The following is a 57671-nucleotide window of genomic DNA, read 5'->3' as shown; positions in this document are numbered from 1 at the left end:
CGCGTCGGACCCCCGGGCGCCGAGCGCCCGGTCGTGCTGGGCCAGGACGGCACCGGGTACGACCTCTCCGGGCGTGCCCGGGACATCGACGGGGCTTTCCTGGCCGGGTTGGACACCGCCGTGCTGGCGCGGGACGTGGCCGCCGGCGTCCTGCCCCGGGTGGACCTCGCCGGGCAGCGGGTGGGCGCGCCGGTCGCCCGTCCGGGCAAGGTGGTCGGCATCGGGCTCAACTACCGCGACCACGCCGCCGAGGCCGGGGCCGCGATCCCGGACGAGCCGGTGATCTTCCTCAAGCCGAGCTACACCGTGGTCGGCCCGTACGACGAGGTGCTGGTGCCGCGCGGCGGCGAGAAGACCGACTACGAGGCCGAACTGGCCATCGTGATCGGCCGCACCGCCCGCTACCTGGCCGGGCACGAGGAGGCCGCGGAGGTGATCGCCGGCTACGCGATCGCCAACGACGTCACCGAGCGGGCCTTCCAGTTCGAGCGCGGCGGCCAGTGGGACAAGGGCAAGTCGGCGGAGACCTTCACCCCGCTGGGGCCCTGGCTGGTCACCGCCGACGAGGTGGCCGACCCGCAGCAGCTGCCGTTGCGGCTCTGGGTCAACGGCGAACTGCGGCAGGACGGCAACACCGGGAAGATGGTCTTCCCGGTGCTCGAACTGGTCCGCTACGTCAGCCAGTTCATGGTCCTGGAGCCCGGCGACGTGATCGTCACCGGCACTCCGGCGGGCGTCACCCTGGGCCACCCCGGCACGCCGTTCCTGGCTCCGGGCGACATCGTCGAGATCGAGGTCGACGGCCTCGGCCGCCAGCGCCAGGTACTCGGGAAGGCCTGACCCTCCCGCGGCGCCGGCCGCCCCGACCCCGGGCACGGGGGTCGGGTCACCGGGCCGCCAGCACCTCGCGCAGCCGCTCGGCCCGCGTCGCCCGCGGCCCCTCCAGCGCGAGCAGCACCGACAGCACCTGCGCGGTCTGCGGATCGTGCAGCGCGGTCGCCGCCGCCATCGCCGTGAACTGGTCCACCAGCCAGTCGCGCAGCTCGCCCACCGGCAGCGTGCGCCCCTCGTCCAGCCAGCTCAGCGACGCGCCCTCGACCACCGAGATCCACGAGCGCACCAGCAGCGTCAGCCGCGGACCGGCCTCCCGCACGCCGAGGTGCCGCAGGGTCCGCTTGAGCGCCGCCCGCCGGACGTCGTCGACGATCGCCGAGGTACGGGTCGTCTCCACCACCGAACCGCCGCGCAGCAGCGCCGAGTAGCCGGCGTCGTGCTCGGCCACGAAGGCGAAGTAGCCGTCCAGGACGGCCGCCAGCTGCTCGGACGGGGTCCCGGCCAGCGGGACGGCGAAGCGGCTGGTCAGCTCGTCGGCGGCGCTGCGCAGCGCCGCCTCGTACAACTGCTGCTTGCCGCCCGCGAAGTAGCGGTAGACCAGTGGGCGGGAGGCCCCGGCGGCCTCGGCGACGTCGTCCAGGCTCACCTCCTCGGGCGGCCGGGCGGCGAACAGCTCCAGGGCGACCGCGATCAGCTGCTCGCGCCGCTGCTGCACCGGCAGCCGCCGGTATCCGGTGCGGCGCGGGCGGGCGGCGGGTGCGGCCGGGGTGGGCACCGGGTCGGTTGCCGTGGCGGGGCGGGCTTCCATGGCGGTCAGCGTAATGGGCGCCGGCCGGATCGGGTCCTGTCGCGCGCGGTGGTTTCCCGAACGCGTGTTTGCGAGGTTCCCGCTCAGGGTGCGTCCGCCGGACGCACCCTGGCCGGGATTCGGCCGGTACATGTCACCGATCGCCGGTAAGGGCTTGCATTCGGCCCGTGTCACGCCATGATGTCCGAATGGTTGAAGAACTGATCACCTCCGATGCCACCACCCCGCGCCGCATCGCCGACGGTTACGTCCGGGCCCTGGCCGAACTCGACCCGCTGACCGCGGTCTACCTGGGGCTCAATCCCGAGGACGACCGGCTGCCCGACCTCTCGCCGACCGGCGCCGAGGCGATCGCCGACCTCGGCCGCCGCACCCTGGCGGCCCTCGCTGAGGCCGAACGGGCCGGCGCCGCCGAGGACGAGGCCGAGCGCCGCTGCGCCCGCCTGCTGCGCGAGCGGCTGACCGCCGAACTCGCCGTCCACGAGGCCGGGGAGAACTTCCGCGCGGTCCGCAACCTGGGCTCCCCGGTGCACGACGTCCGTGACGTCTTCACCCTGATGGCGACCGACACCGAGGCCGAGTGGCAGATCGTCGGCCGCCGGCTGGCCCGCATCCCGCTCGCGCTGGAGCAGTACCGCGAGACGCTGGCCGCCGGCATCGAGCGCGGCCTGCTGTCCGGCCCGCGCCAGGTGACCACCGTGGTCGGGCAGTTCGGCGAGTGGCTGGCGGGGGACGTGCCCGGTGGCTGGTTCGGCGAGTTCGTCCAGGGCGCGCCGGAGGGCGTGCGCGCCGGGCTGTCCGAGCACGCGGTGGCCGCCGCCGAGGCGCTGGCCGCCCTGCGCGACTGGCTGCGCGACGTCTACGGCCCGGCCGCCGCCGACACCCCCGACACCACCGGCCGGGAGCGCTACCGCCGGTTCGTCCGCTTCTGGACCGGCTCCGACCTGGACCTGGACGAGGCCTACGCGTGGGCCTGGGGCGAGTTCCACGACCTGCTCGCGCAGATGGAGGCCGAGGCCGAGAAGGTCCGCCCGGGCACCGACCCGATGGCCGCGATGAAGTGGCTGGAGGCGGAGGGCCCGGCGGTCGAGGGCGCCGAGGCCACCCGGGCGTACCTCCAGGAGCTGATGGACCAGGCGATCCGGGACCTCCAGGGCACCCACTTCGACCTGGCCGAGCCGGTCACCCGGGTCGAGTCGAGGATCGCCCCGCCCGGCAGCGCGGCCGCGCCGTACTACTCCGCGCCCTCGCTGGACTTCAGCCGCCCCGGGCGGACCTGGCTGCCGACGCTCGGCCGGGAGCACTTCCCGGTCTGGGACCTGGTTTCCACCTGGTACCACGAGGGCGTCCCGGGCCACCACCTGCAGCTCGCGCAGTGGAACTACGTCGCCGACCGACTCTCCACCTACCAGGTCAGCCTCGGCGGGGTGAGCGCCAACCTGGAGGGCTGGGCGCTGTACGCCGAGCGCCTGATGGACGAGCTCGGCTACCTCACCGATCCGGGCCACCGCCTCGGCTACCTCAACGCGCAGATGATGCGCGCGCTGCGGGTGATCGTCGACATCGGCATGCACGCGGGCCTGGACTTCCCGGCCGACTCCCCGTACCAGCCGGGCCGGCCGGTCAGCCCGGAGGCCGCCCGGGAGTTCTTCGGCCGGTACTGCGGCCTGTCCGCCGACTTCCTGGACAGCGAACTGGTCCGCTACCTGGGCATGCCCGGCCAGGCGATCGGCTACAAGCTGGGCGAGCGCGCCTGGCTGCGCGGCCGGGCGGCGGCGCGGGCGGCGCACGAGGCGCGCGGCGAGGAGTTCGACCTCAAGGCCTGGCACATGGCGGCGCTCTCGCAGGGCTCGCTGGGGCTGGACGACCTGGTCGCGGAGCTCTCCGCGCTGTAGGAACCCCTCCCGCTCCGGGAACCCCTCGGCGACCAGGGCCCCGGGACTCGTCCGCGAGTCCCGGGGCCCTGGTCCTCTGGTCCCGGAAAGGTCGATTCGGCGAGGTTTTGCCTTGCGGTTCGTCCGCGCGGGGGTTTCGCTTGAAGGCGAGTGCGTGACCTCTCCGTATCCGGAAGGCTCGACCAGTGCCTGTGCATCCCGCCACCGTTCATGAGAACGCGGACAGCCGCCGCTGGTGGGTGCTGGCCGTCATCGCCATCGCCCAGCTCATGATCGTCCTCGACGTGACCATCGTGAACATCGCGTTGCCATCGGCCCAGCGGGACCTGGGCATCTCCGACGCCGGCCGGCAGTGGGTGATCACCGCCTACACGCTCGCCTTCGGCGGCCTGCTGCTGCTCGGCGGCCGGCTCGGCGACCTCTTCGGCCGCAAGCGCGTCTTCACCGTCGGCCTGCTGGGCTTCGCCCTCGCCTCCGCCCTCGGCGGCGCGGCGGTCGGCCCGGCCATGCTCTTCGGCTCCCGTGCCCTCCAGGGCGCGTTCGCCGCCCTGCTCGCCCCCTCCGCGCTGGGGCTGCTCTCCACCACCTTCACCAAGCCGAAGGAACGCGGTACGGCCTTCGGCGTCTTCGGCGCGATCGCCGGCGGCGGCTCCGCGATGGGCCTGATCCTGGGCGGTCTGCTGACGGAGTACCTGGACTGGCGCTGGTGCCTGTTCGTCAACGTTCCGATCGCCGCCGCGGCGGCCATCGCGGCCTTCTCCATCCTGGACCGCGACCACATCGGCAAGGGGCGCCGGGTCAAGCTCGACCTGCCCGGCGCGCTGCTCGGCTGCGGCGGCCTGCTGGCGATCGTCTTCGGCACCTCCGAGGCCGTCACCCGCACCTGGGGCGACCGGCTGGTGCTCGGCTCGCTGGCCGTCGGCGCGGCGCTGATCGCGTCGTTCGTCCTGGTCGAGAAGCGCACCGCGCACCCGCTGCTGCCCCTGCACGTCGTCGCCCAGCGCAACCGCGTCGGCGCCGCCCTCTCGGTCGGCCTGGCGATGATCGGCATGTTCGGCCTGTTCCTGTTCCTCACCTACTACCTGCAGGTCATCAAGCACTTCTCACCGGTGCTGTCCGGCATCTCCTTCCTGCCCATGACGGCCGTCGTCGTGATCAGTTCGACGGGCTTCGCGGCCCGGCTGATGACCAGGGTGCCGTCGCGCAACCTGATCGGGCCCGGACTGCTGCTCGCCGCGGCCGGCATGGCCTGGCTGACCCAGATGAGGGTGGACAGCCCGTGGGCGGTCCTGGTGCTGCCCGCCGAGCTGCTGCTCGGCGTCGGCATGGGCCTGGTCTTCATGCCGTCGATGAGCCTGGCCACCCTCGGGGTCGGCCCGCGCGAGGCGGGCGCGGCCGCGGCCACCCTGAACTCGTCCCAGCAGGTGGGCGGTTCGATCGGCGTGGCGCTGCTCAACACGGTCGCGGCCAGCGCCACGGCGGGGTTCCTCGCCACCCGGATCGCCACCGACCCGGCGGTCCGGGCCCAGGGCACGGTGCACGGCTACGTGGTCGCGACCTGGGTGTCGACGGGCATCCTGCTGCTGGCCGCGCTGATCGCCGTCCTGGTGATCGACCACCGGCCGGCGACCGGGTCGGCGGCCGCCGCACGCCCCGTCGAGGTGCGCCCCGTCGAGGCGCGCTCCGTCGAGGCCCGGCCCGCCGAGGTCAGGTCCGGCGACGGCCGGTCGGGCGCCGGGGCGCACACGGCCGCCCCGGCGGAGCGCCGACGGGAAACCTGAAATTTTCAGCAAGGTCTTGCAGTCACCTCCGGCGCCTGCTTGACTCCTGGCCACCGTCCAGGGATCAAGGAGGCGCCGTCATGCCGCCCGAGTTCGACCTGCTCGTCGTCGGCGGCGCCGGCGTGGACACCATCGTCCGGGTGGACCGGCTGGAGATCCCGCCCGGCGACTCGCAGTTCGTCGAACCCGTCCGCGACTACGTCGGCCACACCGGCAGCGGCGTCGCCCTCGGCGCCCACCACCTCGGCCTGCGCACCGCCTTCCTCGACTTCCTCGGCGACGACCCGCAGGGCGGCCTGGTCCGCGCCGCCTTCGAGCGCCACGGCCTGCACTTCGCGCACCTGGTGAGCCCGCACGGCACCCCGCGCGGGGTCAACCTGGTGGACGCCGCCGGCCGCCGGTTCTCCTTCTACGACGGCCGCCACCCCGCCGACCTGCGGCTGCCGCGCGAGTTCTACCTGCCGTACGCGCGGCGCAGCCGGCACGTCCACCTCTCCATCACCGGCGTCAACCGGGACATGTACGCCGACCTCCACCGGCTCGGCCGCACCACCTCCACCGACCTGCACGACTGGGACGGTGCCAACCCGCACCACCGCGACTACGCGCTCGGCTCCGACCTGGTGTTCCTCTCGGTGGCCGGCTGCCGGGGCCGCCACGAACAGGTGATGCGCGCGATCCTCGCCGAGGGCCGCGCCGCCGTCGTCACCGCCACCGCGGGCGCCGACGGCTGCTACCTGCTCACCCGGGGCGACGCGCAGGTGCGCCACCTCCCGGCGGTCGACCCGGGCCGCCCGGTGGTGGACACCAACGGCGCCGGGGACGCCTTCGTCGTCGGCTTCCTGTCCGCCTGGTTCCGGGGCCGCCCGCCGCTGGACTGCGCCCGGGCCGGTTCGGTCGCCGGCGCCTTCGCCTGCACCGCCGCCGGGACGCACACCGCCTTCGTCCAGGCCGGGGAGCTGAACCGCTTACTCGACGCCGGGTGAGCTTTTTCTCATCGAGATCCCAGCCATCGGTAACGACCTTTCCAGGCTGAGACGGCATAGTCGGTGATCGCACGTCACCACCGAACGAGCCGTCGACCACTGGCAGGAGAGACAGGCATGGGTCAGCACCGCCGCCGGCCGCCGCGCCGCCGCAGCCTTCTGGGTCCGGCCCTGCTCGCCGCGCTCTCGGCGGTCCTGGTGGCCGCCGTGGTGACCGGCACGCACGGGCTGAGCCTGTCCGACGCGACGGCCGCCGGGAAGGCGGCGCGCAGCCCCCGGGCCGCCGTCGCGCCGGCCGAGACCACGGCCACGCCCGAGGCGCCCGCCTCACCCGCGCCGGTCGACGCCCCCGTGCCGACCGACGGCCCGTCCGCCGCCCCGTCCGACGGCCCGACCGCCGACCCCGCCGCCGCGCCGGGCGGCACCCCGTCGGCCTCCCCGACGCCCTCCGCGGCGGCGACCCCCGCCACCCACGGCGCCCTCCCCGGCACCACCGCCACCGCCGCCGCCACCCCCGAAGCCGCCACCGTCGGCGCGCTGTTCAGCGGCGCCGTGGCGGCCGGCAACCACTTCTGCACCGCCAGCGTGCTGCACAGCCCGGGTGGCAACCTGCTGCTGACCGCCGCGCACTGCCTCAGCGGCACCGCCGGCGTCACCTTCGTCCCCGGCTACCGCGACGGCTCCGCCCCGTACGGCAGCTGGCAGGTCACCGCCGTCCACACCACCACCGGTTGGTCCCAGCAGGGCGACCAGGACGAGGACTTCGCCGTCCTGGAGACGGCGCCGAGCAACGGCCGCAAGGTCGAGGACGTGGTCGGCGGCAACCGGCTCGGCCCCGACGAGCCCTTCGGCGCCACCGTCCGCCTCTACGGCTACCCCGGCGACGCCGAGGAGCCCGTCCTCTGCACCAGCACCACCGGCCAGCAGAGCGCCTACCAGCGCGTCATCGCGTGCCCGGCCTACCCGTCCGGCACCAGCGGCGGCCCCTGGATCGACACCGCCACCGGCGACGTGGTCGGCGCCATCGGCGGCTACCAGCAGGGCGGCGACACCGACGACATCTCCTACAGCGCCTACTTCGACCACACCGTCGCCGGGCTCGTCTCCCAGGTCGAGGCCGCCGCCTCCTGAGCCCGGGGCCGGGGGTGCTCCCCGCCCGTCCCGCTCCTCGACCACCCATCCCAGGACCGACCGTCCGGGTCCGGACATGACGAAGGCCCAGATCCGTGGATCAACTCCACTGATCTGGGCCTCTGTTGCACTTCCTGCGAAGTGCCCCCGGTAGGATTCGAACCTACGCACCCGCCTCCGGAGGGCGGTGCTCTATCCCCTGAGCTACGGGGGCCTGGCTGGTGTCATCGGCGCTTCGGCCTCCGACGTGAAGAACACTACCAGGCTCCGGGCGTGGTCCGTGCACGGGTTTGCGCGACGGCGCCGGAGCCGGACGGGCGCCAGGTGGCGAGGGGCCGGCGGAAGTGCCCAAAGGCCGGACGGGGCGGCGGGGGCGCCGATACCCTCGGTGAGGTGTCGGGAGTGTCCGGGCGGGTCCTCGTGGTGGACGACAGCGAGGTGATCCGCCAGCTGATCAGGGTCAACCTGGAGCTTGAGGGCTTCGAGGTGGTGACCGCCGCCGACGGCGCCGAGTGCCTGGAGGTGGTCCGCCGGGTGAAGCCGGACGTGGTCACGCTGGACGTGGTGATGCCGCGCCTGGACGGCCTGCGGACGGCGGCCCGGCTGCGCGCGACCCCGGGGACCAGCCGACTGCCGATCGCGATCGTGAGCGCCTGCACCCCGGCCGATCTGGACCTGGGGGAGGCGGTCGGCGTGGACGGCTACCTCGGCAAGCCCTTCGATCCGGCCGATCTGGTGGCGCTGGTGCGGCGGCTGATGGCCGCCGGGCGGGTCTGACGAGTCCCGCCGCGAGAGTTTCGCCCTGAGCGAACAGGGCGGACGGATCGGGGCCGACACCCCTGTCGGGACGGCGTGGCGGTGTCTCAACCGGCAAACCGGGTGGCGGGCGGGTACCCCGTCTCGCCTACCCTTGGCGTCGTGACACCCGCAGAGCTTTCCCAGGCAGTCCAGGCCGCAGTGAGCGCCGCCGTCGAGGCGGGCGAGCTGACCGTCGCCGTGCCCGAGCACGTGACGGTCGAGCGGCCCAAGAACAGGGACCACGGCGACTACGCGACCAACGTGGCCCTCCAGCTCGCCAAGGCGGCCGGCCGGCCGCCGCGAGCCGTGGCCGAACTGCTCGCCGACCGCCTGCGAGGGATCACCGGCGTCGCCAAGGTCGACATCGCCGGGCCGGGCTTCCTGAACATCACCCTGGACACCGCCACCGCCGGTGCGCTGGCGCGCACCATCGTCGAGGCGGGCGAGGCCTACGGCCGCAACCGGGACCTCGCGGGCCTGAAGATCAACCTGGAGTTCGTCTCCGCCAACCCGACCGGCCCGATCCACATCGGCGGCGTCCGCTGGGCCGCCGTCGGCGACTCGCTGGCGCGCGTGCTGCGGGCCTGCGGCGCCGACGTCACCACCGAGTACTACCTGAACGACGCCGGCGTGCAGATCACCAAGTTCGCCGCCTCGCTGCAGGCCGTCGCGAACGGCCACGAGGCGCCCGAGGGCGGGTACGTCGGCGAGTACATCGCCGACATCGCCAAGGCGATCACCGACGCCGTCCCGGGCGTGCTCGACCTGCCCGAGGCCGAGCAGCTGCAGGTCTTCCGCACCGAGGGCCTGAAGCTCATGGTGGGCGAGATCAAGCGCTCCATGGACGAGTTCGGCACCCACTTCGACGTGTGGTTCTCCGAGAAGTCGCTGCACGACTCCGGCGCCGTCGAGCAGGCCACCAGCCGGCTGCGCGAGCAGGGCCACGTCTTCGAGCAGGACGGCGCGGTCTTCCTGCGCACCACCGACTTCGGCGACGACAAGGACCGCGTCCTGATCAAGGCCGACGGCGACACCACCTACTTCGCCGCCGACGCCGCCTACTACCTGTCCAAGCGCGACCGCGGCACCGAGGTCGCGCTCTACATGCTGGGCGCCGACCACCACGGGTACGTCAACCGCCTGAAGGCCATCGCGGCCTGCGCGGGCGACGACATGAACCACAACATCGAGGTGAAGATCGGCCAGTTCGTGAAGATGCTTCGCGACGGCGAGGAGGTCCGCATGTCCAAGCGGGCCGGCAACATCATCACGATCGACGACGTGGTCGAGTGGATCGGCGTGGACGCCGCCCGCTACACCCTGGCGCGGTCCTCCACGGACTCCACCATCACGCTCGACATCAACGTCCTGACCAGCCAGACCAACGAGAACCGGGTCTACTACGTCCAGTACGCCCACTCCCGGATGTGCGCCGTCCAGCGCAACGCCGACGAGCACGGCATCTCGCGCGGTGCGGCCGAGGACTTCAAACCGGAGCTGCTGATCACCGAGTGGGAGTCCGACCTGCTCGGCCACCTCGGTGAGTTCCCGCGCGTGCTGGCCTCGGCCGGCGAGCTGCGCGAGCCGCACCGGGTCGCCACGTACCTGGAGGACCTGGCGGCCAAGTACCACCGCTTCTACGACAACTGCCGCATCCTGCCGCGCGGTGACGAGGAGGTCACGGACCTCACGCGCGCCCGGCTGTGGCTGGCCGACGCGACGCGCACGGTCGTCGCCAACGGCCTGACGCTCCTGGGCGTCACGGCGCCCGAGCGGATGTAGGCACCACCCCCAAGCGCACGGCGGGGGCGGCTGACGGTCAACGAGGACCGTCGCCGCCCCTCGCCATAGGTCAAGGAACGAGGGACATGAGTCGCTCTGCACACCCCGCGGGCCCCCGTCACGGCGACGTGCTGCCCGAGGGCCACTACCAGGCCCCGCCGGCCGACCTGAACGCGCTCGACCCCAAGGTCTGGTCGCGCACCGTCGCCCGCAACGCCGAGGGCGTGGCCACCGTCGGCGGGATCGACGTCACGGCGCTGGCGGCCGAGTTCGGCACGCCGGCCTACGTGCTCGACGAGGAGGACTTCCGGACCCGGGCGCGCGCCTGGCGGGACGCCTTCGGCACCGACGCGGACGTCTACTACGCCGGCAAGGCGTTCCTCTCCAAGGCGATCGTGCGCTGGCTGCACGAGGAGGGCCTGAACCTCGACGTGTGCAGCTCCGGCGAGCTGGCGGTGGCGCTGGCCGCCGGGATGCCGCCGGCGCGGATCGCGCTGCACGGCAACAACAAGTCGGCGGACGAGCTGGAACACGCGGTGAAGACCGGCGTCGGGCACATCGTGCTCGACTCCTACGAGGAGATCGAGCGCCTGGCCGCGATCACCGCCCGCCAGGGCGTCCGCCAGCAGGTGCTGATCCGGATCACGGTCGGCGTCGAGGCGCACACCCACGAGTTCATCGCCACCGCGCACGAGGACCAGAAGTTCGGGCTGTCGCTGACCGGGGGAGCGGCCGCCGAGGCGGTGCGCCGGGTGCTCGGCCACGACGGCCTGGAACTGCGCGGCATCCACTCGCACATCGGCTCGCAGATCTTCGACACCGCCGGGTTCGAGGTGGCCGCCCGCCGGGTGGTCGGCCTGCTGGCCGAGATCCGCGACGAGCACGGCGTCGAGCTGCCCGAGATCGACCTGGGCGGCGGCCTGGGCATCGCGTACACCAGCGACGACGACCCGCGCGAGCCGGCCGAGATCGCGGCCGCGCTGGCCGAGATCGTGCGCCGCGAGTGCGCCGCCGCGAACCTGAAGGCCCCCCGGCTGAGCGTGGAGCCGGGCCGGGCGATCGTCGGCCCGACGGCGTTCACGCTGTACGAGGTCGGCACCGTCAAGCCGCTGGAGGGCCTGCGCACCTACGTCAGCGTGGACGGCGGGATGTCCGACAACATCCGGACCGCGCTGTACGACGCCGACTACTCGGTCTCCCTGGTGTCGCGCCGCAGCGACGCGGAGCCGATGCTGGTCCGCGTGGTCGGCAAGCACTGCGAGTCCGGCGACATCCTGGTCCGGGACGCCTTCCTGCCGGCCGACCTGGCCCCCGGCGACCTGATCGCGGTGCCCGCCACCGGCGCGTACTGCCGCTCGATGGCGAGCAATTACAACCACGCCCTGAAGCCTCCCGTGCTCGCCGTCAAGGACGGTGCCGCGCGGGTGATCGTCCGGCGCGAGACGGAGGAGGATCTCCTGCGTCTCGATATCGGATGACGGAATTCTTGTCTCAGATCATGGAACGACCGTAGATCCGTCCGGGAAGTCACCGAGACTGGTACGGACCGAAGTTCCCGGCGGCCCCGAGAATCCCGCCGGAATTACCGAAGCACGATGAATGCAGAGCGGAGTCGGATGATGCGTACGCGCCCGCTGAAGGTGGCGTTGCTGGGTTGTGGTGTGGTGGGCTCCGAGGTGGCGCGCATCATGACGACGACGGCCGACGACCTCGCCGCGCGCATCGGTGCCCCGGTCGAGCTCGCCGGGATCGCGGTCCGCCGGGCCGGCCGGGTCCGTCCGGGCGTGCCCGAGCACCTGATCACCACCGACGCCGAGGCCCTGGTCAACCGGGGCGACATCGACGTGGTGGTCGAGGTCGTGGGCGGCATCGAGCCGTCCAAACACCTCATCCTGTCGGCGTTCGAGCAGGGCGCCTCGGTGGTCAGCGCCAACAAGGCGCTGCTCGCCAAGGACGGCACCGAACTGCACGCCGCGGCCGCCGCCGCCGGGGTGGACCTGTACTACGAGGCCGCGGTGGCGGGCGCGATCCCGCTGCTGCGCCCGCTGCGCGAGTCCCTCGCGGGGGACAAGGTCAACCGGGTGCTGGGCATCGTCAACGGCACCACCAACTTCATCCTCGACAAGATGGACACCACCGGCGCCGGCTACTCGGAGGCGCTGGAGGAGGCCACCGCGCTGGGCTACGCCGAGGCCGACCCGACGGCCGACGTCGAGGGCTTCGACGCCGCCGCCAAGGCCGCGATCCTGGCCGGCATCGCCTTCCACACCGAGGTCACCGCGGCGGACGTCTACCGCGAGGGCATCACCGAGGTGACCGCCGCCGACATCGCCTCCGCCAAGGAGATGGGCTGCGTGGTCAAGCTGCTCGCGATCTGCGAGCGGGCGGCGGACGGCGAGTCCGTCACCGCGCGGGTCCACCCGGCGATGATCCCGCTGTCGCACCCGCTGGCCTCCGTCCGCGAGGCGTACAACGCGGTGTTCGTCGAGGCCGAGGCGGCCGGCCGGCTGATGTTCTACGGCCCGGGTGCGGGCGGCTCGCCGACCGCCTCCGCGGTGCTCGGCGACCTGGTCGCGGTCTGCCGCAACAAGCTGGCCGGCGCGACCGGTCCCGGTGACTCGGTGTACACGCAGCTGCCCGCCAAGCCGATGGACGAGGTGGTCACCCGCTACCACGTCAGCCTGGACGTGGACGACCGCGCGGGCGTGCTCGCCCAGGTCGCGTCCGTCTTCGCCGAGCACGGCGTCTCCATCGACACCGTGCGCCAGCAGGGCCGCGAGGGCGACGCCTCGCTCGTCGTGGTCACTCACCGTGCGACCGACGCCGCGCTGTCGGCGACGGTCGACAAGCTCCGCGCGCTGGACAGCGTGCGGGACGTGGCCAGCATCATGCGGGTCGAAGGGGAGTAAGGAACAGCCATGAACGCCGTTGCCGAGAACGTCGTCCGAGGCGCGCACACCCACCAGTGGCGCGGCCTGATCGAGGAGTACCGGGACCGCCTGCCGGTCACCGCGGCCACGCCGGTGGTCACCCTGCTGGAGGGCGGCACCCCGCTGGTCCCGGCCCAGGTGCTCTCCGAGCGCACCGGCTGCGAGGTCTACCTCAAGGTCGAGGGCGCCAACCCGACCGGATCCTTCAAGGACCGCGGGATGACGATGGCCATCTCGAAGGCCAAGGAGGACGGCGCGCAGGCCGTCATCTGCGCCTCCACCGGCAACACCTCGGCCTCCGCCGCCGCGTACGCGGTGCGGGCCGGGATGGTCTGCGCGGTGCTCGTCCCGCAGGGCAAGATCGCCCTCGGCAAGATGGGCCAGGCGCTGGTGCACGGCGCCAAGATCCTGCAGGTGGACGGGAACTTCGACGACTGCCTCACCCTCGCGCGTGAACTGTCCGAGAAGTACCCGGTGGCGCTGGTCAACTCGGTCAACCCGGCGCGCATCGAGGGCCAGAAGACCGCGGCCTTCGAGATCGTCGACATGCTCGGCGACGCCCCGGACATCCACGTCCTGCCGGTCGGCAACGCGGGCAACATCACCGCGTACTGGAAGGGCTACCGCGAGTACGCCACCGACGGCCTCGCCACCCGCACCCCGCGGATGTGGGGCTTCCAGGCCTCCGGCTCGGCCCCGATCGTGGACGGCGCGCCGGTGCTCAAGCCGCAGACCATCGCCACCGCGATCCGGATCGGCAACCCGGCCTCCTGGGACTTCGCGCTCGCCGCGCGGGACGAGTCGGGCGGCCTCATCGACAAGGTGACCGACCGTCAGATCCTGTCCGCCTACCGGCTGTTGGCCGCTCAGGAGGGCGTCTTCGTGGAGCCCGCCTCGGCTGCCTCGGTGGCCGGTCTGCTGGCCAAGGCGGAGGCCGGCCTGGTCGACCCGGGCCAGCGGATCGTCTGCACCGTGACCGGCAACGGCCTCAAGGACCCGGACTGGGCGGTGGCCGGAGCGCCGCAGCCGCAGATCGTCCCGATCGACCCGGAGGCGGCCGCGCAGCGCCTGGGCCTGCTCGACTGACCCCGCGCCGGGCCGCCCGCGGCACCTGACGCCCCGACGGGCCGCCCCTTCAGGGGGTCGGCCCGTCGGCGTTCTCCGCTGACACTTTTGTGTCGATTGCGGCGCGCATTCCGATCCGATTCCGGTACGCATTCCGGCCAGAAGCGGCAACACACCAGATCGAAGGACCACGGGGTGTACCACTGGGGAACCTCTCTTCGATACTCTGGGTTCGGCCGTGTGGCACATGCCCCGGGCCCGGTCTTCTCCAGACCGCGCCGACGACTGTGACCGCCCGCCCCGGAGGGGGCCCGCGGCCCCCTCCCCGCCCTTCGCACCGACGACGCGCTCCGCGCCGCCCGATTTCCCCAGGAGAGTCCACCGCATGGCCGGTCCCGCGTTCCGTGCCGCCGCCGTCCGGGTCCGGGTTCCCGCGACCAGTGCCAATCTCGGCCCAGGCTTCGACGCCTTCGGACTCGCGCTGGGTCTGTACGACGACGTGGTCGTCCGGGTCGCCGACTCCGGCCTCTCCGTCGACATCGCCGGCGAGGGTGCCGACACGCTGCCCCGCGACGAACGCCACCTGCTGGTCCGCTCGATGCGCGCCGCCTTCGACCGCCTCGGCGGCCAGCCGCGCGGCCTCGAAGTGGTCTGCGCCAACCGGATACCGCACGGCCGCGGCCTGGGCTCGTCCTCGGCCGCCATCTGCGCCGGCATCGTGGCCGCCCGCGCCGTCACCATCGGCGGCCCGTCCGCGCTGGACGACGACGCGTTGCTGGCCCTCGCCTCCGAGTTGGAGGGCCACCCCGACAACGTCGCGGCCTGCCTGCGCGGCAACTTCACCATCGCCTGGACCGACGAGGAGTCGGCCAAGGCGGTCACCCTGGAGCCCTCCGACCAGGTCGTCCCGGTGGTGTTCGTCCCCGCCGACGAGGTGCTCACCGAGACCGCCCGCGGCCTGCTGCCGAAGACCGTCCCGCTGACCGACGCCGCCGTCAACGCGGGCCGCGCCGCGCTGCTGGTCGAGGCGCTGACCCGGCGGCCCGAGCTGCTGCTCGCCGCCACCGAGGACCGCCTGCACCAGGACTACCGCTCCTCCGCCATGCCGGACAGCGCCGCGCTGGTGGGCGCGCTGCGCGCGGAGGGCGTCCCCGCGGTGATCTCGGGGGCCGGTCCGACCGTCCTCGCGCTCACCGACGAGGCGGGCGCCGACAAGGTGCTCTCCTTCGCCGGGCACCACGGCCACGGCGGCGACCCGGCGTTCGCCGCACACCGCCTGGAGCTCGACCGGATCGGGGCCACCGTGCTCCCGCTGGACGTCTGAGCGGCCCGTTCGGGCCGCTCGTCGGGCCCGGCTCGGCCCCGTGCCGAGCCGGGCCGTCCGGACACGATTGGCAAGCACAAGGCTGGGGAATGTCTGAGGGGGTCGGTAGTGTTAACCTCATTGCTGCACCAGGTGCCCTCCGGGGCTCGGTGCGCCGCGTCCCGATCCCAGCACTCCACTGCCGTGGAGTCGCGGCGATGTACGGGGCGACGATTCTCCGGGAGCCCACCGCAGCGCGTACGCAGCCTGCCTGCGCGACACGCGGCCGCATCCCGAAGCCGTGACGGCACCTGACTCCCACCCGCGGCCTCCCACCTTGAGGCCAGGACGGGCTGAGCGCGGGCCACCGTCACGCGACGGGGGCCCGGGATTCGCAGGCAGCGTGGGGGTACGCCCGGTCGGCACACGACCGGCCCGCCGCGCCATTCAGCACCACCGTGCTTCATGCACCGCACCTCGCAGCTCTCCCTCGACCGGCTTCCGCCTTTCGAGGGATCACCGCCTCGGACCGACGCAGTCGAGCGTCGGTCAGGACAGCACAACCGGTCGCCGAGCCAGACAGGCCGACGTCCGCTCCAGGGAAGGACCCTTAGTGAGCGACTCCACCGATCTGATGGGCGCGCGCCCGGACGCCGAGGCGTCGGACGCAGCCGCCGCCCCCGCGGCCCCGGCGCGGCGCCGCCGTACCGCCGCCGCGGGCCTGGACGGCATGGTCCTGGCCGAGCTGCAGAAGCTCGCCGCGGACCTGGGCATCACCGGTACCGGACGCATGCGCAAGAGCCAGCTGATCGAGACCATCAAGGAGAAGAGCGGCGGCGACCCGCTGCTCGCCGCCGGTGGTGCCCCGGCTGCCGCCAAGCGCACCGCCGCCAAGGCGGACGCCGAGGCCCCGGCCGAGAAGCCCGCCCGCCGCACCAAGGCCGCCGCCGCCAAGGCCGCCGCCGAGGCCCCGGCCGCCGCCGAGTCGCAGGCCCAGATCGAGATCCCGGTCCAGGCCGCCGCCGAGACCGCCGCGCCGGCCCGCGCCGAGCGCACCCGCCGCCGGGCCACCTCCGCCGCCGGCGCCCCGGTCGCCGAGGTCGAGGCCGAGGCCGGCGTGGTCGTGGCCGAGCCCAAGCAGGCCGAGACCCGCCAGGCCGAGACCCGCGGCTTCGAGGGCCGCGAGGAGGGTCGTCCCGAGACCCGCCGCGACCGCCGGGACCGCCGGGACCGCCGCGACGGCGGCGAGCGCACCGAGCGCACCGAGCGCCAGGACGGCGGCGAGGCCCAGGCCGGTCAGGACGGCGACTCGCGCGAGTCGCGCCGCGACCGCCGCAACCGCCGTGAGCGCACCGACCGCCAGCCCCAGCAGGGCGGCGGCCAGCAGCAGGGCGGCCAGGGCGACGGCCAGCAGGGCCGCCAGGGCGGCCAGCAGACCCAGCAGCCGCAGGCCCAGCAGGGCGGCTACGACGACGACGAGTTCGGCGACGGTCGCCGGGGCCGCCGCGGCCGCTACCGCGACCGTCGGGGCCGCGGCAGCCGCCGCGAGGGCTTCGAGGTCGGCCCCGCCGAGCCGCAGGTCGGCGACGACGACGTCCTGATCCCGGTCGCGGGCATCCTCGACATCCTCGACAACTACGCGTTCGTGCGTACCTCCGGCTACCTGCCGGGCCAGAACGACGTGTACGTCTCGCTCGCCCAGGTCCGCAAGAACGGCCTGCGCAAGGGCGACGCCATCACCGGCGCGGTGCGCCAGCCCCGCGAGGGCGAGCGCCGCGAGAAGTTCAACGCGATGGTGCGGCTGGACTCCGTCAACGGCATGGACCCGGAGAGCGGCCGCGGCCGCCCCGAGTTCAACAAGCTGACCCCGCTCTACCCGCAGGACCGGCTGCGCCTGGAGACCGACCCGGGCGTGCTGACCACCCGGATCATCGACCTGGTGTCGCCGATCGGCAAGGGCCAGCGCGGTCTGATCGTCGCGCCGCCGAAGACCGGTAAGACGATGGTGCTGCAGGCGGTCGCCAACGCGATCACCCACAACAACCCCGAGTGCCACCTGATGGTCGTCCTGGTCGACGAGCGTCCGGAGGAGGTCACCGACATGCAGCGGTCGGTGAAGGGCGAGGTCATCTCCTCGACCTTCGACCGCCCGGCCGAGGACCACACCACCGTCGCCGAGCTGGCCATCGAGCGCGCCAAGCGCCTGGTGGAGCTGGGCCACGACGTGGTCATCCTGCTGGACTCGATCACCCGCCTCGGCCGCGCCTACAACCTGGCGGCGCCGGCCTCCGGCCGCATCCTGTCCGGTGGTGTCGACTCGACCGCGCTGTACCCGCCGAAGAAGTTCTTCGGTGCCGCGCGCAACATCGAGAACGGCGGCTCGCTGACCATCCTGGCCACCGCGCTGGTCGAGACCGGCTCGCGCATGGACGAGGTGATCTTCGAGGAGTTCAAGGGCACCGGCAACATGGAGCTCAAGCTCGACCGGAAGCTCTCGGACAAGCGCATCTTCCCGGCCGTCGACGTGGACGCCTCCAGCACCCGCAAGGAGGAGATCCTGCTCGGCAGCGAGGAGTTGGCCATCGTCTGGAAGCTGCGCCGGGTGCTGCACGCGCTCGACTCGCAGCAGGCCATCGAGCTGCTCCTGGACAAGATGAAGCAGACCAAGAGCAACGCCGAGTTCCTGATGCAGATCGCCAAGACCACCCCCGGCTCCGGCGACTGACCGTAGCCGGACGGCTGTCGGACACGGAACCCCGGATCGCGCGAGCGGTCCGGGGTTCCGTGCGTCCACTCCGGCTTTGTTCCAGAGTCGGGACATCTGGGGTCCTTTGGATCATCTTGTCCGATTTACTCTGGACCGTATGGCCGAGCACAAGAGGGTCCTGACCCGCCGCCGCAAGATCCTGCGGGTGGCTGCCTGCGCGTTCGCCGCACTCGTCGTCCTCGGCGCCGGAGCGGCCGGGTACGCGTACGTCAAGCTCAACGGGAACATCAAGAGCGTCGACATCAACACCCGCCTCGGCGACGCCCGGCCCCCGGCCGCCACCAACGGCTCGTTCAACATCCTGGTGCTGGGCTCCGACTCGCGGAACGGCGAGAACGGCGACCTGGCCGGCGGCGACACCGGCGACACCGCCCGCTCGGACACCGCGATGGTGGTGCACGTCAACCAGGACCACTCGCACGCCGAGGTCGTCTCGATCCCGCGCGACACCCTGGTCACCCGGCCCGACTGCACCGACGCGGGCGGCAGGGCGGTGCCCGGCGCCAAGCACGCGATGTACAACAGCGCCTTCGAGAGCGGCGGCGCGGCCTGCGCGGTCAAGACCACCGAGCAGCTCACCGGGCTGCGGATGGACCACTACGTGCAGATCGACTTCGCCGGGTTCGCCCGGGTCGTGGACTCCATAGGCGGGGCCACCGTGAGCACCACGGTGGCCATCCACGACAAGGACAGCGGTCTCGACCTGGCAGCGGGCGAGCACCACCTCGACGGGCAGCAGGCGCTGGCCTTCGTCCGCACCCGGCACGGCGTCGGCGACGGCAGCGACCTCGGCCGGATCGAGCTCCAGAAGCAGATGGTGAAGTCGCTGCTCCAGCAGGCCGGCGGGATCGGGCTGTTCTCCAACCCGGTCAAGCTCTGGTCGATCGGCGACACCATGACCCGCAGCATCACCACCGACTCCGCGCTGGGCTCGGTGAACTCCCTGGTGGGGCTCGTCCAGGAGCTCAAGGGGATAGGGCCGGACCAGCTCGGCATGGTGACCCTGCCGGTGGTGACCGCGCCCAGTGACCCCAACCGGGTGGTCGAGCAGCAGCCGCAGGCCGGGCAGGTCTGGGCGGCGCTCAAGGCCGACCAGCCGGTCCCGCAGTCCGTCGTCTCGGCGCAGCCGGAGAACCCCGCCACGGCCGCCCCCACGGCCGCCCCCACGGCCGCTGCGACGGCCGCTGCGACGGCCCCGGCGAAGGTCCCCGCCAGGCGCTGAGCGGCGCCCGGAATATCCCGGAACACGACCCGGTTTGGGAAGATGCGGCCGGTCCTGGCAGACTGGTCCGTCGGTCCCGGTTCACGTGCGGCGCTCCAGCCGCCGACCCGGTGCCCTCCCGAAAACTAGGAGAACCCCTTGAAGCCCAACGTTCACCCCGAGTACGTGGTCACCCGTGTGACCTGCACCTGCGGTGCCGAGTTCACCACCCGCTCGACCGAGACCAGCGGCGAGATCCGCGCCGAGGTCTGCTCGCAGTGCCACCCGTTCTACACCGGCAAGCAGAAGATCCTCGACACCGGTGGCCGCGTGGCCCGCTTCGAGGCCCGCTTCGGCAAGCAGCACAGCGCGAAGGCCTAGCGCTCCCTCGGCGCCGGTTCCCGGTGCCCCCGTACTCGTTCCGGGGGCGCTGGGGGCCGGCGCCGTTCGCGTCCCCCGGCGTTCGCGCGCCACACCGCCGGTCGGTACGACCGACCGGTTCTCAACGGTTCTCACGGGAAGAAGGCCCACTCCATGTTCGAGGCAGTCGAAGAGCTCCTCGTCGAGCACGCCGACCTCGAGAAGAGGCTGGCCGACCCGTCCGTCCACGCCGACCAGGCCAACGCCCGCAAGCTGGCCAAGCGGTACGCCGAGCTGACCCCGATCACCCGGGTCTACCGGCAGTGGCGACAGGCCGGCGAGGACATCGAGGCCGCGCGTGAACTCGCCGCCGAGGACCCGGAGTTCCTCGCCGAGGTGAAGGACGGCGAGCAGCGCCGCGAGGGGCTGACCGAGGAACTGCGGCTGCTGCTCGTGCCGCGCGACCCGAGCGACGAGAAGGACGTCATCCTGGAGATCAAGGCGGGTGAGGGCGGCGAGGAGTCCGCGCTGTTCGCCGGCGACCTGCTCCGGATGTACCTGCGCTTCGCCGAGCGGATCGGCTGGAAGACCGAGATCATCGACGCCAACGAGTCCGACCTCGGCGGCTACAAGGACGTCTCGGTGGCCGTGAAGACCAAGGGCAACGCCGAGCCCGGCCAGGGCGTCTGGGCCCGGCTGAAGTACGAGGGCGGCGTGCACCGCGTGCAGCGCGTCCCCGCCACCGAGTCCCAGGGCCGCATCCACACCTCCGCGGCGGGCGTGCTGGTCACCCCCGAGGCGGAGGAGGTCGAGGTCGAGATCCTCGCCAACGACCTGCGGATCGACGTCTACCGCTCCTCCGGCCCCGGCGGCCAGTCGGTCAACACCACCGACTCGGCGGTCCGGATCACCCACCTGCCGACCGGTATCGTGGCGTCCTGCCAGAACGAGAAGAGCCAGCTGCAGAACAAGGAGCAGGCGATGCGCATCCTGCGGTCGCGGCTGCTGGCCGCCGCGCAGGAGGAGGCCGAGCGCGAGGCCTCGGACGCGCGTCGCAGCCAGGTCCGTACGGTGGACCGCTCCGAGCGGATCCGGACGTACAACTACCCCGAGAACCGCATCTCGGACCACCGCACGGGGTTCAAGTCGTACAACCTGGACCAGGTCCTGGACGGCGAACTGAACGCGGTGATCCAGTCCTGCGTCGACGCGGACGCGGCGGCCAAGCTCGCCTCGGCCCAACAGAACTGAGACCGGCGCGCCCCAGCCCGAGCGACGGCGCGAGCCGGAGCGCAGAAACAAGAGGTCGTACGGATGAACCTGCTGCTCGCCGAGGTGGCCCAGGCCACCCAGCGGTTGGCCGCGGCCGGCGTGCCGTCGCCGCGCTTCGACGCGGAGGAACTCGCCGCCTACGTCCACAACGTCAAGCGCAGCCAGCTGCACACGGTGCAGGACGCCGACTTCGACGCCCGCTACTGGGAGGCCGTCTCCCGCCGCGAGGCGCGCGAGCCGCTCCAGCACATCACCGGGCGGGCGTTCTTCCGCTACCTCGAACTGGAGGTCGGCCCCGGGGTGTTCGTGCCCCGGCCGGAGACCGAGACGGTCGTCGAGTGGGCCATAGACGCCGTCCGCGACATGGACGTGGCCGAGCCGCTGGTCGTCGACCTGTGCTCCGGCTCCGGCGCCATCGCGCTCGCCCTGGCCCAGGAGCTGCCGCGCTCGACCGTGCACGCCTTCGAACTCGACGAGGGCGCGCTGCAGTACACCCGGCGCAACATCGAGGCCAGTCCCGACCGCGCCCGGGTCACCCTGCACGCCGGCGACGCCACCCGGGCCTTCGCCGACGACCGCTCCTGGGACGGCCGCTTCGACCTGGTGATCTCCAACCCGCCGTACATCCCGCTCACCGAGTGGGAGTACGTCGCACCGGAGGCCCGCGACCACGACCCGCAGATGTCGTTGTTCTCCGGTGAGGACGGCCTGGACACCATCCGCGGCATCGAGCGGGTGGCCGCCCGGCTGCTGCGCCCCGGGGGCGCGGTGGTGATCGAGCACGCCGACCAGCAGGGCGGGCAGGTCCCGTGGATCTTCAACGAGGAACGCGGCTGGACGGACACCGCCGACCACCGTGACCTCAACAACCGGCCGCGTTTCACCACCGCCCGCAGGGCGTCGTTGTGAACGGGCGAGCGCACGACCGCCGCTCGCCGGGCCGCACCGTGACGACCGTGCTGTGAACGCTGTGATGAGCCATTCCGGAAGGGGACCGCACCGATGAGCCGCCGCTACGACTGTGCCGACACCGGGGACCGTGCCACCGGCCTGCGTGAGGCCGCCTCGGCCATCCGCCGCGGCGAACTCGTCGTGCTGCCCACCGACACCCTGTACGGGGTCGGCGCGGACGCCTTCTCCCCGGAGGCCGTCGGGGACCTGCTGGCCGCCAAGGGCCGCGGCCGCAACATGCCCTCGCCCGTCCTGGTCGGCTCGCCGACCACCCTGCACGGCCTGGTCACCGACTTCTCCGAGCAGGCCTGGGAGCTGGTCGACGCGTTCTGGCCCGGCGGGCTCACCCTGGTCGCCAAGCACCAGCCCTCGCTGCGCTGGGACCTCGGCGAGACCCGCGGCACCGTCGCCGTCCGGATGCCGCTGCACCCGGTCGCCATCGAGCTGCTGAACGCCACCGGCCCGCTCGCCGTCTCCAGCGCCAACCGGACCGGCGGCCCGTCCCCGTCCACCTGCGACGAGGCGCAGGCGCAGCTCGGCGACGCCATCTCGGTCTACCTGGACGGCGGGCAGGCGGAGCACGCGACCGCCTCGTCCATCGTCGACGTCACGGGCAAGGTCCCGGTCCTGCTGCGGGCTGGCGCGATCAGCGTCGAGCAGCTGAGGGAGGTCGTCCCCGACCTGGAGGCCGGCAGTTGACGCCCACCGCCTCGCTCCATGCCGGGCCCGGCATAGCGCCGTACCTGAGCGTGGGCCCCAGGCCGCTGGACCACTTCCGGATCCTGTTCGTCTGCACCGGCAACATCTGCCGCTCGCCGATAGCCGAGCGGCTCACCCGGCGTGAGCTGGACACCCGGCTCAGCCCCCGGGTCGCCGGACGGATCCTGGTGGAGAGCGCCGGCACCTGGGGCCACGTGGGCGCGCCGATGGAGGACCACGCGGCGACCGTGCTGAACGAGTACGGCGCCGACAGCGGGGGCTTCACCGGCCGTGAGCTGCTGGACGAGCACGTGGTCGAGGCCGACCTGGTGCTCACCGCGACCCTGGACCACCGCGCCCAGGTCATCTCGATGGGCCACGAGGCGGGCCTGCGCACCTTCACGCTGAAGGAGTTCACCCGCCTGGTGCGGACGATCGACCCGGGCACCCTGCCCGACCCGCGCCGCGGCGCCGACGTCACCGAGCGTGCCCGCGCCCTGGTCCGGGCGGCCGCCGCGCTGCGCGGCTGGCTGCTCGCCGCCACCCCGGAGTCCGACGAGCTGGACGACCCGTACGGAGCGCCGATCGGCATGTTCCGCAACTGCGGCGAGGAGATATTCCACGCGGTCGACCCGGTGGTCACCGCGCTCACCGGCGTGCCCGCGCTGCGCTGACCGCTCGCGCTGCGCTGATCCGCCCGCGGCGTGAGCGCGCCGCCGGTCGCCCGCCGCCCCGCCGCCCCGGCCGACGAGCGCCGAATGGCCCCGCGTCGGCGAGCCACCCGCCCCGGCCGGTCCTACGCTGGAGGAACCGACCCCTTCCCGGCCCCCCACGCCGGGAGGCGCCCCCACGCCGCCCCGGAGCCCCGCCATGACCGTCATCGACGTCCCGACCGTCCCGACCGTCCCGACCGGCCCGCCCGCGACCAGGGGGCGCCCGTGGGCCTCCGAGGCGCTGTACCGGGCGGATCCGCAGGTGGCCGACCTGCTGGCGGCCGAGGCCGAGCGGCGGGCCGAGACGATCCAGCTGCTGGCGGGGGAGAACCTGACCTCCCCGGCCGTCCTGGCGGCGCTGTCCGGCCCGCTGATCGACAAGTACGCCGAGGGCTACCCGGGCCATCGGCACCACACCGGCTGCGCCCTCGCGGACGCCGCCGAGCTGCTGGCGATCGACCGGGCCCGCGAGCTGTTCTCCGCCCCGCACGCCAACGTCCAGCCCCGGTCGGCGACTTCGGCGATGCTGGCGGTGTACGCGGCGCTGCTGCGGCCCGGTGACGGGGTGCTGGCGATGTCGCTGGAGCACGGCGGCCACCTCAGCTGCGGGTCGCGGGCGAACTTCTCCGGCCGCTGGTTCGCCTTCACCGGCTACGGGGTGCGCGAGGGCGACGGTCTGATCGACCTGGACCAGGTGCGCGACCTGGCCCGCACGCACCGTCCGAAGGCGATCGTGGCGGGCTCGATCTCCCACCCCCGGCACCCGGACTGGGCCGCGTTCCGGGAGATCGCCGACGAGGTGGACGCCTATCTGATCGCCTCGATCGCGCAGACCACCGGCCTGGTCGCGGCCGGGGTGGCGCCCTCCCCGGTGCCCTACGCGGACGTCACCGTGGCGGCCACCCACAAGCTGCTGCGCGGTCCGCGCGGGGGCCTGCTGCTGTCCACCGCGGAGCTGGCCGAGCGGATCGACCGGGCGGTGTTCCCGTTCAGTCAGGGCGGGGCGGCGATGAACGAGGTGGCGGGCAAGGCGGTGGCGCTGGCCGAGGCCCGTACACCCGGCTACCGGGCCTACGCGCAGCGGACGGTGGCGGGGGCACGGGTGCTGGCGGCGGGGCTCGCGGAGGCCGGGATGCGCCCGTCGACCGGCGGTACCGACACCCACCTGGTGACGGCGGACGTGCGCCCGCTGGGCGTCACCGGCGTGGAGGCCGAGCGGCGCTGCGCGGCGGCCGGGCTGCTGCTCGGCAAGTGCGCACTGCCGTACGACCCGGCGCCGGCGGCCGAGGCCTCCGGGATCCGGCTGGGGACCGGCACGGTGACCAGCCAGGGGATGGGCGAGGCGGAACTGGCCGAGATCGCCGGGCTGATCGCGCAGGTGCTCGCCGGGGGTACGGGCGCGCGGGTGGGCGAGCGGGTCCGGGAGCTGGCCCTGGCCTTCGCCGACCGGCGGTGACGCACGCCCGGCCCCGGGTAACCGAATCTCCTACCCGGGAGAGCGAACCGCGATGCACGCCTCGGGCGTCCGACTCAATAAGGTGTGAGGCGTGGCGACGCACCTCGAACCCCGGGAAGGCAGGGGAGTACCTTCGGTACCTCCCCGTTGGACAGTGACGCAGGAGGCCGGTGGTGCGTGAGTATCTGCTGGTGCTGTTCTGCACCGCCGCCGTCACCTACCTGCTGACCGGCCCGGTCCGGAAGTTCGCCATCGCGGCCGGCGCCATGCCGCCGGTCCGCGCCCGGGACGTGCACCGCGAACCGACGCCCCGGCTCGGCGGGATCGCCATGTTCGGCGGGCTGTGCGCGGGCATCCTGGTCGCCTCGCAGCTGGACAACCTGAGCAAGGTGTTCTCCCAGGGCACCGACATCCGCGCGCTGCTGTCCGGCGCCGGGATCATGTGGCTGCTCGGGGTGCTCGACGACAAGTGGGGCGTGGACGCGCTGGTGAAGCTCGGCGGCCAGATGATCGCCGCCGGTGTGATGGTCTGGCAGGGCGTCACGGTGATCACCCTCCCGGTGCCCGGTGTCGGCGCGGTCGCGGTGAGCCCCACCCAGGGCATGGTCATCTCGGTCACCCTGGTCGTCGTCATGGTCAACGCGGTGAACTTCATCGACGGCCTGGACGGCCTGGCGGGCGGCATGGTCTGCATCGCCGCGATGGCGTTCTTCCTGTACAGCTACCGGCTCTGGTACGGCTACACGATCACCGACGCGGCGCCCGCGGTGCTGTTCAGCGTGCTGCTGATCGGGATGTGCCTGGGCTTCCTGGCGCACAACATGCACCCCGCGCGGATCTTCATGGGCGACTCCGGCTCGATGATGCTGGGCCTGATGCTCGCCGTCGCCGCGATCTCCATCACCGGCCGCGTCGACCCGGACCTGATCACCAGCGAGACCGGTTCGCAGACCGCGACCGTGCACGCCCTGGTGCCGATCTACATCCCGCTGCTGCTGCCGCTGACGGTCATCGCGCTGCCGCTGGCGGACCTGCTGCTCGCGGTGGTGCGCCGCACCTGGGCCGGCCAGTCGCCGTTCGCCGCGGACAAGCGCCACCTGCACCACCGGCTGCTCCAGGTCGGGCACTCGCACAGCCGGGCCGTGCTGATCATGTACTTCTGGGCCGCGCTGATCGCCTTCGGCACGGTGGCCTTCTCGGTGACCAACACCGGCCGCACGGTGGTGCTGACGCTCGCCGGGCTCTGCCTGGTCGGCCTGGTGGTGCTGCTGACGCCGCGGTTCCGGCCGCGCGCGCCGAGGGCGGTGCAGTCCTTCGTCCCGCCGCGCTACCGCCGGCAGCAGTCCGCGCCGATGGCTGAACTGTCGGCGAAGGACAAGGAACTTCTCGGTGAAGCCGGTCGGGGGTCCTCGGCGCTCGGCGACCACCACGGTCGATCCACCGGCCGCCGGTAGCAAGGCAGTTGAGCTTGCGTCAAATGGCCTCACCCGTTCGGCTGTACCGTTGCGCCGTCGGTGTGACAGGTGCCACACATTCATGGTAAAGCTCTCATCAAATAGTTTGTGATACCGTTCACGAGTACCGAGAACACGCCGAAAGACCTGACAGGTGGAGGACTTCCGTCCCTGGTCGGTCTCCCTCGACGGGCCCGCCGCTCAAGCGGGCGGCCCGGGCGGCGGCCTCTCGGTTCGGTGTCACCCACCACCTTCTGTGCCCCGTCCCCCGCCACATCGACATGCCGCCGGAGCTGCCGACATGCCGTCCACCGACGCCCGGATCCTCCGAGGCGCCGCGATTCCCACTGCGGCCGCCGGGATTATCGCCATGGCGATCTCGTTCGCCGTCGCCGGCGGGAAGGGGCTGCTCGGCGCCCTCTTCGGCGCACTGCTGGTGATGGCCTTCTTCAGTTCCGGCCAGTTCGCGCTCGACCGCCTGACCAGGTCGAACCCGCAGATCATGATGGCCGCGGCGCTCCTGGTGTACACCACCCAGATCCTGCTGGTCGGCATCGTCCTGGCCGTCTTCAAGAACACCGAGCTCTTCAACCGGCAGGCCTTCGCCTTCACGCTGCTCGGCTGCGCGCTGATCTGGACGGGGTTCCAGGTGCGCGGCGCGCTGAAGGCCAAGACCTTCTACGTCGACCCCGACGCCTCGGAAAAGAAGGGTGACAAGCCTTCCGACTCGGGGCGTCAACAGTGACGAGGCCTGACTGTCCCCCCAACGAGGGGGGCGGTGTTTATGCCGCACTGACGGACTGCTATCGTCCGTCGCAACAACGGAGTACGGGAAGCGGCCAGGTCTGTCCGAACAGCGGACGGATCGCCCCCCGGATCCGCGCAGTCTTCGATGATCCCGCTGTGGTGCGGCGCACCGTCGCGCGGGATCGGCGAGAAACCCATCAAGTTCCAGTGCCGCTCCGTGGTCGCAGGCCACGCCGACACACCGAGGTTGCCGTAACCATGCGTCACGACGAAGGAGTCCGTGGTGAGTGCTGATCAGCTCACGTTCCTCGCCTCAGGCAGTTGCCACTTCGGGGACGCTGGCTGCGGCTTCCCGGCCCCGGGTCTGAACGAGTTCCAGTTCAAGCCGATCTTCTCGATCGGCAGCATCGAGTTCAACAAGCCGATGCTGCTGTCGATCATCGTCGCGCTGCTGGTCGTCGTCTTCTTCTGGGCCGCCTTCGCCAAGCCGCGCCTGGTCCCCGGCAAGCTGCAGCTGGTCGGCGAGATCGGCTACGACTTCGTCAAGCGCTCCATCGTGCTGGAGACGATCGGCAAGAAGGGCGAGAAGTACGTCCCGATGCTCGTCTCGATGTTCTTCTTCATCTGGTTGATGAACATCATGTCGATCATCCCGTTCGCACAGTTCCCCGTGACGGCGGCGATCGCGTTCCCGGCCGGCCTCGCGGCGGTCGTGTGGATCACCTACATGACGCTGACCTTCAAGAAGCACGGCTTCGTCGGCGGTCTCAAGAACCTCTGCTGGCCCTCGGGCATCCCCGGCTGGGTCATGTTCATCCTGGTGCCGATCGAGTTCTTCTCGAACATCTTCGTGCGCCCCTTCACGCTCGCGGTCCGAGCCTTCGCGAACATGTTCGCGGGCCACCTGCTGGTCGTGATGTTCTCCGTCGCCTCCTGGTACCTGCTCAGCCCGTCCCTGGGCGCGCTCTACGGCTCGGCCTCGTTCGTCGTCGCCGTCGGCCTGACCGCCTTCGAGCTGCTGGTCCAGTTCCTGCAGGCCTACATCTTCGTGATGCTCGCCAGCAGCTACATCGCCGGTGCCCTCGAAGAGGCGCACTGAGCCAGGGGGCCTCGGCCCTCCTGAACCACCCCCGGAACGCCCGGTGGCCAATCACCACCGGTACACCATCCCCGCAAAGGACACACTGCAATGAGCATGCTCGCTGAGGTCGGCGTCTACGGTTCCGTCGCTTCGATCGGTTACGGCCTCGCCGCGATCGGCCCCGGCATCGGTGTCGGTCTCATCTTCGGTAACGGCGTGCAGGCGATGGCCCGCCAGCCCGAGGCTGCCGGCCTGATCCGCTCCAACATGTTCATCGGCTTCGCGCTGACCGAGGCGCTCGCCCTCATCGGCATCGTCATGCCGTTCGTCTTCGGCCAGGGCCCCAAGTAATCCCCGCCGTAGACCCTTCGAGGAAGGTCCAGATATGAGCGTCGTGGCTCAGCTTGCGGAGACGGAGAAGATCATGAATCCTCTCCTGCCCGCGTGGCCCGAGATCATCATCGGCCTGCTCTGCTTCTTCATCGTCTTCGGCCTGCTCGGCAAGAAGCTCCTCCCCAGCATCGAGAAGGTGCTGTCGGAGCGCCGGGACGCCATCGAAGGCGGCATGGAGCGGGCCGAGGCCGCTCAGGCCGAGGCCCAGGCCCTGCTTGAGCAGTACCGCGCCGAGCTCGCCGAGGCGCGTCACGAGGCTGCCCGCATCGTCGAGCAGGCTCGCGAGCAGGGCGCCGCCCAGCTCGCCGAGATGCGCGAGGAGGGCCAGCGCCAGCGCGAGGCCATCGTCGCCGCCGGCCACGCCCAGATCGAGGCGGACAAGAAGCAGGCGACTGCCGCCCTGCGCCAGGACGTGGGTTCGCTGGCCTCCCAGCTGGCCTCCCGCATCGTGGGTGAGTCCCTGGAGGACCACGCGCGGCAGAGCGGCGTGATCGACCGCTTCCTGGACGAGCTGGAGGCCAAGGCCACCGTTGCTCAGGGTGCGGCCAAGTGATCGGCGCCAGCCGCGAGGCCCTCGCCGCCGGCCGGCAGAACCTGGAGAGCCTGACCGACTCCACCTCGGTGGACGCGGCCAAGCTCGCCGAGGAGCTCACCGCCGTCACGGCCCTGCTGGACCGTGAGGTGTCGCTGCGCCGAGTCCTGACCGACCCGTCCCGGTCCGGCCAGGACAAGGCCCAGCTGGTCTCCTCGCTGCTGACCGGTCAGGTCTCCGGCGAGACCGTGGACCTGGTGTCGGGCCTGGTCCGCTCCCGCTGGTCGGGCTCGCGCGACCTGGTGGACGGGATCGAGGAGCTCGCCGCGTACGCCGAGATCATCGTCGCGGACAAGGCCGGCGCCCTGGACGACGTCGAGGACGAGCTGTTCCGGTTCGGCCGGGTGGTGGGCGGCTCGCACGAGCTGCGCGCCGCGCTGACCGAGCCGAAGGCCGGCGCCGCCGCCAAGGCCGCGCTGATCGGCAAGCTGCTCGGCGGCCGCGCCCAGGCGGGCACCGTCCGGCTGGTCACGGCCATCGTCAACGCGCCGCGTGGCCGTAGCCTGGAGCAGGGCCTGGAGTCCTACTCGAAGCTCGCCGCCGCACGCCGCGGCCGCGTGGTGGCCCTGGTCACCACCGCGGTGCCGCTGTCGGACACCCAGAAGGAGCGCCTGTCCGGTGCTCTGGGCCGGATGTACGGCCGCCAGGTCCACCTGAACATCGACATCGACCCCGAGGTCGTCGGCGGTGTCCGGGTCGAGGTCGGCGACGAGATCATCGAGGGCACCGTGTCGAGCCGCCTCGAAGGCGCTCGCCAGTCGCTCGAAGGCTGAGCACCGAAGCAGCACATCCGACCCTCGGTCGGGAAACCGGCTCCCCATGGAGTCGGCACATCGGACGGCCGGTTCGGCAGACCCGGCCGAGAGTCGAATACTTGCGGCCCTCAATGGCGGGCCGAGGATCGCAAACTAGGAGAGCAGGGAAGCCTGATGGCGGAGCTTACGATCCGTCCGGAGGAGATCCGGGACGCGCTGGCCGACTTTGTCCAGTCGTACCAGCCGGACGCCGCTTCTGTGGAAGAGGTCGGCACGGTCACTGACGCGGCGGACGGCATCGCGCATGTCGAGGGCCTGCCCTCGGTCATGGCGAACGAGCTGCTGAAGTTCGAGGACGGCACGCTCGGCCTCGCGCTGAACCTCGACACCCGCGAGATCGGTGTCGTCATCCTCGGTGAGTTCGGTGGCATCGAAGAGGGCCAGACCGTGCGCCGCACCGGCGAGGTCCTCTCGGTTCCGGTCGGCGACGGCTACCTCGGCCGCGTCGTGGACCCGCTGGGCAACCCGATCGACGGTCTGGGCGACATCGCCTCCACCGGTCGTCGCGCCCTGGAGCTGCAGGCCCCGGGCGTCATGGCCCGCAAGTCGGTCAAGGAGCCGCTGCAGACCGGCATCAAGGCCATCGACGCGATGACCCCGATCGGCCGCGGCCAGCGCCAGCTGATCATCGGTGACCGCCAGACCGGCAAGACCGCGGTGGCCGTCGACACGATCATCAACCAGCGCGACAACTGGCGCTCGGGCGACCCGAAGAAGCAGGTCCGCTGCATCTACGTCGCCGTGGGCCAGAAGGGCTCCACCATCGCGTCCGTCCGCGGCGCCCTGGAGGAGGCCGGCGCGCTGGAGTACACCACCATCGTGGCTGCTCCCGCCTCCGACCCGGCCGGCTTCAAGTACCTCGCCCCGTACACCGGTTCGGCCATCGGCCAGGAGTGGATGTACGACGGCAAGCACGTCCTGATCATCTTCGACGACCTGTCGAAGCAGGCCGAGGCCTACCGCTCCGTCTCCCTGCTGCTGCGCCGCCCGCCGGGCCGCGAGGCCTACCCGGGTGACGTCTTCTACCTGCACTCCCGCCTGCTGGAGCGCTGCGCCAAGCTGAACGACGCCCTGGGCGGCGGCTCGATGACCGGTCTGCCGATCATCGAGACCAAGGCCAACGACGTCTCGGCGTACATCCCGACCAACGTCATCTCCATCACCGACGGCCAGTGCTTCCTGGAGTCCGACCTGTTCAACGCCGGCATCCGCCCGGCCGTGAACGTCGGTATCTCGGTCTCCCGCGTCGGTGGCTCCGCCCAGATCAAGGCCATGCGCTCGGTCGCCGGCCGCCTGCGTCTGGACCTCGCCCAGTACCGTGAGCTGGAGGCCTTCGCCGCCTTCGGTTCCGACCTGGACGCGGCCTCCAAGGCGCAGCTGGAGCGCGGTTCGCGGATGGTCGAGCTGCTGAAGCAGGGTCAGTACCAGCCGTTCCCGGTCGAGGAGCAGGTCGTCTCCATCTGGGCCGGCACCACCGGCAAGCTGGACGACGTTCCGGTGGCGGACATCCGCCGCTTCGAGCGCGAGTTCCTGGACCACGTGCGCCTGCAGCACAAGGACCTGCTGGCCGGCATCGTCGAGACCGGTCTGCTCGCCGACGGCACCGTCGACGCGCTGACCGCCGCGATCGACTCGTTCAAGCAGGGCTTCACCACCGCCGACGGCAAGCTCCTCGGCGAGCAGGCCTGAGTCCGGTAGCGAGGGAAAGGACGTAACGACCCATGGGAGCACAGCTTCGGGTCTACAAGCGCCGGATCCGCTCTGTCACCGCGACGAAGAAGATCACCAAGGCGATGGAGATGATCTCCGCGTCGCGCATCGTCAAGGCGCAGCGCGCGGTGGCCGCCTCCACCCCGTACGCCGATGAGCTCACCCGGGCGGTGACGGCGGTGGCCACCAGGTCCAACGCCAAGCACCCGCTCACCACCGAGAACCCGCAGGCCAAGACGGCCGCAGTCCTGCTGATCACGGCGGACCGCGGTCTGGCGGGCGGTTACTCGACCAACGCCATCAAGGCGGCGCTCACGCTCTCCGAGCGGCTCCGCGGCGAGGGCAAGGACGTGGTGACGTACATCGTCGGCCGCAAGGGCGTCTCGTACTACACCTTCCGCGACTTCAAGGTCGCGGAGTCGTGGACGGGATTCTCCGACAAGCCGACGTACGGTGACGCGAAGGCCGTGGCGGCCGACCTGATCGAGGCCTTCACGGCCGAGACCGGCGGCGTGGACGAACTGCACCTGATCTCGACGAAGTTCGAGTCGATGCTGACGCAGACCGCGGTCGAGGCCCGGCTGCTGCCGCTGAAGCTGGACGAGGTCCAGCTCAGCGACGAGCGGCCGGCCAAGGCCGAGATCTTCCCGCTGTACGACTTCGAGCCGTCGGCGGAGGGCGTCCTCGACGCGCTGCTGCCGCGGTACGTCGAGAGCCGGATCTACAACGCGCTGCTGCAGTCGGCCGCCTCCGAGCACGCCGCTCGTCGGCGCGCGATGAAGAGCGCGACGGACAATGCCGGCGAGCTCATCAAGTCGCTCACGCGGCTTGCCAACTCGGCCCGTCAGGCCGAGATCACCCAGGAAATCAGCGAGATCGTCGGCGGTGCCAACGCCCTCGCCGACGCTAGCCGCGGGAGCGAATGAGAATGACCACCACTGTTGAGCCGACCACGGCGACGGGCCGCGTCGCGCGGGTCATCGGCCCGGTCGTCGACGTGGAGTTCCCCGTCGACGCGATTCCGGACATGTTCAACGCCCTGCACGTCGAGGTGGACAACCCCGACGGCACGGGTCTGAAGACCCTGACCCTCGAGGTCGCCCAGCACCTCGGCGACGGCGTGGTCCGCGGCATCTCGATGCAGCCGACCGACGGCCTGGTCCGTGGCGCGCAGGTCACCGACACCGGCGCGGCCATCTCCGTGCCGGTCGGCCAGATCACCAAGGGCAAGGTCTTCAACGCCCTCGGCGACGTGCTGAACGTCGACCAGGCGGAGTTCGACAAGCAGGTCGAGGTCCGCTGGCCGATCCACCGCAAGGCCCCGGCCTTCAAGGACCTCGAGTCCAAGACCGAGATGTTCGAGACCGGCATCAAGGTCATCGACCTGCTCACCCCGTACGTCCAGGGTGGCAAGATCGGTCTGTTCGGTGGTGCCGGTGTCGGCAAGACCGTGCTGATCCAGGAGATGATCTACCGCGTCGCCGAGAACTTCGGTGGTGTGTCGGTGTTCGCCGGTGTCGGTGAGCGCACCCGTGAGGGCAACGACCTCATCGACGAGATGGTCGACTCGGGCGTTCTGGACAAGACCGCGCTGGTCTTCGGCCAGATGGACGAGCCGCCGGGCACCCGTCTGCGCGTCGCGCTCTCCGCGCTGACCATGGCGGAGTACTTCCGCGACGTCGAGAAGCAGGACGTGCTCCTCTTCATCGACAACATCTTCCGGTTCACCCAGGCCGGTTCCGAGGTGTCGACCCTGCTCGGCCGCATGCCCTCCGCGGTGGGCTACCAGCCGAACCTGGCCGACGAGATGGGCCTCCTGCAGGAGCGCATCACCTCGACCCGCGGTCACTCGATCACCTCGATGCAGGCGATCTACGTCCCTGCGGACGACCTGACCGACCCGGCGCCGGCCACCACCTTCGCCCACCTGGACGCGACCACCGTTCTGTCGCGCCCGATCTCGGAGAAGGGCATCTACCCGGCCGTCGACCCGCTGGACTCCACGTCCCGCATCCTCGACCCGCGGTACATCGCGCAGGGCCACTACGACACGGCCCTTCGCATCAAGGGGATCCTGCAGAAGTACAAGGACCTCCAGGACATCATCGCGATCCTCGGTATCGACGAGCTGTCGGAGGAGGACAAGGTCACGGTCCACCGTGCCCGTCGCATCGAGCGCTTCCTCTCGCAGAACACCTACGTGGCGAAGCAGTTCACCGGTGTCGAGGGTTCGACCGTGCCGCTGTCGGAGACCATCGAGGCCTTCAACGCGATCGCGGACGGCAAGTACGACTCCATCCCGGAGCAGGCCTTCTTCATGTGCGGTGGCATCGAGGACCTCGAGAAGAACGCCGCCGAGCTGGCGAAGAAGTAGTCGCGGCCGGTAGCAGCTGAGTGACCGTGAGGGGTGGCCCCCGAGCCTGGGGACCACCCCTCACGTCGCATCGGCTGTGATTCCGGTCAAATCCGTGCCGCCGGTTTCATGCCGGAGGCGCGCGGCCGTTATTCTTACCGAAACTCCCGAGTAATCGGGGGTTGCATGAGCCTAGGAGCCCACGTTGGCTGAGCTGCACGTCGAGCTGGTCGCAGCCGACCGCAAGGTGTGGTCCGGTGCGGCCACCATCGTCGTCGCCCGTACGGCCTCCGGCGACACCGGCATCATGCCGGGTCACACCCCGGTGCTGAGCGTGCTGGAGACCGGCCCGGTCACCATCCGCACGGTGGACGGCGGCACCGTGATCGCCGCGGTGCACGGCGGCTTCATCTCCTTCGCCGACAACAAGCTGTCTCTGCTCGCGGAGATCGCCGAGCTGGCGGACGAGATCGACGTCGCCCGTGCCGAGCGCGCGCTGGAGAAGGCGAAGTCGGACCTGGACGAGCACGCCGAGCGGCGTGCCGAGGTGCGCCTGTTCGCGGCGCGCGGCCTCAAGGCCCACGTCTGAGTACGCCGGACCCTGGTTTAGCGGGGTCGACCGACGGTCCCGGGGACGCGTGAGCGTGACCCCGGGACTGTCGTCGTAGTTGGTAGGTCAACGCGGTCGCTTGATACGACCGATACGGGGAACGCGGGTAGCGAGGAGGTAGGTGAGCATGGTCCTCGCGCTTGTGGTGTGTGCGGCGGTCGTGGCGCTGGGTGTGATCGGCCTGGTGGCGTTCGCGGTACGACGCCGCTTGATCCAGCGGGTCGGCGGCACGTTCGACTGCAGCTACCGGCTCAAAATGCCCGCCGACGCCTCGACGCAGCCCGACCTCGACGAGAACGGCAAACCCACCTCGGCCCCGGTCCCCCAGACCGACGGCAAGGGGTGGGTTTTTGGTATCGGCCGCTACAGCGGCGACTCGATCGAGTGGTTCCGGGTCTTCTCGTACGCCCCCCGCCCGCGCCGGGTGCTGCCCCGCCGGGAGATCGAGGTGCTCGGCCGGCGCTACCCGGAGGGCCAGGAGGAGCTGGCACTGCTCTCCGGCTCGGTGGTGCTGCGCTGCCTGCACAACGGGGAGCCGCTGGAGCTGGCGATGAGCGAGGACGCGCTCACCGGCTTCCTCGCCTGGCTGGAGGCGGCCCCGCCCGGGCAGCGGGTCAACGTCGCGTAGCGACGAGACCCTCGGGATGGGGGCACCCCCGGCCGGAGGCTGGGGGAGGGGCAACGTCGCGTAGCGACCAGATCCGCCGTCCGGGCAGAGGGTTAACGCCGCCTAACCTGCCCGGCTACGCTGGCCGCATGGTCAATCTGACGCGCATCTACACCCGTACCGGCGACGACGGCACCACCGCGCTCGGCGACATGAGCCGGACCACCAAGACCGACCCCCGGCTGGTGGCGTACGCCGACACCAACGAGGCGAACGCGGCGATCGGGGTGGCCATCGCCGCCGGATCGCTGCCCGAGGACGTCGTCACCGTGCTCGTCCGGATCCAGAACGACCTGTTCGACGTCGGCGCGGACCTGTCCACGCCGGTGGTGGAGGACCCGAAGTACCCGCCGTTGCGGGTGCTGCAGTCGTACGTCGACCGGCTGGAGGGGGACTGCGACCACTACCTGGCGCAGGTCGAGAAGCTGCGCAGCTTCATCCTGCCCGGCGGCATGCCCGGTGCGGCCTACCTGCACCTGGCCTGCACGGTGGTGCGGCGGGCCGAGCGGGCCACCTGGGCGGCGATCGCGGAGCACGGGGACACCGTCAACCCGCTGACCGCGAAGTACCTCAACCGGCTCTCCGACCTGCTGTTCATCCTGGCCCGGGCGGCCAACAAGGAGCGCGGCGACGTGCTCTGGGTGCCCGGCGAGAACCGCTAGGGCCTGCCCGGCAGGATCGGCCGGACAGGCCCTGGGGCCGCTGGAGCGGCTGGAACCGCTAGAGCCGCTTCTGTGCGGCGTCGGCGGTGGGCCGCTCGACGGTTCGGTCGCCCTCCGCGTGCGCGTCGGCCGGCGGCTGCTTGGGCCAGATCGAGTAGCAGCCGGCGACGATCACGTTGACCACCGCGGCGATGCCCAGCTTGAGGTACCACTGGAGGAAGGTGCCGTAGTGCGCGGCGCCCGCGGACAGCGGCACCAACAGGGTGATCAGGCTCAGCGTGATCGCCGCCGAGGCCACCGTGCGGCGGCAGATCTGCCACTCGTGCCGGGTGTGCTCGGGGCCGTACTTGGGCGAGGGCAGGGGCTTGGGGCCGCCGGCGAAGCGGTACGCGAAGTGCCGGTCGGCCCAGCGGACCAGCGAGGGGCCGTACCCGATCGAGAAGCCGGCGTAGCTCGCCGCGAGGGCGTGCGTCCAGCTCGCGGTGGCGCCGCCGCGCAGGTCGAGCACGGTGAGCACGTACAGGGTGAGGTCCACGACCGGCAGGCCGATCAGCAGCGCGGTGCTGGTGCGGCGCCGGCGCAGCAGGTAGCGGGCGGCGAGGCCGAGGCCGAGCAGGATCCAGAAGGAGATCTCGGCCGCGACGATGAGGGTGACGATCACGATGTGCTCCCGGACGGGTCGGCGGTGTCACCAGCCTCGCGCGGGCGCCCGCCGGTGTCGTCGTCGTCCGGTGCCGTCCCGGTCTGCATCTTTCGATGTAGCGGGCTCCTCCGCACACCGGAGCCGGGCGGTCCGCCGGGGATGGTGGGATGGGGGTGTGCCCCTCCCGTCCCTCACCCCGCGCCGGCAGGACCGGCTGATCGCCCTCTGCGGTCTGCTCGGCGGCGTGGTGCTGATCGTCTTCAAGGTGTACGACCGCGCCGGCCAGGTGCCGCTGTGGGCGGTGCTGCCGCCGATGCTGGTGATGTCGGCGCTGGAGCTGGTCCGGCGGACCAGACCGGTGCTGGCGGTGTCGGTCGGCGGGCTGGCCTTCGCGGCGAGCCTGTTCGCCGGCAGCCTGCTGGCGACGCTGATCATGTACACCGACCTGCTGTACGCGGCGGTGATCTACGGCAGCCGCCGGATGTCGCGGGTGCTGCACCTGACCGGCGGGTCCACCGTGCTGGTGCTCTCGACGCTCGCGGCGATCTACGGCGGCACGGCGGGCGCGCTGCTGGTGGCGGTGGTCGGTTCGATGATCTTCCTGGCCCCGGTGTGGACCGGCGACGTGGTGCGCAAGCACCGGCAGGAGGCGGAGGCCGAGCGGCTGCGGGCCGAACAGACCGCGCTGCTCTCGGAGATGGACCGGCGCGAGGCCGTCGGCGCCGAACGGGCCAGGATGGCGCGGGAGTTGCACGACGTGGTGGCCAACCACCTGTCGGCGATCGCGATCCACGCGACCGGTGCGCAGTCCGTCGCCCGGCGCCGTCGGCTGGCCGAGGACGACCCGCTGGTGGAGGTGCTGGCGGTGATCCGGGAGAACAGCGTCCAGGGTTTGGCCGAAATGCGTCGCATGATCGGACTGCTGCGCGACAGCGGCGGGGGAGAGGCCGACGAGTCGTACGCGGCGCCCGACCTCGCCGCGGTGGACGCCCTGCTGGCCAAGGCCAGGGCGGCCGGTCAGGACATCGGGCTGGACTTCGACCTGGCCGAGCACGGCGAGCGCGGGGACGTCCCGGTGCCGGTCGGCCTGGCCGCGTACCGGATCGTCCAGGAGTCGCTGACCAACGCGCTCAAGCACGCCGGGCCCGGACTCGTCCGGCTGCGGCTGGAGTTCGGGCCCGAGGAGCTGCGGATCGCCGTCGACAGCCCGTACCGCGGCGAGGCCGGCCGTGGACTGCCCGGCGCCCGGGCCGGGCTGGTGGGCATGGCGGAGCGGGCCGGGCTGCTCGGCGGCAGCTTCGAGGCGGGCCCGCGGGACGGACACTGGAGCGTGCGCGCGGTGCTGCCGCGCGGGCGGGAGAGCGAGGGACGGGCATGACGATCCGGGTGCTGGTGGCCGAGGATCAGGCGGCGGTACGGGCGGCGCTGGTGATGATCCTGCGGGCCGAGCCGGACGTCGAGGTGGTCGGGCAGGCCGCCGACGGCGAGGAGGCCGTCCGGCTGGCGCTGGAGCTGCGGCCGGACGTGGTGCTGATGGACGTGCAGATGCCCCGGCTGGACGGCGTGTCGGCGACCCGGCAGGTGGTCGCCGCCGGGGCCGCCCAGGTGCTCGTGCTGACCACCTTCGACCTGGACGAGTACGTCTACGGCGCGCTGCGGGCCGGCGCGGCCGGGTTCCTGCTCAAGGACCTGGAGGCGGACACCCTGGTCGAGGGCATCCGGACGGTGGCGCGCGGGGACGGCATGCTGGCGCCCTCGGTGACCAGGCGGCTGATCGGCACCTTCGCCCGCCCGGAGCGGTCGGTCGGCCCCGAGGCCCGGGCGACGGTGGCCGAGCTGACCCCGCGCGAGCGGGAGGTGCTGGCCTGCCTCGGGGCGGGCCTGTCGAACGGTGAGATCGCGGCCCGGCTGGAGATGGCGGAGGCGACCACCAAGACGCACGTCAGCCGGATCCTGGCGAAGCTGCGGCTGCGCAGCCGGGTGCAGGCGGCGATCCTGGCGCAGGACCTGGGGCTGACCATCTGACCGTCCGATCAGCCGACCGGGGCCGGTCTGGGTCGGCTGACCAGGTCGGTTGCAGATCACACTCCCGATTGCTACTGCGCGGGCGGATTGGGCATTAGAGTCCCGGCAACGAGCGACGCGGCTCGATGGCGGTGACCCCTGCCCTGAGCCGCCTTCAGGGCCCGCCCCAGGGCGGCGACGGCATCGGGAGACCCAGCCATGAGCAATGCGTCCAGCAAGCAGATCGCCGTGATCGGTGCCGGCCTGATGGGCGCCGGCATCGCCCAGGTGTCCGCGCAGGCGGGCCACCCGGTGGTGCTGCGGGACGTCACCGAGGAGGCCCTGCAGCGCGGGCTCGCGGGCATCCGCGCCTCCTACGACAAGTTCGTCGCCAAGGGCCGGCTGAGCGCCGAGGACGCCGAGGCCGCGCTGGGCCGGATCACCACCACCACCGACCTGGGCGCCGTCGCCGAGGCCGACATCGTGGTCGAGGCCGTGTTCGAGCAACTGGAGGTCAAGGAGGGCGTCTTCCGGGAGCTCGACAAGCTCGCCAAGGACGGCGCGGTGCTGGCCTCCAACACCTCCGCCATCCCGATCACTCGGATCGCGGCCGCGACCCGGCGCCCCGAGTCGGTCGTCGGCGTGCACTTCTTCTCGCCGGTGCCGCTGATGAAGCTGGTCGAGCTGGTCCGCGGCTACAAGACCAGCGACGAGACGCTGGCCGTGGCCCGGGCCTTCGCCGAGGGCGTCGGCAAGGAGGTCGTGGTGGTCAACCGCGACGTGGCCGGCTTCGTCACCACTCGCCTGATCACCGCGCTGGTCGTCGAGGCCGCCAAGCTGTACGAGTCGGGCGTCGCCACCGCCGAGGACATCGACACCGCCTGCCGCCTCGGCTTCGGCCACCCGATGGGCCCGCTGGAGACCGCCGACCTGACCGGCGTGGACATCCTGCTGCACGCCGCCCGCAACATCTACGACGAGACCCAGGACGAGAAGTTCGCCGCCCCGGAGATCATGGCGCGCATGGTCACCGCCGGTGACCTCGGCCGCAAGAGCGGACGCGGCTTCTACCCGTACCAGGGCGCGTGAGCCCCCGTCGGAGCAGGTGAGCGACGACGCCGGGCGACCGGGCGGGCCGTGCGGTCGGAGCACCGTACGCCCGCCCGGTCGGGTCGGGTGAGTTTCCTCACGCCGGATGCCGCACACGGGTGATTTGGGCGGTAATCGAGCGTAGGTGTGGAGACTTACTGCGTATATTCCCTCGGACGAGTGAAGTTGCTTCAGATCTGACCGGAACCAGCAACCTGCGGTACTGGTTCACCGTCAGATGAGGGGGAACCCGGCATTCCGACCGGGCCCGGGCGAGGGGCCACGGCCCGCCCGGATGGACACCCCGCCCCGGAACAACCCCTACCAGACCGGCCAGGCGAAGGAGGAGAGCATGCGCATCACCGGCGACCACAGGGCGCTGGCCATCGAAGGCCGCCTCGACGTGCGCACCGCCGCCGATGCCCGGGCCCGGCTGCACCAGGCCGTGGACGGCGGCTTCGGCGACCTCGTGCTCGACCTCGCCCGACTGGAGTTCTGGGACGCCACCGGCCTCGGTGTGATCATGGGCACCCATCGCAGGGCCGGCCGGATCGGCCGCCGGCTGGTGCTGCGCTCCGTCCCGGCCCAGCTCCAGCGGCTGCTGGTGGCCACCAAGCTGCACCGCATCCTGGCCGTCGACGGCGGCATCGCCGAGGCCCACGGGATCATCCTCTAGGCCCCTGACCAGCACCCGGACCGGCCGCGGGGCCGCCCCGGTCCAGCCCCGGACCGGACCGCCCTGCGCGGCCGGGCCAGTATGTGCAAGAGTCTGCCCGTCAGATGACGGCCGCCTCAGCCAGCTGCCCCCAGCTCGCACGCGGCCGCGACCGAGACGTCAGCCGGCCGGTGCGGGGCGCCGTCGGCCGAGCACGATGCGGAGCAGAACGTGGCACAGCCATCCGGGGAGTTCCGGCAGGAGGCCGCCCGCACCCGAGGCGGCGAACTCGTCTCCGGCGGGCTGCTGGTCGGCGTCGGTGCCCCGGACGGCTCCGAGGTCAGGCCCTGCCCCGAGGAGTGGCGGCCCCGCCCGCGCCGGATCGAGCGCAGCGAGCCCGCCCGCGGCCCGGTCGGCGGCGTCGGCCGCGCGGTCGGCCCGCTGGCCCTCGGCGCCGGGCCCGCCGACCTGCCGCTGCTCGACCGCGAGGCCGACATCGCCGAACTCCTCGGCCTGCTCGCCGAGGGCCGTTCGATACGCCTGGTCGGCCAGGCCGGCTCGGGCCGCAGCGCGCTGCTGTCGGCCGTCGCCGAGGCCGCCGCCGACCTCGCCCCCGGCGGCGTCGTCCAACTCTGCGGGCACCGCCGCACCGCCGCCGACCTGCTCCAGGACCTCTTCGCGGCCACCCACCACGCCCCCGGCTACCGGCCGGACCCCGGCCAGCTGGCCGCCCACCTCGCCGAGGTCGGCGCGATCGTGGTCGTCGACGGCGCCGAGCAGTCCGGCGCCGAACTGGAGGAGCTGCTCGCCGCGGCCCCCGGCTGCGCCTTCCTGATCTCGGCGGCCCCGGGCAGCCCGCCGCTGCCGCCCGGCTCCCGGCTGCAGGACCACCTGGTCGCCGGGCTCTCCCGCTCCGCCTGCCTCGCCCTCGCCGCCCGCCAGGCCGGGCGGCCGCTGGACGTCGCCGAGAAGGCCTGGGCGGTCGACCTCTGGTTCGAGTCCGAGGGCCTGCCGCTGCGCTTCGTCCAGGCCGCCGCGCTGCTGCGCCAGCGGGACGTCTCGGTGGACGCGCTGGTCGCCGCCGAGGAGGACCGGATGGGCGTCTTCGGCGCGGTCGAGGAGCCCGTCCACGACCCCGACCCGGCGGTCCGCGAGAACGCGCTGCGCCGGACCGTCCCGCTGCCGTCCGTCGCCGAGACCGCCTCGCCCGCCGTCCGGCTCGCCGAGGGGCTGAGCGAGCCCGCGCAGGCCGTCCTGCGGCTCGCCGTCGCGCTCGGCGGCGAGTGCCCCACCGCGCCGCACCTGCCCGCGCTGATCGACGTCGGCCAGGGCGAGAGCGCCCTCGCCGAACTCGCCGACGCCGGGCTCGCGGTGTCCATCGGCGGGCACCACCGGCTGACCGCCGGGGTGCTCGACCTGCTCGCCCCGCACTGGCCGGCCCGCGGCTGCCTGGACGGCGCGGCCCAGCACTTCGCCTGGTGGGTCGGGCACAGCTCGGTGTCGCTGGCGCAGGTCGCGGCCGAGGCGGAGGTGGTGATCGGCGTCCTGCTCGCGGACCGGGCCGCCGGCCGGCACGACGCGGTCGTTCGCCTGGCCCGGGCCGCCGCGCCCGCGTTGGCGCTGGCGCTGCGCTGGGGCGCCTGGGAGCGGGTCCTGCAGCTGGGCCTGGAGGCGGCCCGCCGGACGGGCTCCGGCACCGACCAGGCCTGGTTCCACCACGAGGCGGGCGTGCACGCGTTCTGCGTCCGGGAGCCGTCCCGGGCGATGGCCGAGCTGGAGACCGCGCTCACCCTGCGGGCCGCGGCCGGCGAGCAGCGCGGGGTCGCCGCCGCGCGCCGGATGCTGGACCTGCTGCGCGCCGACGGCCGGCAGCTGGAGCCCGCCGCGGCCGCCGCGTCGGCGCCCTCCCGGCGGCCCGTCATCCGAGCGATAGCCAAGGTGCCGTCCAGCCTGCGGTCCGGGACCAGGCGCCGGGTGATCGCCGCGTCGGCGGCCGTCCTGGCGCTCGGGGCCCTCGGGACGGCGGTGGCGATGAGCGCCACCGGCCCGGAGCCGCACCAGGGGAACGATCCGCACAGCCGGCTCGACGATCCGGACGGCACCCAGACCGGTCCGCTCCCGGCGCCGCGCACCGGCAGCGCACCGGCCACCACCGGCACCGCCGGTCCGGCCGCGGGCTCCGCCCCGGCGACGGACGGCACCAGCCCGGAGCCGTCGGCGAGCGGGAGCGCGTCGCACTCGCCGAGCGCGTCGCCGTCGAAGAAGCCGAGCAGGTCGGCGAGCGAGAGCCCGTCCGACAGCTCACCGCCGCAGCAGCCGCAGCCGCCCGCGCCGGGCCAGTCGCAGCCGCCGGTCCAGCAGCCCGGCCCGCAGCCGGGCGGCGGCTCGAACGGCGGTGGCGGTGGCCAGCCCGGCGGCGGTCAGTCCGGCGGTGGCGGCGGCACCGGGACGTCGCCCTCGCCGAAACCGAGCAGCAGCTCGCCCTCGCCGACCCAGAGCGCCACGGCGACCCCGACGGCCACCGCGACCGGCACGCCCAGCCCGACGTCGACGACGTCCGCGGGGTGACCGGCCTGCGGGGAGACCGGTCAGAAGCGACCGGTCAGCGGTGACCGGTCAGAACAGCTTGAGCTTGTCGTCGTCGATGCCGCGCAGCTCGTCGTAGTCCAGCACCACGCAGCCGATGCCCCGGTCGGTGGCCAGCACACGGGCCTGGGGCTTGATCTCCTGCGCGGCGAAGATGCCCTTGACCGGGGCCAACAGCGGGTCCCGGTTGAGGAGTTCGAGGTAGCGGGTGAGCTGCTCGACGCCGTCGATCTCGCCGCGGCGCTTGATCTCGACGGCCACCGTGGCGCCGTCCGAGTCGCGGCAGAGGATGTCGACCGGGCCGATCGCGGTCGGGTACTCGCGGCGGATCAGGGACCAGCCGGCGCCGAGCACCTCCATCCGGTCCGCGAGCAGCTCCTGGAGGTGCGCCTCGACGCCGTCCTTGATCAGGCCCGGATCCACCCCGAGTTCGTGGGAGGAGTCGTGCAGCACCTCCTCCAGCGTGATGATGAGCTTCTCGCCGGCCTTGTTCTCCACCGTCCAGACCCCGTCCGCCTCCTTGAGCGCGCACGGCGGGGACATCCAGTTGAGCGGCTTGTAGGCGCGGTCGTCGGCGTGGATGCTGACGCTGCCGTCGGCCTTGACCAGGATGAGCCTGGTGGCGGAGGGCAGATGGGCGGAGAGCCGACCGGCATAGTCGACTGAGCAGCGGGCAATTACGAGACGCACGGTCGACCACGCTAGCCCACCGGGGCCAGTTGATGCGATTCCACGACGACCGGGTGAAGAAAGCGCGAACCCCGCGAACATGGAGGCTCGGCAATTCCGCTACCCGCCCGTCGCGGTCTGGCGCCCATCCCCTCTGGTCGCTACCGTGTGTGACGGCACGCATGCGGGATCGCTGTCAACGGGGATGGAGACTTCAGATGAACGATCCGACGGGATCCGGCCAATCTGGTGCACCACGGCGTATTTCCGAAGCAATCCACTGGAATGACCGGCCCGCTCCGCCGTTGACTGCCACGCTGTTCCGAGTGCGGTCGGTGTCCGGGACGTCACGTCCCGTGGCGCCGCCGCTTTCGCAGGGTGCCGGAAACGCCCGTTCCACGGTGTTCCGGGCACCACGCGCGATCCGCCCACCCTCACTGTGAGCTTGGACTACGCATGACCACCCGGGCGCCGCGCGGGTGGACCGCGAGAGGAGAATCCATGTCGCTCGACGTCTCACCGGCCCTGCTGGAAAAGGCCGAGCGGGGCGAGGTCGACGAGCGGGAATTCGTCGACTGCGTCCGCGTCTCGCTGCCGTACGCCTGGGACCTGATCAGCTCGTTGGTCGCCCAGGCGAAGGTCGACGGTACCGATTTCGCCGACAACCAGGTACCGCCGCCCAGCGAGCAGGCCCGCGGCCAGCTCCTGCGGGCCCTCGCCAGCGACGCCATCCGGGGTGCCCTGCAACGGCACTTCGGGGTGCGGCTGGCCTTCCAGAACTGTCACCGGGTTGCGGTCTTCCTGCCGTCGGAGACCAACGAGGCGCGGCACGCGCGCTTCACCTCGGTCCGGGAGCAGCTGCTCAACCAGTCCGAGCAGCTGCGGGACTGCTGACCGGACGGCACCGCTGATCCGGTGCCGGTACCGACCGACCCGGAAGGTCGTCGGGCCGCCCCCGTCCCCCGGTGCGGGGGGAGGGGCGGCGGCCCGGACCGGCCCCGGGACGGGCGCGGGATCAACCCAGCTGCGGCAGTACCTCGGAGCCGAGCCGGGCGATGTTGTGCAGCGTCGCCTCGCGGTCGCCGCTGCCCTCCGCGAGGAGCGCGAAACGGCGGATGCCGGTCCGCTCGGCGGTGGCCAGCAGCCGGTCGGCGCACTGCCGCGGCGTGCCCACCGCGTGCAGGTCGCAGAGGAGTTCGGTGTACTGCCGCGGGTCGCGCATCTTGCGCTCCCGGCCGTCCACGGTGCGGTGGGCGCCGAGCCCGTACTCGAACCAGCCCGGCATGGCGTTCAGCAGGGTGGCCCGGGCCGCCGAGGTGCGGTCGTCGACCTGCGCCACCCCGGCCGCGACGTGCCGGCGGTTCACCCGGCGCAGCTGCTCCTCGCCGCGCCCGGCGGCCAGCCAGGCGGTGCGGTACAGCTCCAGCATGTGCAGCTTGTCGTCGTCGCCGGAGTGCATGCCGAGCAGCATCGGCAGGCCGCGCTCGGCGGCGAGCTTCACCCCGCCCGGCGAGGTACAGGCGACCACCATCGGCGGGCCGGCCACCGGCCGCCCGGTCGGGTCGAGTTCCTCGCCGAGGCCCTCGACGTCCTGGCGCTGGCGCGGGAAGCGCACCGGGCCGGACTCCTCGCCGAGACCGAGCCAGCTGCCCAGCCCGGGGCGGCGGAGCGGTTCGGTGGCGCGCGGCACCACCGCCACCTCGGGGAAGGCGAACTGCGGGCCGTCCGCGCCCACCCGGGAGCCGCGCAGCCAGCGCAGCAGCAGGTCCAGCCGCTCCGGGAAGCCGCTCTCGAAGGCGTCCACGCCGCCGCCGAACACGTCCAGGTCGATCCACGGCCCGCCGCGGCCCACCCCGAGCGTGAAGCGCCCGTCCGAGGTGAGGTGCAACAGCGCGGCCTGCTCGCCGAGCGCCACCGGGTGGGCGGTGGAGAGCACGCTGACCGCCGTGCCGACGCCGATCCGGCGGGTCCGGCCGAGCAGCAGCGCGGCCAGCGTGACGGCGTTGGGGCAGACCCCGTACGGGACGAAGTGGTGCTCGGCCAGCCAGACGCTGTCCAGACCCGCGCGTTCGGCCTCGACGGCGGCCCGGACGGTGCGGTCCAGCGCCTCGCGGTGGCTCTGCCCGGGGAACTGCGCGGACAGCAGGAACGCGCCGACCCGTACCGGCGCGGTCTCCGGCGGGAGCGCGCCCGCCCGCTGGGGGGTGGGCAGCGGATCGCCCGCCGTGGCCGTGATCGGGGGGACGGCGGTCAGCACCGGACCGGGGGCGGGTGGCCGGACCCCGACGGGCCGACGGGTCTCGGCACGGGGACTGGTCTTGGTCATCGTTGGGCCTCCTCGGGTGCGCGCAGGGTCTGCGGGCCCCGCCTGTTCCCCTTGTGGGTATCCGATGTCATGTGCCAATGGCACGCGGAACCCCGTATTTCCTCGAAGATCGGGTGGATCTCGGCAAAAACGCGGGAGCGCCGGAGGATGCCGTGATAGTGGCCTTCGGGAGGGATGGACGGCCGTAGGCTGGAACGGCCACGAGCCCCTGGAAGAGAGGTAGTCCGACGTGTCGCCGCGCCGCAACCGGATCAAGAGCGCCGACCCCCGCGAGAGCGCCGAGCCGGCCGCCCCACTCGGTGGATCGCTGCGCCGCACCGAGAGCTACCGGGGCGACGACTGGGTGGTCCAGACGGTCGCCGGGACGGCCGGGCGGCACTACCGCTGCCCGGGCTGCGACCAGGAGATCCCGCCCGGGGTGGGCCATGTGGTGGCCTGGCCGGCGTACGGTGCGGGCGTGGACGACCGGCGGCACTGGCACCGCTCCTGCTGGGGTGCGCGGGAGCGCCGGGCCTCCAACATCCTGCGCGGCCGCGGCGCTCCGCGGTACTGAACCGCCTCAGGCGTCCCGGCTCTTGAGCACCAGCGCGCCGCCGACCAGGGCGGCGAGGGTCCAGGCCAGGCAGATCACGAAGCCGGTCCACGGCCCGTACGGCTGGCCGTGCTGCTCGTACACCAGCAGCATCCGCGAGCCCGCGTAGTCCGGGAAGTAGTGGGCCAGGGTCTTGACCTTCGGCACCGCCGAGAGGATCGGCGAGAGCAGGAAGAAGAACGGCACCAGCACGCCCAGCGCCAGCGTCTGGTTGTGCAGCATCGTGGTGACGCCGGCCGAGAACAGGCAGAGCAGCGTCAGGTACAGCGCGGCGCCGAACACCGCGCGCAGCACGTGCGGTTCGCCGAGGCCGGTGGCGTGCGAGCCGAGCAGCGCCTGGCCGAGGAAGAAGGTGACGAAGGCCGTCACCACCGAGACCACCAGGGCCATCGCGCCGAGCACCGTCGCCTTGCCGGTGAGCAGGGTGCCGCGCTGGGGGACGGCGGCCAGGGTGACCCGGATCATGCCGGTGCTGTACTCGTTGCCGATCGCCAGCACGCCGAAGACGATGATGGCGAGTTCGCCGAGCATGATGCCGGAGAACGAGGTGCCGGTCGCGTCGAACGGGGACTGGTCGCTCCGGCGGAACTCGGTGAAGTTGTTGTTCGTGAGCAGGGACAGCAGCGCGCCGATGCCGACGGTGACGACGAAGGTCAGCGCGAGCGTCCAGACCGTCGAGCGGACGCTGCGGATCTTCGTCCACTCGGAGCGCAGGATCGCCGGGAAGGACGTCATCTCAGTTCTCCTCCTGCCGTGCCGCCGCGGACTGCCGGGTGCCGTCCGCCGTCCACCCGGCGCCCCAGACGCCGGGTGCGCCGGCCGCGTCCCGGCCCGGCCCGTCGCCCGCGTGGTACTCCACCGAGTCGGCCGTCATCTGCAGGAACGCCTCCTCCAACGAGGCCTGCTGCGGGCTGAGTTCGTGCAGGACGACGCCGTGGGCCGCGGCCAGGTCGCCGAGCCGGGCGAGGTCGCCGTCGACCACCTCGTAGGAGCCGCCCGGCCCGGGCTCGGGCCGGATCCCGGCGCCGGCCAGGGCGTCGAGCAGCCGCTCGGGGTGTGGGGTGCGCATCCGTACGGCGGAGCGGGAGTTGCGTCGGATGAACTCCGGCATCGGCAGGTCGGCGAGCAGCCGGCCCCTGCCGATGACCACCAGGTGGTCGGCGGTGACGGCCATCTCGCTCATCAGGTGGGAGGAGACGAAGACCGTCCGGCCCTCGGTGGCGAGCCGCTTCATCAGGTTGCGGATCCAGAGGATGCCCTCCGGGTCCAGGCCGTTGACCGGCTCGTCGAACATGACGATCTCCGGGTCGCCGAGCAGCGCGGAGGCGATGCCCAGGCGCTGGCCCATGCCGAGCGAGAAGCCGCGGGCCCGCTTGCGGGCGACCGGGGTGAGGCCGACCAGGGCGAGCACCTCGTCCACCCGGCGGGTCGGGATGCGGTTGCTCTGGGCGAGCCAGAGCAGGTGGTCGCGGGCGGTGCGGCCGGGGTGGACGGACTTGGCCTCCAGCAGTGCGCCGATGTACTTGAGCGGCTCGCTGAGCTGCCCGTAGCGCCTGCCGTCGATGGTGACCCGGCCGTTGGTGGGGCGGTCGAGGTCGAGGATCATGCGCATGGTGGTGGACTTGCCGGCGCCGTTCGGACCGAGGAATCCGGTCACCACGCCCTGGGGGACCTGGAAGCTGAGCCGGTCCACGGCGAGGGTCTTGCCGTAACGTTTCGTCAGGTCGTGCAACTCGATCATCCGCGCTCCCTTACTCGCTGTCAGGCTAGGACAAAGCGGATATCGCGGCCCGCTGAGTGGGCCCGCCGGGCGTGCCGGAATACGGTGGGCCCATGACCCAGCTCCCCTCCGCCTTGTCGGTCCGCGAGAGCGGTACCGGAACACCGATCGTGCTGCTGCACGCCTTCCCGCTGAACGCCTCGATGTGGTCCGCCCAACTGGACGCGCTGCCCGGACTGACCGGCGACGAGGCCCGGGTGCTCGCCCCGGACCAGCGCGGTTTCGGCGGCACCGAGCTGGGGGCCGACGAGCCCTCGCTGGACCTGGTCGCCGACGACCTCGCGCTGCTGCTGGACGCGGCCGGGATCGGGCGCGCGGTGGTCGGCGGGCTCTCCATGGGCGGCTACGTGGCGCTCGCCTTCGCCCGCCGCCACCCGGACCGGCTGGCCGGCCTGCTGCTGGCCAACACCCGCGCCACCGCCGACACCGACGCGGTGCGGGCCAACCGGGAGCGGATCGCCGCCGCCGTCACCGCCCGGGACAGCGTCCGGCTGCTGCTCGACGAGCAGGTCGCGGCCGGGCAGCTCGGGCCGGACTCCGGTCATCTGCTGGACCGGGTGCAGGCACTGGTCGCGGCCGCGCCGCCGGCCGCCGTCGCCTGGGCCCAGCGAGCCATGGCGGTCCGGCCGGACGCGCTGGACGTCCTGGCCGGGTTGCGGGTGCCGGTCGCGGTCGTCGCGGGCGCGCAGGACCCCCTGGTGGCGCCGCAGGAGGCCGAGCTGATGGTCCGGGCCCGGCCGGACGCCGAACTGACCGTCATCCCCGGGGCGGGCCACCTGAGCGCCCTGGAGGCGCCGGAGGCGTTCGACACCGCCGTCCGCGACCTGCTGGCCCGGGTGGCGGCCGGATGAGGGAGGACACGGCCGGCTGGGACTTCTCGGCGCTGGAGGTGACCGGGCGGATGCCCGTGACCAACCGCGGCGAGGGACTGGTCGAACTGACCCTGGAGCCGCTCGGCGAGGACTACTGGCTGCGCCCCGGGGAGACCTTCGTCGTCACCTCGTACGGCGACCACGGATCCGGCCACCCGTTCGAGGTGCAGTACTGGCCCGACTCGGTGTCGGTCTGGTGCACCTCGTGGTTCGGCACCGTCTCGGACGACGAGGGCAACCAGCTCAGCAGCGGGCACCAGCGGCCCGATGGGGCCTATCCGCGGTGATGCCCACTCATCCGAGATGATGACGGCTGAAAAGACGGCAGGCCCTCACCCGGGCGGGTGAGGGCCTGCCGGCGTCGGCGTCAGCGCGACTGCTGGGCGGGCACTCCCAGGGTGTCGTCGCCCGGCAGCGAGGCGGCGGCCACGGCCGCGCCGGTCAGCGTCGCCAGCATCTCGCGGACGTTGGTCAGCTGGGCGTTGATGCTGTCGCGGCGGTTGGTGAGCGCCGCCAGCTCGCGCTCGGATTCGCTGCGGATCCGGTCCGCCTTGGCGTTGGCGTCCGCCACGATGTCCTCGGACTGGCGCTGGGCCGTCTCGACGGTCTGACGGGCGCGGCGCTCGGCGTCGGTGCGCAGCTTCTCGGCCTCCAGGCGCAGCTGCTCGGCCCGGTGCTCGATCTCGGCCAGCCGCTTCTCGGCCTTGGCCTGACGGGCGGCCAGGTCGCGCTCGGACTGCTCGCGACGCTTGGCCAGGTTGGTCTCGAACTCCAGCGCGGCCTGGGCGGCCTTGGTGCGGGTCTCCTCGAAGAGGGCGTCCGCCTCCTCGCGCTTGTTCTGGGCGTCCTTGTTGGCCTCGGCGCGCAGCTGGGCGCTGTCGCTCTTGGCCTTGTCGACGATCCGCAGACCCTCGTCCTCCGCCTTGGCCTTGCGGTCCTTGGCGTAGTTCTCGGCCTCGGTGCGGACCTGCTGGGCGGCAGCCTCGGCGAGCTCACGGTGCTGCTCGGAAGCGCGGTGCGCCTCGTCGCGCAGGTCCTTGGCCTCCTCCTCGGCGAGTCGCAGGATCTTCTCGACCCGGGCGCCGAGACCGGCGTAGGAGGGCTCCGCCTCGGTGACCGCGGCCTGCGCGGTCTGGGTCTCCAGGTGGAGCTCCTCGATGCGCTTCTCCAGCGCACTGATCCGGGTCAGGGCACTGTCACGGTCGGCCACCAGCTTGGTGATCCGCTCGTCGACCTGGGCGCGCTCGTACCCACGGCGCACCAGGTCGAAGCCGTGAGGGGAGTGACTGTCGCTCATGGGGTTCTGGGCTTCCTGTCGTCAAACCGCTGAGGTGGTTGGGGGAATCCTGACACGGTACCGGAGTGTCGACGGCGAGTTGCCGTTGTCCCGCGGACAATGTCCGCTCAATCGGGTGGTGCGTTCTTGGAACGATTGCCGCCCGACCGGGGGGAGCCAATTCCGGCACCCGCCTTGGCGCCCCCGTCCTTCTTGGTGGTGCTTCCCCCGTTGGCCTGGGCCACCGGTGACGGTGCCTCGAACGCCTCCAGCGCGGACAGCACGTCCTGGACCCTGGAGATCTCGGTGTTGATGTCCTTGCGACGGCGCACCAGTTCGTCCAGCTCGCGCCGGCCCTCGTCGGTGACCCGCTTCGCCTCGGCCTGCGCCTCGGCGAGCAGCCGTTCGGCCTCCGCCTTCGCCAGTTCGACCTGCTCGTCCGCGCCGCGGTCGGCGTCCCGAAGCCGCTTCTCCGCCTCGGCGGCGGCGCTCTCCAGCCGCTCCTCGGCCTCGGCCTCGGCCGACTGCAGCTTGGCCTCGGCCTTGACGATCAGCGCCTCGGCGCGGTCGGTGGAGTCGGCGAGCTTGGTCTCCGCCTCCTTCAGCAGGCCCTCGGCCTTGCGGACGGCCGAGATCCGGACCTTGCTGGCCTCCGCGGACGCCTCCGAGGTGAGCTCGCCCGCCCGCTCCTCGGCGGCCGCGACCAGGGCCGCCGCGCGCTCCTCGGCCTCGGCGACGGTGGCCACCGCCTGCTCCTCGGCCTCGGTCAGCTGCTCCTGAGCGGCCGTCACCAGCGCGTCGACCCGCTCGCCGGCCGACTTCATGGCCGCCGCGTTCTCCTTGCGGGCGCGCTCGTGCAGCGCCTCCACCTCGGCGTCGGTGCGCTCGCGCAGCTCCTCGGCGCGCTCGCGGATCGCGGTGGCGTCCCGGCGGGCCTCGGCGAGCAGCGTGTCGGCGTCGGACCGGCCCTTCTCCACCTCGGCCTGGCCGGCCGCCTCGCCGGCGGCGACCAGCCGGTCGGCCTCCTTGCGGGCGGCGGCGACCATCGCGTCCGCCTGCTCCTCGGCGGCGGCGGTGGTCGCCAGCGCGGTGGTCTGGGCGTCCTCGCCGAGCGCCTCGGCGTCCGCGAACGCCTTCTCCAGGACGGAGTTGGCCTGCTCGCGGGTGGCCCGGTCGAACTGCTCGGCAGCCTCCCGGGTCTCCGCGTCGTACGCGTCGGCACGGCCGTGGGCGGCAGCGTCGTACTCGTCGGCGAGGGTGCGGGTGGCGAGCGCGTACTCCTCGGCCTCGGTGCGCAGGGCCGCGGCCAGCTCCTCGGCGTCGGCGACCAGGGCGGCCGAGCGCTCGTCGGCGGCGGCCATCGTCCGCACGGCCTGGGCCTCGGCGTCCGCGCGCAGCTGCTCGGCGTTCTCCTGGGCCGCGCGCAGCACGGCGTCGGCCTCCGCCCGCAGGTGCTCGTCGTAGGCCTGGGCCTCGGCGCGCTGCCGGCCCAGCTCGGCCTCGTGGGCCTCGCGCTCGGCGGCCAGCTCCAGTTCGGTCCGCTCGCGCAGGGCGGTGGTCTCGGCGTCGGTGCGGGCGCGCAGTTCGGCGGTCTCGTGGTCGGCGAGTTCGCGCTGCTGGGTGGTTTCGCGGTCGGCGAGTTCGCGCTGTTCGGCGGTCTCGCGGTCGGCGAGGGCCCGCTGCTCGGTGGTCTCCCGCTCGGCCAGCTCGCGCAGTTCGGCGGCGGCCTGTTCGGTCCGGTCGAGGAGCTCGGCGGCCTCCCGCTCGACGGCGGCCCGCCGCTCGGCGATCTGCTCGGCGGCGGCCTCGTGCATGCCGGCCACCGACTGGCGGACCTCGGCGGCCTCCTCCTCGGCGGCCGTGACCAGGGCGGCGCCCTCGGCCCCGGCGGCGGCGACCAGTTCCTCGCCGTCGACCCGGGCCTGCTCCAGGACGGCGGCGGCCTCGGCGCGGATGCCGTCGGCGGTGGCGCGGGCCTCGGACAGCTCGCGACCGGCCTCGGCACGGACCGTCTCGGCCTGCTCGGAGGCCAGCGCCAGGTCGGCGGCGGCCTTCTCCCGGACGGCCTTGGCGTCCCGGGCGGCCTCGGCCTGACGCTGCTCGGCGGCGCTCCGGGCGCTCTCCAGCAGGTCCTCGGCCTCGGCGCGCTGGGCGGTGGTCTCGGCGGTGGTGCGCTCGGCCAGTTCGGTGGCGGCCTGCTCGGCCTCGGCGCGGACGTCGGCGGCGTACGCCTCGGCGGCCGTGCGCTGTTCGGTGGTCTCGCGGTCGGCCAGCTCGCGCTGCTCCGCGGTCTCGCGCTCGGCGAGGGCGCGCAGTTCGGCGGCGGCCTGTTCGGCCTCGGCGCGCTGGGCGGTGGTCTCGGCGGTGGTGCGCTCGGCGAGGTCGGCGGCGGTCTGCTCGGCCTGCTCGTGGGTGGCCTGGGCGGCGGCCAGGAGCTCGGCGGTCTCCTCGCGCTCGCGGCGCAGGCCGGCGGCGGCCTCCTCGTGCTCGCGCCGGCTCTCCTCGCGCAGCGCGTTCGCGGCGGCCTCGGCCTCGCCCCGGGTGCGGGCGGCCTCGGTGTCGGCCTCGGTGCGGACGCGCTCGGCGTCGGCCACCGCGGCGTCCCGGACGGCGTTCGCCTCGGCCTGCGCGTCGGCGGTGACGGCGGCCGCGGCGGCGCTCGCCTCGGACCGGACCCGCTGGTCGAACTCGGCCGCGTCCCGGCGGAGTTCGGCGGTCTCACGCTCGGCGGCGGCGCGGTTCTCGGCGGCCGCGGCCTTGGCGGCGGCGAGGGCGTCCTGGCCCTGCTGCTCGGCGGCGGCGGTGGTCTTCGCGGCCTCGGCGCGGGCCCGGGCCAGGGTCTGCTCGGCCCGGCCCTGGGTCTCGGCGGCCTGCTCGTGGGCCTGCTCGCGCAGCCGCTCGATCTCCCCGGCCGCGCCGGCGCGCAGCTCGTCCGCGTCGGCCTTGGCCCTGGTGAGCAGCTCCTCGGCGTTCTTCGCCGACTCCTCGATCTGCACGACGGCCTGGCGGCGGGCCTCGCCGCGGACCCGGTCGGCCTCGGCGGCGGCCTGGGCGCGAAGTTCCTCGGCCTCGGCCCGCAGCCGGGCCGCCTCGTCCTGCATCTGCTCGATCCGCTCGCGGATCGCGGCGGCGTCGTCGAGGGCGGCGTTCTGGGCCTGCTCGACGGCGGCCTGGGCCTGCTCGCGCAGGCGCTGGGCCTCGGCGGCGGCCTCGGTGCGGATCCGCTCGGCCTCGGTGGCGGCCTCGGTGCGGGCGGTCTCGGCGTCCTGGTTGGCCCGGCCGAGCACCTCCTCGGCGGTCTTGGCGGCCTTGGCGAGGTGGACGGTGGCGTCCTTGGCGCCGGTCGCCCGGCCCTCCTCCTCGGCCGCGTGGCGCAGCCGCTGGGCCTCGGCCTCGGCGTGGGCGCGCAACTCGGCGACGTCCCGTTCGGCCTGGGCGCGCAGTTCGGCGATCGCGGCCTCGGCCTCGGCGCGCAGTTCGCCGGCCACCGACTCGGCGGTGGCCCGCAGCCGTTCGCTCTCCTCGGCGGCGGCGGCCTTGGCGGCCTCCGCCTCGGCCTGCTTGGTGGTGGCCTCGGCGCGGATGGCCTCGGCCTCCTTGGTGGCCTGGGCGACCATCCGGGCGACCTCGGCGCGGGCGGTCTGCGAGCGCTGCTCGTTGGCGGCCTCGCCGTCGGCGACCTTGCGCTCGGCGGCCGCCTCGGCGTCGGCCTGGAGCTGTTCGGCGGCCTGCTCCGCCTGGGCGCGCAGTTCGGCGGACTCGCGGCGGGTGCGCTCGGCCTCGGCGATCGCCTCGGCGCGCAGCCGCTCTATCTCGGCCTGGGCGTGGGCGAGCTGCTGCTCGGCCCGGCTCTGCTCGGCGGCGGACTGCTCCTTGAGCCGGTCGATCTCGGCCTTCGCGGCGGCGAGCTGCTGCTCGGCGGCGGCGTGCGCCGCGGCGAGCTGCTGCTGGGCCTCGCCGCGGGCGGCACCGACCTCGGCAGCGGCCTGGGCGCCGGCCTGCTGGGCGTGCTCGGAGGCGGCGCGCAGCAGGCGCTCGGCGTCGCTCTGGGCCCGCTGGAGGGCGGCCTCGGCGGCGGCCTGGGCCTCGCCGCGGGCGGCGTCGACGTCGGCGGCGGTCTGGGCGCGGGCCTGGTCGGAGAGCGCGACGGCCTCGGCCCGGGCGGCGGCGACCATCCGCTCGGCCTCGGCGCGGGCCTCCTGGAGCAGCCGTTGGGCCTCCTGCTCGGAGCCGGCCCGGGTCTGTTCGGCCCAGCCGTTGACGTGCTGCTCGGCGGTGTGGCGCAGCTCGGCGAGCTCGTCCTCCAGCTGGCGGCGGCGGGCGGTGAGCTCGGCCTCCAGTCGGGCGGTGCGCTCGGCGGCCTCGGCCATGATCCGCTGGGTGGCGGCCTGGGAGTCGCGCAGCTGGCGCTCGGCGTCGGCGCGCAGCTGCTGGGCCTGCATCTCGGCAGTGCGGAGCATCTGCTCGGCCTGGCCGGAGACGGCGTCGAAGGCGCGCGGCTGGGCGAGCATGCGGCGGGACTCGTGCAGCTTGGCCCGGAGCACCTCCACCTGGTAGGCGAGGTCCTCGGCATGCTCGACTGCCTTGTCCCGCTCCTTTCGAGTCCGACCCATCTCGGCCTCGAACTGGGAGAGGTGATCGTCAACCTCGTAGCGGTCGTTGCCCCGCACTCCGCGGTCCCATCCATCTCCTGGTCGCGTCCTCGACCCGGCCGGTCCAGGGCCCCCGTTGTCCGGGTGCCGGTCCGACTGGCTCCTTGCATCCGCAGCCGGTGGACGGCCCTCCGGTCATGCCGGGGCCGCACTCCGCGGTGGTCGGAGCCCTGGGCGTGGAAGCGCGGTGATCCCGCGTTCCCTCGTCCGGGTGGACTCCTGGGCGAACTCTTGCCTTGTGGAGAATGGTGACAGATCCGTGTTGCGACTGTTCAGCCGTGCCCGCGTACTGGACTCCCCTGCGACGGGCCGGCCACCGCAGGGCGGACGGGCCTGTCATCGGCCGTGCCCGTCGCCTCCGTCCCCCGGAGCCTTCGCGCACCTGGGCATTGTAGTGGGAGCGCACTGCGGGGGAATGGCCGCGTGGGGGTTTTCCGACTGTCCGACGAGGTTACTGACGGGTCATGACCGGTGGGACGGGGGTGCCGCCCGGGTGGACGGCACCCGTCGGCTCAGTGGGCGGCGTGCTCGTCGGGCCCGGCGGAGGTCACCAGCTCGGTCAGCACACCACCGCAGTCCTTGGGGTGCAGGAAGGTGATCCGCGAGCCCATCGAGCCGATCCGCGGCTCGTCGTAGAGGACCCGCACGCCCTTGGCCCGGACGGCCTCGGCGTCGCCGTCCACGTCGGCGGTGCCGAAGGCGATGTGGTGCACGCCCTCGCCGTTCTTCTCCAGCCACTTGGCGACGGTCGAGTCGGGCCGGGTGGGCTCCAGCAGCTGGAGGTAGGAGGCGCCGCCGTCGCCGGTGTCGTTGATCTTGAGCATGGCCTCGCGGACGCCCTGCTCCTCGTTGACCTCGGTGTGGAACACCTCGAAGCCGTAGGTGGCGCGGTAGAACTCGACCGTCTTGTCGAGGTCGCGGCAGGCGATGCCGATGTGGTCGATACGGGTCAGCACGGTGACCTCCGGGAGGCGGGTTGGCGACGTAGGGAACCAGGTGGCACCAGTGCAGCGCATCGCTCTCGACCGGCGCCACCGCCGGACGTGCGAGTCTGCTCACACGCCGGGGGTTCACCCGGGCCGCGTTGACACGGTGTTGACTGGAGGGTGCCAGTGCGCTCGATCACACCGTCGCTCCGGTGACGGGCGGGTAACAGGTCAGTACATTGAGCGCATCCTCACCTGGCCACGACGTGCGAAGGGGCTCGTCCCATGACCAACACCACCTCTGTGATCGTTGCCGGTGCGCGGACCCCGATGGGCCGCCTGCTCGGCTCCCTCAAGGGCTTCTCGGGCGCTGACCTCGGCGGCTTCGCGATCAAGGCCGCACTGGAACGGGCCGGCGTCACGGGTGACCAGGTCCAGTACGTGATCATGGGCCAGGTGCTGCAGGCCGGCGCCGGGCAGATCCCGGCCCGCCAGGCCGCCGTCAAGGCCGGCATCCCGATGAACGTCCCGGCGCTCACCATCAACAAGGTGTGCCTCTCCGGCCTGGACGCCATCGCGCTGGCCGACCAGCTGATCCGGGCCGGTGAGTTCGACATCGTGGTGGCCGGCGGCCAGGAGTCGATGACCAACGCCCCGCACCTGCTGCCGAAGTCCCGCGAGGGCTACAAGTACGGCGCGGTCGAGCTGCTCGACGCGATGGCCCACGACGGCCTCACCGACGCCTACGAGAACATCCCGATGGGCGAGTCGACCGAGAAGCACAACACCCGCCTGGGCATCGCCCGCGGGGTGCAGGACGAGATCGCCGCGGCCTCCCACCAGCGGGCCGCCAAGGCGCAGGCCGACGGCGTCTTCGACGCCGAGATCACCCCGGTCGCGATCCCGCAGCGCAAGGGCGAGCCGGTGCTGTTCGGCCAGGACGAGGGCATCCGCGCGGACACCACCGTCGAGGGCCTGGCCCGGCTGCGCCCGGCGTTCGCCAAGGACGGCACGATCACCGCCGGCACCTCCTCGCAGATCTCCGACGGCGCCGCCGCGGTGGTCGTGATGAGCAAGGCCAAGGCCGAGGAGCTGGGCCTGAGCTGGATCGCCGAGATCGGCGCGCACGGCAACGTGGCGGGCCCGGACAACTCGCTGCAGTCGCAGCCGTCCAACGCGATCCGGCACGCGCTGGCCAAGGAGGGCCTGGAGGTCTCCGACCTCGACCTGATCGAGATCAACGAGGCGTTCGCGGCCGTCGCCTACCAGTCGACCAAGGACCTGGGCGTCTCCTCGGACATCGTCAACGTCAACGGCGGCGCGATCGCGCTCGGCCACCCGATCGGCATGTCCGGTGCCCGCGTGGTGCTGCACCTGGCGCTGGAGCTCCAGCGGCGCGGCGGCGGTGTCGGCGCGGCCGCGCTGTGCGGCGGCGGTGGCCAGGGCGACGCGCTGATCGTGCGCGTCCCGAAGGCCTGATCAGCTGATCTGATCTTCGGGGCTGCGGACCGCCACAAGCGGTCCGCAGCCCCTTCGGCATCCGCATCCGCCCTAGGAGCTCCCGATGATCGATGTCGCCACGCTGGTCGAACAGGCCCGGGCGGGCCGGCCGCGGGCGGTCGCCCGGCTGATCACGCTGGTCGAGAACGCGGCCCCGCAGCTGCGCGAGGCGATGGCCGCGCTCGCGCCGTACACCGGTCAGGCCTACACGGTGGGCCTGACCGGTTCGCCCGGGGTCGGCAAGTCCACCTCCACCTCGGCGCTGGTCTCCGCCTACCGGCGGCT

Annotated in this window: 51 protein-coding genes and 1 tRNA gene (2 of these 52 cut by a window edge); 42 read left to right on the top strand and 10 right to left on the bottom strand. The window is 72.7% G+C overall.

Translation table 11 applies throughout. The features are described from left to right. Positions 1-840 carry the 3' portion of a fumarylacetoacetate hydrolase family protein gene (locus tag P3T27_RS08740; protein WP_280676074.1) on the top strand. 12 nt of this gene lie to the left of the window's left edge, so the window shows 840 of its 852 coding nt (coding positions 13-852); its start codon lies beyond the left edge, outside the window; its stop codon occupies positions 838-840. Between the two features lie 46 nt (positions 841-886). Here the strand turns inward: P3T27_RS08740 and P3T27_RS08735 are convergent, their stop codons facing one another. Continuing rightward, entirely contained in the window at positions 887-1642 is a 756-nt protein-coding gene (locus P3T27_RS08735; RefSeq protein WP_280676072.1) for a helix-turn-helix domain-containing protein, read from the bottom strand. Positions 1643-1830: 188 nt separating this feature from the next. Between P3T27_RS08735 and P3T27_RS08730 the strand changes: the two genes are divergently transcribed. The 4 genes from P3T27_RS08730 to P3T27_RS08715 all read left to right on the top strand — a co-directional run bounded on the left by P3T27_RS08730 (position 1831) and on the right by P3T27_RS08715 (position 7435). Then, positions 1831-3537, top strand: coding sequence for a DUF885 domain-containing protein (locus tag P3T27_RS08730; protein WP_280676070.1), 1707 nt, complete (start codon positions 1831-1833; stop codon positions 3535-3537). Between the two features lie 191 nt (positions 3538-3728). Then, positions 3729-5318 (top strand): MFS transporter, encoded by a 1590-nt coding sequence (locus P3T27_RS08725; protein WP_280676604.1) that lies wholly within the window; start codon positions 3729-3731, stop codon positions 5316-5318. A gap of 80 nt (positions 5319-5398) precedes the next feature. Continuing rightward, on the top strand, positions 5399-6304 hold the full coding sequence (locus P3T27_RS08720; RefSeq protein WP_280676068.1) for a carbohydrate kinase family protein: 906 nt from the start codon (positions 5399-5401) through the stop codon (positions 6302-6304). Between the two features lie 117 nt (positions 6305-6421). Further along, complete coding sequence (locus P3T27_RS08715) at positions 6422-7435, top strand: trypsin-like peptidase domain-containing protein (protein WP_280676066.1); 1014 nt, start codon at positions 6422-6424, stop codon at positions 7433-7435. 142 nt (positions 7436-7577) lie between these two features. On the opposite strand, the gene P3T27_RS08710 is transcribed toward P3T27_RS08715, so the two are convergent. Beyond that, positions 7578-7649 (bottom strand) — tRNA-Arg (locus P3T27_RS08710). A gap of 188 nt (positions 7650-7837) precedes the next feature. On the opposite strand from P3T27_RS08710, the gene P3T27_RS08705 reads away from it, so the two are divergent. The 26 genes from P3T27_RS08705 to P3T27_RS08580 all read left to right on the top strand — a co-directional run bounded on the left by P3T27_RS08705 (position 7838) and on the right by P3T27_RS08580 (position 35816). Continuing rightward, positions 7838-8212 (top strand): response regulator, encoded by a 375-nt coding sequence (locus P3T27_RS08705; protein ID WP_280676602.1) that lies wholly within the window; start codon positions 7838-7840, stop codon positions 8210-8212. A 141-nt stretch (positions 8213-8353) separates the two neighbouring features. Further along, positions 8354-10015, top strand: coding sequence for an arginine--tRNA ligase (gene argS, locus P3T27_RS08700; RefSeq protein ID WP_280676064.1), 1662 nt, complete (start codon positions 8354-8356; stop codon positions 10013-10015). A gap of 86 nt (positions 10016-10101) precedes the next feature. Beyond that, positions 10102-11493, top strand: a complete 1392-nt coding sequence (lysA, locus tag P3T27_RS08695) for a diaminopimelate decarboxylase (RefSeq protein WP_280676062.1) — start codon at positions 10102-10104, stop codon at positions 11491-11493. 138 nt (positions 11494-11631) lie between these two features. Then, positions 11632-12924, top strand: coding sequence for a homoserine dehydrogenase (locus P3T27_RS08690; protein ID WP_280676060.1), 1293 nt, complete (start codon positions 11632-11634; stop codon positions 12922-12924). A gap of 9 nt (positions 12925-12933) precedes the next feature. Beyond that, positions 12934-14031, top strand: a complete 1098-nt coding sequence (gene thrC, locus P3T27_RS08685; RefSeq protein ID WP_280676058.1) for a threonine synthase — start codon at positions 12934-12936, stop codon at positions 14029-14031. Between the two features lie 364 nt (positions 14032-14395). Beyond that, complete coding sequence (gene thrB, locus P3T27_RS08680) at positions 14396-15334, top strand: homoserine kinase (protein ID WP_280676055.1); 939 nt, start codon at positions 14396-14398, stop codon at positions 15332-15334. Positions 15335-15926: 592 nt separating this feature from the next. Continuing rightward, positions 15927-18038: a transcription termination factor Rho gene (rho, locus tag P3T27_RS08675; protein WP_280676053.1), complete on the top strand. Its 2112-nt coding sequence runs from the start codon at positions 15927-15929 to the stop codon at positions 18036-18038. 139 nt (positions 18039-18177) lie between these two features. Further along, on the top strand, positions 18178-19302 hold the full coding sequence (locus P3T27_RS08670; protein ID WP_280676051.1) for an LCP family protein: 1125 nt from the start codon (positions 18178-18180) through the stop codon (positions 19300-19302). Between the two features lie 138 nt (positions 19303-19440). Beyond that, entirely contained in the window at positions 19441-19662 is a 222-nt protein-coding gene (gene rpmE / locus P3T27_RS08665) for a 50S ribosomal protein L31 (protein WP_030057539.1), read from the top strand. 153 nt (positions 19663-19815) lie between these two features. Then, complete coding sequence (prfA, locus tag P3T27_RS08660; RefSeq protein ID WP_280676045.1) at positions 19816-20892, top strand: peptide chain release factor 1; 1077 nt, start codon at positions 19816-19818, stop codon at positions 20890-20892. Positions 20893-20955: 63 nt separating this feature from the next. After that, on the top strand, positions 20956-21822 hold the full coding sequence (gene prmC / locus P3T27_RS08655; protein ID WP_280676043.1) for a peptide chain release factor N(5)-glutamine methyltransferase: 867 nt from the start codon (positions 20956-20958) through the stop codon (positions 21820-21822). Positions 21823-21915: 93 nt separating this feature from the next. Then, positions 21916-22563: an L-threonylcarbamoyladenylate synthase gene (locus tag P3T27_RS08650; protein WP_280676041.1), complete on the top strand. Its 648-nt coding sequence runs from the start codon at positions 21916-21918 to the stop codon at positions 22561-22563. A 32-nt stretch (positions 22564-22595) separates the two neighbouring features. Then, the gene (locus tag P3T27_RS08645) at positions 22596-23237 is read left to right on the top strand and encodes a protein-tyrosine-phosphatase (protein WP_280676600.1); all 642 of its coding nucleotides are present in this window, start codon (positions 22596-22598) and stop codon (positions 23235-23237) included. Between the two features lie 196 nt (positions 23238-23433). Beyond that, positions 23434-24732, top strand: coding sequence for a serine hydroxymethyltransferase (locus P3T27_RS08640; RefSeq protein WP_280676039.1), 1299 nt, complete (start codon positions 23434-23436; stop codon positions 24730-24732). A 173-nt stretch (positions 24733-24905) separates the two neighbouring features. After that, a complete protein-coding gene (locus P3T27_RS08635; protein WP_280676037.1) occupies positions 24906-26186 on the top strand; it encodes an MraY family glycosyltransferase in 1281 nt (426 codons plus the stop codon). A gap of 301 nt (positions 26187-26487) precedes the next feature. Further along, on the top strand, positions 26488-26931 hold the full coding sequence (locus P3T27_RS08630) for a hypothetical protein (protein ID WP_280676035.1): 444 nt from the start codon (positions 26488-26490) through the stop codon (positions 26929-26931). Between the two features lie 285 nt (positions 26932-27216). After that, positions 27217-28032 (top strand): F0F1 ATP synthase subunit A, encoded by an 816-nt coding sequence (atpB, locus tag P3T27_RS08625; protein ID WP_280676033.1) that lies wholly within the window; start codon positions 27217-27219, stop codon positions 28030-28032. 90 nt (positions 28033-28122) lie between these two features. Then, positions 28123-28365 carry an ATP synthase F0 subunit C gene (gene atpE, locus P3T27_RS08620; protein WP_030302757.1) on the top strand — a complete coding sequence of 81 codons (243 nt, stop codon included), beginning with the start codon at positions 28123-28125 and terminating at the stop codon, positions 28363-28365. Positions 28366-28399: 34 nt separating this feature from the next. Then, positions 28400-28960: a F0F1 ATP synthase subunit B gene (locus P3T27_RS08615; RefSeq protein ID WP_280676029.1), complete on the top strand. Its 561-nt coding sequence runs from the start codon at positions 28400-28402 to the stop codon at positions 28958-28960. After that, positions 28957-29772 (top strand): F0F1 ATP synthase subunit delta, encoded by an 816-nt coding sequence (locus P3T27_RS08610; RefSeq protein ID WP_280676028.1) that lies wholly within the window; start codon positions 28957-28959, stop codon positions 29770-29772. The genes P3T27_RS08615 and P3T27_RS08610 overlap by 4 nt, the downstream gene beginning before the upstream one ends. A gap of 156 nt (positions 29773-29928) precedes the next feature. Then, positions 29929-31503 (top strand): F0F1 ATP synthase subunit alpha, encoded by a 1575-nt coding sequence (gene atpA / locus P3T27_RS08605; protein WP_280676026.1) that lies wholly within the window; start codon positions 29929-29931, stop codon positions 31501-31503. A 32-nt stretch (positions 31504-31535) separates the two neighbouring features. After that, complete coding sequence (locus tag P3T27_RS08600) at positions 31536-32450, top strand: F0F1 ATP synthase subunit gamma (protein WP_280676024.1); 915 nt, start codon at positions 31536-31538, stop codon at positions 32448-32450. 2 nt (positions 32451-32452) lie between these two features. Continuing rightward, positions 32453-33898: a F0F1 ATP synthase subunit beta gene (gene atpD, locus P3T27_RS08595; protein WP_280676022.1), complete on the top strand. Its 1446-nt coding sequence runs from the start codon at positions 32453-32455 to the stop codon at positions 33896-33898. 184 nt (positions 33899-34082) lie between these two features. Next, on the top strand, positions 34083-34466 hold the full coding sequence (locus P3T27_RS08590; protein WP_280676020.1) for a F0F1 ATP synthase subunit epsilon: 384 nt from the start codon (positions 34083-34085) through the stop codon (positions 34464-34466). A 148-nt stretch (positions 34467-34614) separates the two neighbouring features. Further along, a complete protein-coding gene (locus tag P3T27_RS08585; protein WP_063347798.1) occupies positions 34615-35115 on the top strand; it encodes a DUF2550 domain-containing protein in 501 nt (166 codons plus the stop codon). A 128-nt stretch (positions 35116-35243) separates the two neighbouring features. Next, a complete protein-coding gene (locus tag P3T27_RS08580) occupies positions 35244-35816 on the top strand; it encodes a cob(I)yrinic acid a,c-diamide adenosyltransferase (RefSeq protein ID WP_280676017.1) in 573 nt (190 codons plus the stop codon). 58 nt (positions 35817-35874) lie between these two features. On the opposite strand, the gene P3T27_RS08575 is transcribed toward P3T27_RS08580, so the two are convergent. Further along, positions 35875-36477 (bottom strand): hypothetical protein, encoded by a 603-nt coding sequence (locus P3T27_RS08575; protein WP_280676015.1) that lies wholly within the window; start codon positions 36475-36477, stop codon positions 35875-35877. A 157-nt stretch (positions 36478-36634) separates the two neighbouring features. Here P3T27_RS08575 and P3T27_RS08570 point away from each other — a divergent pair, with 157 nt between their 5' ends. The 5 genes from P3T27_RS08570 to P3T27_RS08550 all read left to right on the top strand — a co-directional run bounded on the left by P3T27_RS08570 (position 36635) and on the right by P3T27_RS08550 (position 42775). After that, a complete protein-coding gene (locus P3T27_RS08570; protein WP_280676013.1) occupies positions 36635-37837 on the top strand; it encodes a histidine kinase in 1203 nt (400 codons plus the stop codon). Continuing rightward, a complete protein-coding gene (locus P3T27_RS08565; protein WP_280676011.1) occupies positions 37834-38484 on the top strand; it encodes a response regulator transcription factor in 651 nt (216 codons plus the stop codon). The genes P3T27_RS08570 and P3T27_RS08565 overlap by 4 nt, the downstream gene beginning before the upstream one ends. Before the next feature lie 198 nt (positions 38485-38682). Next, the gene (locus tag P3T27_RS08560; RefSeq protein ID WP_280676009.1) at positions 38683-39552 is read left to right on the top strand and encodes a 3-hydroxyacyl-CoA dehydrogenase family protein; all 870 of its coding nucleotides are present in this window, start codon (positions 38683-38685) and stop codon (positions 39550-39552) included. 352 nt (positions 39553-39904) lie between these two features. Continuing rightward, complete coding sequence (locus tag P3T27_RS08555; RefSeq protein ID WP_280676598.1) at positions 39905-40228, top strand: STAS domain-containing protein; 324 nt, start codon at positions 39905-39907, stop codon at positions 40226-40228. Positions 40229-40438: 210 nt separating this feature from the next. Then, positions 40439-42775: an ATP-binding protein gene (locus P3T27_RS08550; RefSeq protein WP_280676007.1), complete on the top strand. Its 2337-nt coding sequence runs from the start codon at positions 40439-40441 to the stop codon at positions 42773-42775. Between the two features lie 48 nt (positions 42776-42823). Here P3T27_RS08550 and nucS read toward each other — a convergent pair whose 3' ends face one another. Further along, the gene (gene nucS, locus P3T27_RS08545) at positions 42824-43483 is read right to left on the bottom strand and encodes an endonuclease NucS (protein WP_280676005.1); all 660 of its coding nucleotides are present in this window, start codon (positions 43481-43483) and stop codon (positions 42824-42826) included. Between the two features lie 480 nt (positions 43484-43963). Here nucS and P3T27_RS08540 point away from each other — a divergent pair, with 480 nt between their 5' ends. Beyond that, the gene (locus tag P3T27_RS08540; protein ID WP_280676003.1) at positions 43964-44356 is read left to right on the top strand and encodes an SCO5389 family protein; all 393 of its coding nucleotides are present in this window, start codon (positions 43964-43966) and stop codon (positions 44354-44356) included. A 121-nt stretch (positions 44357-44477) separates the two neighbouring features. Here the strand turns inward: P3T27_RS08540 and P3T27_RS08535 are convergent, their stop codons facing one another. Then, complete coding sequence (locus P3T27_RS08535) at positions 44478-45788, bottom strand: LLM class flavin-dependent oxidoreductase (RefSeq protein ID WP_280676001.1); 1311 nt, start codon at positions 45786-45788, stop codon at positions 44478-44480. Between the two features lie 229 nt (positions 45789-46017). Between P3T27_RS08535 and P3T27_RS08530 the strand changes: the two genes are divergently transcribed. Further along, positions 46018-46341, top strand: a complete 324-nt coding sequence (locus P3T27_RS08530; RefSeq protein ID WP_280675999.1) for an ATP/GTP-binding protein — start codon at positions 46018-46020, stop codon at positions 46339-46341. Between the two features lie 6 nt (positions 46342-46347). On the opposite strand, the gene P3T27_RS08525 is transcribed toward P3T27_RS08530, so the two are convergent. Both P3T27_RS08525 and P3T27_RS08520 read right to left on the bottom strand, forming a co-directional pair. Beyond that, positions 46348-47115, bottom strand: a complete 768-nt coding sequence (locus P3T27_RS08525) for an ABC transporter permease subunit (RefSeq protein WP_280675997.1) — start codon at positions 47113-47115, stop codon at positions 46348-46350. A 1-nt stretch (position 47116) separates the two neighbouring features. Next, positions 47117-48121, bottom strand: a complete 1005-nt coding sequence (locus P3T27_RS08520; protein ID WP_280675995.1) for an ATP-binding cassette domain-containing protein — start codon at positions 48119-48121, stop codon at positions 47117-47119. 92 nt (positions 48122-48213) lie between these two features. On the opposite strand from P3T27_RS08520, the gene P3T27_RS08515 reads away from it, so the two are divergent. Beyond that, the gene (locus P3T27_RS08515; protein WP_280675993.1) at positions 48214-49011 is read left to right on the top strand and encodes an alpha/beta hydrolase; all 798 of its coding nucleotides are present in this window, start codon (positions 48214-48216) and stop codon (positions 49009-49011) included. Then, positions 49008-49319 carry a hypothetical protein gene (locus P3T27_RS08510; RefSeq protein WP_280675991.1) on the top strand — a complete coding sequence of 104 codons (312 nt, stop codon included), beginning with the start codon at positions 49008-49010 and terminating at the stop codon, positions 49317-49319. The genes P3T27_RS08515 and P3T27_RS08510 overlap by 4 nt, the downstream gene beginning before the upstream one ends. Positions 49320-49399: 80 nt before the next feature. On the opposite strand, the gene P3T27_RS08505 is transcribed toward P3T27_RS08510, so the two are convergent. The 3 genes from P3T27_RS08505 to mce form a co-directional block, all read right to left on the bottom strand. After that, complete coding sequence (locus P3T27_RS08505; RefSeq protein WP_280675989.1) at positions 49400-50329, bottom strand: cellulose-binding protein; 930 nt, start codon at positions 50327-50329, stop codon at positions 49400-49402. Positions 50330-50436: 107 nt separating this feature from the next. After that, positions 50437-54978 (bottom strand): hypothetical protein, encoded by a 4542-nt coding sequence (locus tag P3T27_RS08500; RefSeq protein ID WP_280675987.1) that lies wholly within the window; start codon positions 54976-54978, stop codon positions 50437-50439. Between the two features lie 494 nt (positions 54979-55472). Beyond that, positions 55473-55916 carry a methylmalonyl-CoA epimerase gene (gene mce, locus P3T27_RS08495; RefSeq protein WP_280675985.1) on the bottom strand — a complete coding sequence of 148 codons (444 nt, stop codon included), beginning with the start codon at positions 55914-55916 and terminating at the stop codon, positions 55473-55475. Between the two features lie 255 nt (positions 55917-56171). Between mce and P3T27_RS08490 the strand changes: the two genes are divergently transcribed. Together P3T27_RS08490 and meaB are read left to right on the top strand one after the other, a co-directional pair. Beyond that, entirely contained in the window at positions 56172-57365 is a 1194-nt protein-coding gene (locus P3T27_RS08490; RefSeq protein ID WP_280675984.1) for an acetyl-CoA C-acetyltransferase, read from the top strand. Positions 57366-57450: 85 nt separating this feature from the next. After that, on the top strand, positions 57451-57671 hold the 5' portion of the coding sequence (meaB, locus tag P3T27_RS08485) for a methylmalonyl Co-A mutase-associated GTPase MeaB (RefSeq protein WP_280675982.1). Its footprint extends 736 nt past the window's final position; the window shows 221 of its 957 coding nt (coding positions 1-221); it begins with the start codon at positions 57451-57453; its stop codon lies beyond the right edge, outside the window.

Origin of the sequence: Kitasatospora sp. MAA19 (assembly GCF_029894125.1) — a bacterium.
GTDB lineage: Bacteria > Actinomycetota > Actinomycetes > Streptomycetales > Streptomycetaceae > Kitasatospora.
Note: the sequence above shows the minus strand (reverse complement) of the source record. Positions and strands in the feature narration are given on the sequence as shown.

What these genes read in the sequence shown, in the direction of transcription:
- P3T27_RS08615 (WP_280676029.1), top strand. Translation starts at nt 28,400, where the DNA reads ATGAGCGTCGTGGCTCAGCTTGCGGAGACGGAGAAGATCATGAATCCT.
- prmC (WP_280676043.1), top strand. Translation starts at nt 20,956, where the DNA reads ATGAACCTGCTGCTCGCCGAGGTGGCCCAGGCCACCCAGCGGTTGGCC.
- P3T27_RS08510 (WP_280675991.1), top strand. Translation starts at nt 49,008, where the DNA reads ATGAGGGAGGACACGGCCGGCTGGGACTTCTCGGCGCTGGAGGTGACC.
- atpA (WP_280676026.1), top strand. Translation starts at nt 29,929, where the DNA reads ATGGCGGAGCTTACGATCCGTCCGGAGGAGATCCGGGACGCGCTGGCC.
- P3T27_RS08560 (WP_280676009.1), top strand. Translation starts at nt 38,683, where the DNA reads ATGAGCAATGCGTCCAGCAAGCAGATCGCCGTGATCGGTGCCGGCCTG.
- P3T27_RS08515 (WP_280675993.1), top strand. Translation starts at nt 48,214, where the DNA reads ATGACCCAGCTCCCCTCCGCCTTGTCGGTCCGCGAGAGCGGTACCGGA.
- P3T27_RS08640 (WP_280676039.1), top strand. Translation starts at nt 23,434, where the DNA reads ATGACCGTCATCGACGTCCCGACCGTCCCGACCGTCCCGACCGGCCCG.
- P3T27_RS08735 (WP_280676072.1), bottom strand. Translation starts at nt 1,642, where the DNA reads ATGGAAGCCCGCCCCGCCACGGCAACCGACCCGGTGCCCACCCCGGCC.
- prfA (WP_280676045.1), top strand. Translation starts at nt 19,816, where the DNA reads ATGTTCGAGGCAGTCGAAGAGCTCCTCGTCGAGCACGCCGACCTCGAG.
- P3T27_RS08690 (WP_280676060.1), top strand. Translation starts at nt 11,632, where the DNA reads ATGATGCGTACGCGCCCGCTGAAGGTGGCGTTGCTGGGTTGTGGTGTG.
- thrC (WP_280676058.1), top strand. Translation starts at nt 12,934, where the DNA reads ATGAACGCCGTTGCCGAGAACGTCGTCCGAGGCGCGCACACCCACCAG.
- P3T27_RS08600 (WP_280676024.1), top strand. Translation starts at nt 31,536, where the DNA reads ATGGGAGCACAGCTTCGGGTCTACAAGCGCCGGATCCGCTCTGTCACC.
- P3T27_RS08525 (WP_280675997.1), bottom strand. Translation starts at nt 47,115, where the DNA reads ATGACGTCCTTCCCGGCGATCCTGCGCTCCGAGTGGACGAAGATCCGC.
- P3T27_RS08650 (WP_280676041.1), top strand. Translation starts at nt 21,916, where the DNA reads ATGAGCCGCCGCTACGACTGTGCCGACACCGGGGACCGTGCCACCGGC.
- P3T27_RS08555 (WP_280676598.1), top strand. Translation starts at nt 39,905, where the DNA reads ATGCGCATCACCGGCGACCACAGGGCGCTGGCCATCGAAGGCCGCCTC.
- lysA (WP_280676062.1), top strand. Translation starts at nt 10,102, where the DNA reads ATGAGTCGCTCTGCACACCCCGCGGGCCCCCGTCACGGCGACGTGCTG.
- P3T27_RS08720 (WP_280676068.1), top strand. Translation starts at nt 5,399, where the DNA reads ATGCCGCCCGAGTTCGACCTGCTCGTCGTCGGCGGCGCCGGCGTGGAC.
- P3T27_RS08730 (WP_280676070.1), top strand. Translation starts at nt 1,831, where the DNA reads ATGGTTGAAGAACTGATCACCTCCGATGCCACCACCCCGCGCCGCATC.
- P3T27_RS08540 (WP_280676003.1), top strand. Translation starts at nt 43,964, where the DNA reads ATGTCGCTCGACGTCTCACCGGCCCTGCTGGAAAAGGCCGAGCGGGGC.
- P3T27_RS08585 (WP_063347798.1), top strand. Translation starts at nt 34,615, where the DNA reads ATGGTCCTCGCGCTTGTGGTGTGTGCGGCGGTCGTGGCGCTGGGTGTG.
- P3T27_RS08565 (WP_280676011.1), top strand. Translation starts at nt 37,834, where the DNA reads ATGACGATCCGGGTGCTGGTGGCCGAGGATCAGGCGGCGGTACGGGCG.
- P3T27_RS08535 (WP_280676001.1), bottom strand. Translation starts at nt 45,788, where the DNA reads ATGACCAAGACCAGTCCCCGTGCCGAGACCCGTCGGCCCGTCGGGGTC.
- atpD (WP_280676022.1), top strand. Translation starts at nt 32,453, where the DNA reads ATGACCACCACTGTTGAGCCGACCACGGCGACGGGCCGCGTCGCGCGG.
- P3T27_RS08505 (WP_280675989.1), bottom strand. Translation starts at nt 50,329, where the DNA reads ATGAGCGACAGTCACTCCCCTCACGGCTTCGACCTGGTGCGCCGTGGG.
- P3T27_RS08670 (WP_280676051.1), top strand. Translation starts at nt 18,178, where the DNA reads ATGGCCGAGCACAAGAGGGTCCTGACCCGCCGCCGCAAGATCCTGCGG.
- P3T27_RS08630 (WP_280676035.1), top strand. Translation starts at nt 26,488, where the DNA reads ATGCCGTCCACCGACGCCCGGATCCTCCGAGGCGCCGCGATTCCCACT.
- thrB (WP_280676055.1), top strand. Translation starts at nt 14,396, where the DNA reads ATGGCCGGTCCCGCGTTCCGTGCCGCCGCCGTCCGGGTCCGGGTTCCC.
- P3T27_RS08520 (WP_280675995.1), bottom strand. Translation starts at nt 48,121, where the DNA reads ATGATCGAGTTGCACGACCTGACGAAACGTTACGGCAAGACCCTCGCC.
- atpE (WP_030302757.1), top strand. Translation starts at nt 28,123, where the DNA reads ATGAGCATGCTCGCTGAGGTCGGCGTCTACGGTTCCGTCGCTTCGATC.
- P3T27_RS08490 (WP_280675984.1), top strand. Translation starts at nt 56,172, where the DNA reads ATGACCAACACCACCTCTGTGATCGTTGCCGGTGCGCGGACCCCGATG.
- P3T27_RS08715 (WP_280676066.1), top strand. Translation starts at nt 6,422, where the DNA reads ATGGGTCAGCACCGCCGCCGGCCGCCGCGCCGCCGCAGCCTTCTGGGT.
- P3T27_RS08580 (WP_280676017.1), top strand. Translation starts at nt 35,244, where the DNA reads ATGGTCAATCTGACGCGCATCTACACCCGTACCGGCGACGACGGCACC.